Genomic DNA, 57,671 nt, shown 5'->3' on the forward strand with positions numbered 1-57,671 from the left:
TGACAACGCGGCAGCTATTCATCTGGCGGCGTTTTACATTTTGGCGTGGCTTGCCGGATATCTCGCGGTCGTGACGCCGGGCGGGTTGGGGGTGCGCGAGCTCGTATTCGCAGGGCTTGCAAGCGAGTTTCCGCCAGAACTAGTGGCGGCCCTCGCTATATTAGGTCGACTACTACTGATGACCAGTGACGTGATTTTCGGCATCGCTGTTGCACCTATCGGTCGCAAGCCGGGCTCGAAGAAAGAGCTGGAATAGGGGGAGCTCGCTTCAAGCTTAAACTTCGGACTCCACTCAAGCTGCCCTTGCATTGGAAGGCGCGACAGGAGTTGAAAAATCGGCTGCAACGACCCTTTTAAGTCAGGTCGCCTCCTCCAGGTCCAGAAGTCGGCGATAGATCTTGGCGTAGCGCGCAGCGCAATCATCCCAGCTACCCACTTCGTCGCGTGCCCATGCCTTCGCGCACCGCCCCATCGCGTCATTGGTTTCAGGCTGCTCAAGGGCTTTGATGGCTTCCTCGAAGCCGCTCGATGAGCCGCAGATCCAGCCTGTCTTTCCATGCTGAAGAAAACTGGTATGCGCGGGGATGTCCGACGCAACGATTGGCAGGCCGGCGGCCATCGCTTCAAGCATGACCTGAGGACGGCCTTCTGAATGTCGGCTCAGTGAAACCAAGCCGGTCGCTGATGGAAACCATCGCTCTTGAAGCTCTCTTGGTCCGACTGGTCCGTGAAAACGTATCCACGCTGGCAGATCGATCTGTTCTTGCATGGGACCGAACAGGTGCAACTCGCGACGCCCGTCTGCGAACAACGGTGCAGCCCAGTCCAACAATGGCCCCAATTTGGCATCGGTTAGCCGCAAGACTGCTAGCCACTTGCTCGGCTTGGTGGGCGCGTGGGACAACGCGAACCAAGCAGGGTGAATTCCGAACGGTACAAACTGGACTTTGGCTACGCCGTGGAATGCCGCGGCCAACGGCTCGGCCATCCAGTCGGCGTTCGGGCAAACCACAACCCGGCGTCCGTGAAATCTGTTCCGTAGGGCCGCGCTTAGCAGGGAGGACTGGAGTAGTGCCAGATCGCTTCCCAATGCTGTAACCAGCAACGGTCGAGTATCCCTCGGCACGGCCAGAGCGCACTGAAGCCAGTTGATGTGAAGCAGGTCGCAATCAAGGTTCCTGCGGTATGCGAACCAGAGTCGTGACAGTAGCGATACTGCATCCCTCTTGCCCATTATTCCGTCATTGCGCAGTACATGGGCGATGCCCCCGCGGCCCATGAGTTGACGTAACCAAGCCCGGTCGCCCGGAGTGAGCGCAAACGCTACAGCTGGATCCACATCTCCCGGAGGCGCCCACAGTCTCATGGACAGGTCGGCGCGGCGACCCAGAGCATCGGCCATGTAGCGGATGAAAAGTCCTCGCCAATCCTCGAGGTTCTCGGGAAAGGAGGTCGCCACCATAAGAACGCGTGTCGGAGCAGTCATTTGCACCATATTTTCGAATGAATAATTCCGTTGTCTTTCAGTGACGATCGGCATGTTATTTTCCGAAAGGCATTATTCACCTCAAGACGAATGCAGAAAGAATTCGAATAATCGAGCAAAGAAGCCGACAGGGCCTCGAAGCGAGAAATTTACGCCGCAGCGCTAACTCCATTTAAAAAATAAGCACAAACAAAATAAATAGGATTATCACTGATCGATGATCTCGACATTTACGCCACGGGCTCTCGCGTGCTCAATGACCAAGGTCGCCTCGTAGTCGAACCCCCTCTCCAAGAGGAGTGAGATAAATAGCGAAATTATCTCTGGTTCATGTTGAGCGCGGTCCACCGCCTCTGCGAGTAGTCTATGCGCCAATTGAGAATCAGCTGTAAATTGTAGGGCGTGCTGAGCAAAAGCATAATACTGCGCGGCTGGCATGTTCAGTCGTTCGGCAAGTATTGCGTATGCTTCTGAAAATCGATCATCATCGAACTCCAAGCCTCCATTTCTATAGGAGAGAAGTCCAGTGATCGTGGTAAAGTCCTGAGGGCCGATTGTTTGGGTTTCAAGCTTGCTTATCAAGCTATCCCACCACGCGGCGTCAGCCTCCCTGCCTGACGTGGCCGCCATAAGAATCAGTCCCTGCTCCGGTACTATTGAAGCGTTTGGCAGCGCGGCACCCCGCTCGAATTCAGTAATCGCCATCGAGTAGAATGGAGAGTCGGGGTTGTTGTCGGAAAAATGCATGTACTGCTCGCCCAGATCGGCGCTTGCTCGGGACGAGTTGGGATTGTTTGCAACGAGTTCCATGGCGAGATGAAGTTGGTCGCCCCAGGTAGCTGATCTGATTGTGGTTATCGATAGGACTCCAAATGCCAACGCTCCGAGGGCGACGTAGCGCATTGAGGCCTCGGGATCGAACGGCAATCGCCTTACCAGTTCGCCAGCTACGATAAGAACGCCCAAGATGGAGAAATAGTTGCGGTGTTCGAAAACCAGCTCTAACGGCAGCGGGGCGCTCGTGATTACGTGGGATGCGAAGAACCAGAAGACGCCAAGCGAAGCAAGTGGCAGTGTGGACCGAACCAGAAATGCGGCGGTCAGTAGTGAAACCAGAAAGGCAAGGCCTGCGAGCGTAATAGCTGGTTCCAATATCCCTCTGGACGCTTGGAAGGTGTCGTAGTAGAAGATCAGGTTGTGAGGCTGAGGGAACAGCGTCCAGCCGATGTACATGGGGAGGACGCGCGCCTGTGTGAGCACGCGTTCCCACGCGCCAAAATCCCGTATCGCGAATACTTCAGGCTGCGCGTAGTGGGGAATAGCGATCGTCGCGGCAGCTAAAAATGCTAGAACGGCTAGGCCGATGTAGCCGATCCTCCATGCACGTTGCCACGTGGGGGAGGCTGCCCTGAAGCGCAAAAGGGTTAGTTCCAAAGCAAGCGTGTACAAGGGGAACTGGATAGCCGATTCCTTGCAAAGCATCGCAAGCAGGAGCAGGCCACACGAGGCCAGCAACCATGGCCAGCTTCGCCCCCCCACTAGCTGCCGGGCGCGCCCTTCAAGATATGCGAGCAAGCCTGCAAGCATAAAGGTGACGGCTAGTATTTCCATACGCTGAACTACGTATAGAACCGTCGAAACTTGGAGGGGATGAGCCGCCCACAGAAGAGCCAGAAACCAGGCGGCAACGAAATACGATTCTTTCGATCTGCCTGCCCCGGCAGATTGGAAGAGTCGAAGCACAAGCGCCAACACGAGCAGCGTGTTGCAGAGATGGATGAGCAGGTTGGTCAGCTTGAACCCCCATGGGTCCATGCCCCACACGAGGTGGTCGATGGCGAAGCTGACAGTTGGAATTGGCCTCGAAAGAGCGCCGCCGTAGGCCTTGGTTGCCTCAAGCAACCCGTCCAAAGTGAGCTCTTCTATCTGGATCCGCTGCTCGCTGACTATGTTTGGGTAGTCATCGAACAGGAAGTAGCCGCTTAGTCCCGGCCAGAACACTGCAGCGACAAGAAGCATCAGGGCGATAACGGACAGAGGCCGTCGCCATGCCGGGTTCTTCATTGGTATTCCAGATCAGGGGTGGTACCCCGTCAAATGTCGCACATCCGTTCCATTTGGCGCCAGTCGTTAGAGACAGTTGCCAGGCTTGTGCTTGTCTTGGGGTACCGTGCTTGTGCACGTCCACCTCGGCACCGCAGACGCATCCCGGGTCAGGGAAAGTGCGAAGCCGTCGATTGCCGGGTTTCCCCGAAGGGTGCAAGTGATGTTGCCGGTACTGCCACCGACCACAGAGATGCTGGTGCAGCGGGACGAGCTCGTGTTGAGTCCCACGTCCTCAGGCGCAGTGATGGATGTCCCTCGGCCGAGCTGAACAAGCTCTTCGAAAGCCGTCATGCCACTGCGAATGTCCATCAGTCCTACCGAGGACTGTGATCGCGCGACGTAATCTTGATAAGACGGGATAGCGATTGCGGCAAGAATGGCAATCACAGCTACCACGATCATCAGCTCTATAAGGGTGAAACCTCGCTCCGCTTGCATGCTCTGCACTCCTTTCGCGTTACTTATTCAGTCGGTTAAGGCGGAGGTAGGGGAGTGTGCGGGGGAGGGGCGTCCAATGCAGGGAGGGGCCCGAAAGCCCCTCCCTGGGTGAAGCAACTGGCGCTAGCGCCAGCCAGCCGCGACCGGCTTAGTTGCAGCCCGACGGCAGGTACTTCGCGTCCAAGCCCGGCACGGTGCAGTTGTACGCGCCCGCAGTGGTGCGGGTCAGCGTAACGACCTTTGTGTCAACTTGCGGATTACCACGCAGGGCGCAAGTGATCGTGCCGGTCTCGTCGATGTTGCCAGCAATCGTCAAGCAGCGCGTCGTGGAGGCACGGAGACCCAGGGCCGACAGTGCGGCGGCACCAGTAACACCGGTCGAGCCACGGTTGATCTTCTCTTCGAACGCGGTCACGCCGCCACGGATGTCCGACAGACCGGCAGTGACCTGCGAGCGGGCGACGTAGTCCTGGTAGGCCGGCAGCGCAATCGCGGCCAGGATGGCGATGATCGCCACGACGATCATCAGTTCGATCAGGGTGAAACCTTTCTGCATCTTCTTCATAACGTAATCCCCTAGGTGGATTCATCTAATTGGTTGCCACGTGCATCACCGCCTGGCCCGGCATCCGTGAGGACAGGGGCGGTGATACGGCGTGCTCCCCGGTTGTGCACGATCCGTGCCAGCTTTCTGATCCCTGCTGCGGGACCGGTCGTGCCCGAATGTTTATACGGCATGCGTCACGGATTTGGGACGCGCGGCTATAAGTGACGTGCTGCGTCACTTATTGAAATGTGACGGCAGTCGCACTTGTGTGCTCGGCGGAGGGCGCGGATGTCCCCGTCGCGAGGCATTCCGGGACGGGTACACTTGGCGACGACATCCATGGGGGATCCGATGAAAGTCAGGGCTGCCGGTGCCGAATGGGCGCTGTTGGGGTTGTTCGTTCTTTCGGGCTTCGCGGGGCTGATCTACCAGTCGGTTTGGTCCCACTACCTCGGCCTGACGCTGGGTCACGCCGCGTACGCCCAGACCTTGGTTCTGGCGATTTTCATGGGCGGGATGGCGGGCGGTGCGTGGGTCGCCAGTCGATACCTCGGCCGATGGGAACACCTGATACTCGCGTACGCCATCGTGGAGGCCGTCATAGGTCTGTGTGGCTTGCTGTTCCACCCGGCATTCATGTCTTACACGGCGATGTCCCAGGATCTGGTGCTACCGTCCCTCGCAGATCCGACTGCTGTTCGGGCTTACCAGTGGCTGAGTGCCGCGGTCCTGATCCTGCCCCAATGCGTATTGCTCGGCGCCACCTTTCCCTTGCTCAGTGCCGGCTTCCTAAGGATTGCGCCTGCCGATGATGGACGAGTTTTGGGCGGGCTGTACTTCACGAACAGTATTGGAGCCGCATTCGGAGCCCTCGCGGCCACGTTCCTGCTGCTGCCGTGGATCGGGATGCCGGGCTCGATTACCTTCGCGGGGGGCATCAATCTTGTAGTTGCAGTGGGTGCATGGTGGGTTTGGCGGGAACTGAGGGGCGCCCCCATTCGCGCGGTGCCTTGTGTGCCGGACGGCGGGGCACGTGCAGGGGATACCCATCGCCCCGCAGCCGTCGGACCCTCCGTGGCAGTGGTCCTTCTCTGGGCCACGTTTCTTTCCGGAGCGTTCTCGTTCGTATACGAGATCGGGTGGATCCGCCTTCTCAACCAAGCCCTCGGTACGACGGTGCATTCGTTCGAGCTGATGCTTGCCGCATTCATTTCCGGCTTGGCATTCGGTGGTCTCTGGGTGCGCTCGCGTAGTAGCAGGATTACCGATGCGATCCGCTACGCCGGCTACGCCCAGGTCTGGATGGGCTTGGCGGCTTTGGCGTCCGTTGTTTTCCTCACCCAGAGCTTTTCGTGGGTGGGCTGGCTCGTCGATGCCCTTCCGCCAACCGATGAGGGCTACGCTCTTTTCACGGTCGGGAGCGCCATCATCGCGTTGTTGATCATGTTCCCGGCGGCCTTTTTTGCAGGGATGACCCTGCCACTCTTCACGATGGCGCTTCTGCGTCGGGGCGAGGGAGAAAGGAGCATCGGGCGCGTGTACGCCGCCAACACGCTGGGGGCGATCGTTGGCGTCATGGCTGTGGTCCACTTGCTTATCCCGCTAATGGGCGTACGGATGGCGGTCACGATGGCCGCGTTGGGAGACGCCCTGTTGGGCCTCTACCTGCTGCGATTCGTTGCCACGCCAGTGGTGGGCCGACGTTGGGGCGCTGTGGTTGCGTGCACCGCGGCCATGCTTGTTGTGAGCCTGGTTCTCGGCCAGCCCGATCCACTTCGCCAGGCATCCGGTGTGTTCCGCACGGGCGTGGCCTCATTGTCCAATGTCAACGAGGTCTCTTTTCTCGAGGATGGAAAAACGGCAACCATTGCCGTGTACCAGAGGATGGATGGTCGGTACGGATTCATCTCCACCAACGGAAAGCCTGACGCGTCGCTCGCTATGAGCGAGCAGGACCCGCCGACCGACGACGAGATCACCATGTTGATGGCCGCTGCGCTCCCGCTGGGCCTGCACGCTTCTCCCCGGGATGTTGCTGTCATCGGGTGGGGCTCGGGACTGACGACGCACACAATGCTCGGGAGTCCGGTGCCGGAGCGGGTGGTCTCCATCGAGATCGAGCGCGTCATGATCGAAGGTGCTGCCGGATTCGGGGATCGAGTGCGACGTGCCTACGAGGATCCGCGCTCCGTGATCCGGATCGACGACGCGCGAACGCAATTCGCGACCATGGGCGAGGGCTTCGACATCATCATCTCGGAACCTTCAAACCCGTGGGTGAGCGGTGTGGCCAGCCTGTTCACATCCGAGTTCTACGGCCTCATCAGGACGCAACTGCGAGAGGGCGGGCTGTTCGTCCAGTGGCTGCAGGCGTACGAGATCGACCAGGCCCTTCTGATGCGGATGGTCAACTCGCTCGTGCAGGAGTTTCCACATGTGGATGTCTATCTGACCAATAGCGCGGATTTCCTCTTCGTCGCTGGCAACGCACCTCTCGCTGACTTCGATGCCACGCGAGTGGGAGATGGTGAGCTGCAAGCTGAACTCTCGCGGGTTGGCTTGGATGGCCAGGCGGACTACGCGGTGCGTCGAATTGGAGGCAGGTCCATGCTCCAGGCGGTGGGACGGCTGTATGGAAACCAGCTGCACTCGGACTTCCATCCCGTCGTGGCGCTCAACGCTCCACGATCACGGTTCAAGGGTGAGAGCGCACTTGTCTTCATGGACCTGGTGCTGGGTGGATTCCCTGTCCTCGAGTTCACCGAAGGAGGGGCGAGGCCCGACGCAAGGTTGGTTTCGGACGCTGCTGCAAGCCTGCTCGCCGGTGACGCGAGGCTGGCCGTGGAGTATAGGGCCGCGCTGCTGGGAGTCTCTCGGGAAGTCGCATCCGGTGCGTTTGAGCAAACCGAGCTTGTGCGTGAGTTGGTCCAGCTTGGCGACTCGCCAATGGAGCAAGGCCATACCGTTCGGTGGACCGAGCTGGTCAGCACTTTTGCCGAGCGGGTGATTGGCAACTTCCCACCGGATGCGCTGCATGGAGTCTTCATGATCCGGACTGGATCGCAGCAGAGAGTCAGCCTCCTGTGGTGCAAGCTGTCCTGTCGGTCTACCAGCAGCTGGCCCGGCGCGAGACTTCCGGGTTGCTTGCCTCGGCCCAAGGTGTCCTAAGGGATTACCGCGACGACATTTCAGATCTCACGGCCGAGCACATGCTCATGGCTGCGCAAATCGGTGCGATCGCCTTGAACCAACCCGAGACGGTTTTCGAACTCAACCAGTCGTTGGGTCCAATCGCTCCCGTATCGTCGCGCTACGGATTCGCCAGGGCCTACCTGCTTTCGTGGGCAGACGGCATGGGAGGCCCGCAGGCTGACTAGTCGATCCCGAGCTTTTTGAGCTTGTAGCGCAGCGCGCGGAACGTGATTCCGAGCTGGGCGGCGGCCTTGGTCTTGTTGTAGCGACATTCCAGCAGCGCCTTCTCGATCGCCTCGCGCTCGAGCTGCTCGATGTACTCGGGCAAGCCTTCATTGCCATTGCCATTGACCATCGCGCTGCCGTTGCCATTCCCGTTGCCGTTGGACAACGCAGGCATCGCCGGCATCATGCCGGTCACGCGCGGGCTGTAGGGCTGGGCGCCGGGGGTGTGTTCACCCTGCGGCAGGTGCAGGTCGGACGGGGTGATCCTGCCGTCCTCACATAGCGCCATTGCGCGCTCCAGCGTGTTCTCCAGTTCGCGCACGTTGCCGGGGAAGCTGTAGTTGTTCAGTGCGTCGATCGCCTCGGTGCTCAGCTTGGCCGGCGACTCGTCGCCCATCTCCTCGGCCAGCCGCGCCAGGATCGCTTCGGACAGCTTGGGGATGTCCTCGCGGCGGTCGCGCAGCGGCGGCACCGGCAGTTCGATCACGTTGATGCGGTAATACAGGTCGTGGCGGAAGGTGTTGTTGGCCACCAGTTCGGCCAGGTTCTTGTGCGTGGCCGACAGGATGCGCACGTCGATCGGCAGTTCGGCCTGCCCGCCCACCGGGCGCACGCGCTTTTCCTGGATCACGCGCAGCAGCTTCACCTGCATGTGCAGCGGCAGCTCGGCCACTTCATCCAGGAACAGCGTGCCGCCACTGGCAGCCTGGAACAGACCTTCCTTGTCGGTGTGCGCGCCGGTGAAGGCGCCCTTCTTGTGGCCGAAGAACTCGCTTTCCATCAGCTCGGTCGGGATCGCGCCGCAGTTGATCGGCACGAACGGGCCGGCTGCACGCGGACCCTGTTCGTGGATCAGTCGGGCGACGAGCTCCTTGCCGGTGCCGGATTCACCGCTGATGTAGACCGGGGCCTGGCTACGCGCCAGCTTGCCGATCTTGCCGCGCAGCTCGGCCATCGCCGGGCAGTCGCCGATCAGCTTGGCGCTGGCGGTGCCGTTGCTGCGGCGCTCCTCGTTGAGCTTGAGCGCATGCTCCACCAGCCGCCGCAGCACGCTGAGGTCGACCGGCTTGGAGACGAAGTCGAAGGCACCGAACTTCAATGCGTCCACCGCGGCCTCGACGTTGCCGTAGGCGGTGATCATCGCGACGGGTGTTTCGGGGTGGTGGCTGCTGAGGTGCTTGATCAGGTCCATGCCGCTGCCGTCGGGCAGGCGCATGTCGGTCAGGCAAAGGTCGTACTTGTTGCTGGGCCTCGCCAGCAGGTTCTTCGCGCTGGCCACGTCGGGGGCGGTGTCAACCCGGATGCCCATGCGACCCAGTGTCAATACCAGCAGTTCGCGGATGTCGCGTTCGTCGTCGACGATCAGGGCATTGCGGGCAGGGACCATGGCGCGCGACGGCTTTCGGAGGCGAGTGACGACACAGTAGCTCAACAGCCCGGCACAAATGCAGTACAAGTGTCACGGTTTTGTACTAGTCGACGTCGATTATCCCTGCGCTTTCGCAAATTGGATGCGGAAATGGCTGCCGCCGCCGGCCACCGTCTCGTAGCCCAGCGTGGCCTGGTTGGCCTCGCATAGCTGGTGGGCGATGTACAGGCCCAGGCCGGTGCCGTGCTCGGAGGTCGTGTAGAAGGGTTCGAAGATGTTCTCCACCACCTTGGGGGGAATGCCGGGGCCGCGGTCGATGACGCTGAGGCTCGGCGTCTGGCCGGGCTTGGCCGGGTTCGCCACGACGCTGATCCGGGCGGGCTCGCCAGGCAGCCGTCCGTAGGTGATGGCGTTGGACACGAGGATGGTGACGATCTGGTGCAGCTGCTGGTTGTCGACCAGCACGCGGACCGGGCTGGTCTCGGCCCGGGCGTTGAGTTCCACGGCTTCCAGGGGTTGGCTCGCCTTGTACTCGTCGACGAAGCGCTTCACCCACAGCGCCAGTTCCACCGGTTCGGGCTGGGCGCGCTCGCGCCGGGCCATGCCGAGGATGTTCTGCACGATGCCGTTCATGCGCGTGCACTGGGTGTTGATGATCTCAACCAGCCTACGGTCCGCCTCGGGCAGCACTTCGCACTCCTCCAGCAACTGCGCGGAGTAGCTGATGGCGGCCAGCGGGTTGCGGATCTCGTGCGCGATCGAGGCCGACAGCCGGCCCAGCGTGTTCAGCGTGAGCTGCTCGGCCTTGCGCGAAAACAGGGTGGTGTCCTCGAGGAAGATCAGGACCAGCTGCTCGTCGCTGCCCAGCAGGGTGAAGCGGGGAATCACTTCGGCGACGTCTTCGGCCAGCGCCACCGGCTTGGTGTCGGGCGGGCGGCCGTTGCGCCAGCCCCAAAGGCGCCGTGACAGCTCGGGGGCCACGGTGCCCAGGCGGCGCTCGTCCGCGGGGGGGTTGCCCAGCAGGTGCCAGGCGGACTCGTTGAACATGCGCACGCGGTTGTCGTCGTCCACCACCAGCAGGCCGGTGCGCATGCGGCGGATGATCAGTTCGTTGACCTGGGCCAGGTTGGCCAGGTCGATGTCGCGCTGCTCCACCAGCTGCTGGCTGGCGCGCATCTGCTGGCCGAGCTGGTGGGTGAACAGGGCGATGCCGAGGTAGCTGATGGCGAACATGACCGGCTCGGCCAGGCTGCGCCCCTGCTCCAGCATGGCCGCGTTGCCGCCGGCCAGGAAGAACTGCAGCAGCAGCGCGCCACCGGCGAGCGCCGCGACCAGTAGCGCACTGGGCAACGACATCAGGATGGCGGCCGCGCCGATGTTGATGACCAGCAGCAGGGCGATGCCGCTTTCCAGTCCCGCCATCGTGTGGATGGCGATCGCCGCGGCGGCGATGTCGATGATGACGCCGGTGCCGGCCTGTATCGACAGGCTGCGCTCGGGGTCGCTGCGGATGGCCAGCAGCAACACCGCCGCCACCAGATAGAGGACGGCTGCCGTCTGGGCGATGAAGGGCTGTTCGAGCACGACGAAGAACTCGCCGAACGGGCTGAACGCCAGGAACGCCAGCAGGCCGGCCTCCAGCAGCCGGTAGAGCGAGAAGAAGTACAGCTCGCGCCGCAGCGCGTCGTGGCCGGTGGCCCGGCTGTTTCCACTCCACCAATCGACAAACCCCACGCCGTGCTCCCCCGCGGCCGGCGCGCAGGTGGCGCCGTCGGGGAAGTATAGGCCGTGCCCGGGCGGCGCACGGGCCGGGCGGGCGCTGGCGCTGCGGGGTCTTTTGCCTTTGGCTGGTCCATCGGCGAAAATAGGGGGCTTGCCCGGGCCGTTGCAGCGCCCGGGACATCTTCGGCGCTGTCGCGCCGGTCCCCTCCCGCTCCAGCTGTCGATGGGTGTTGAATGAACTTTCATGAGTATCAGGCCAAGGAACTGTTCGCCGAGTACGGCATCCCCGTACCCGCCGGGCGCGTAGCGCGCACCACCGAGGAGGCCGTCGACGCGGCCAAGGCCCTGGGCGGCAACTTCTGGGTGGTCAAGGCGCAGATCCACGCCGGTGGCCGCGGCAAGGCCGGCGGCGTGAAGCTGTGCAAGACCCTCGACGCGGTCAAGGAAGCGGCCAACGGCATGCTGGGCACGAAGATGTCCACCTACCAGACCGCCGGCGTGGAACTGCCGGTCGACCTGGTGCTGGTCACCGAGGCCGGCGAGATCGACAAGGAGCTCTACCTGTCGGTGCTGGTCGACCGTTCCACCAAGGCCATCACCTTCATCGGTTCGGCCGAGGGCGGCGTCGAGATCGAGGAGGTCGCGAAGACCAACCCCGATGCGATCCACAGCCTCAACGTGAACTTCATCGAGGGCCTGCAGCCCTACCAGTGCCGCCAGATGGGCTTCGCGATGGGCCTGACCGCCAAGCAGGTCGGCCAGCTGACCAAGCTGATGACGGGCCTGTTCAAGCTGTTCAATGAAAAGGACCTGGCGCTGGTCGAGCTCAACCCGCTGGCCATCCTCAAGGACGGCAACCTGGCCGCACTCGACGGCAAGGTCGACTCCGACGACAACGCGGCGTTCCGCCAGCCGAAGCTGGTGGCGATGCGCGACATCCGCCAGGAGGACGAGACCGAGGTGGCCGCCAGCCAGCACGACCTCAACTACGTGACGATGGACGGCACGATCGGCTGCATGGTCAACGGTGCGGGCCTGGCGATGGCGACGATGGACGTGATCCAGCTCGAGGGCGGTTCGCCGGCGAACTTCCTCGACGTCGGCGGCGGCGCCACCAAGGAGCGCGTCACCGAGGCGTTCAAGCTGATCCTGTCCTCGGACAAGGTCAAGGCGATCTTCGTCAACATCTTCGGCGGCATCGTGCGCTGCGACATGATCGCCGAGGGCATCATCGCCGCGGTCAAGGAAGTCGACGTCAAGGTGCCGGTGATCGTGCGCCTGGAAGGCACGAACGTGGAGAAGGGCAAGGAGTTGCTGAAGAGCTCCGGCCTGGCCATCCAGGCGCCGACGACATCAACGATGGCGCGAAGAAGGCCGTTGCGGCCGCCGCGGCCGCCTGACCCCACGAATCTTAGGAATACCCCATGAGCGTTTTGGTTGACAAGAATACGAAGGTCATCGTGCAGGGCTTCACCGGCACGCAGGGCACCTTCCACGCCGAGCAGATGCTGGAGTACGGCACCAAGGTGGTCGGTGGCGTGACGCCGGGCAAGGGCGGCCAGACCCACATCGGCCTGCCGGTGTTCAACACCGTCATCGATGCGGTGGAAGAGACCGGCGCCGACGCGTCGGTGATCTACGTGCCGCCGCCGTTCGCGGCCGATGCGATCCTGGAGGCGGCCGACGCCGGCATCCGGGTCATCGTGTGCATCACCGAGGGCATCCCGGTGCTGGACATGCTGCGGGTGAAGAACGCGCTGGACCAGTACGACGACGTCACGCTGATCGGTCCGAACTGCCCCGGCATCATCACCCCGGGCGAGTGCAAGATCGGCATCATGCCCGGCCACATCCACAAGCCGGGCCGCGTGGGCATCGTCTCGCGCTCGGGCACGCTGACCTATGAAGCCGTGAAGCAGACCACCGACGCCGGCCTCGGCCAGTCGACCTGCATCGGCATCGGTGGCGACCCGATCCAGGGCATGAACTTCATCGACGCGCTGGTCCTGTTCCAGAACGATCCGCAGACCGAGGGCATCATCCTGGTCGGCGAGATCGGCGGCACCGCCGAGGAAGAGGCCGCGGAGTTCATCGCCGAGTACGTCACCAAGCCGGTGGTCGGCTTCATCGCCGGTGCGTCGGCCCCTCCGGGCAAGCGCATGGGCCATGCCGGTGCGATCGCGTCGGGCGGGCAGGGCACCGCCGAGGGCAAGTTCGCCGCGCTCAAGAAGGCCGGTGTGACCACGGTGAAGTCCCCGGGCGACCTGGGCCGTGTGCTGGCGGAGAAGATGAAGGGCTGAGCTCCTCGTCCCGCCGGAACGTGAAAAGGCCGCCCCAGGGCGGCCTTTTCGTTGGAGCGACAGAGCACCACAATTCATGGTCGGGGGGAGTGGGCCGAGGCCCGCCCCATGGCTGTGAGACGCGCTACGGGCCATCTTCCGGCGGGCGAACCCGCCGGCCCCCAAGCCCGCTGCGCACCATGGGGCGGGCCTGGACCCACCCGAATCGGGCCTGAATGTTAACTTCCGGTGAGTTCCGAAACCGGGATCTGCGTCACGGCAATCGCGTTCACAGCCAGGCCCGGGCTGGGCCGTGCGGGTGGATCGAAGCCGGCCGCTTGCACGGCGATGCACAGCGCGGGCGCGGTTTGCGGCGGTGCATGACGCATAATTGGCGCCATGAGCCGACCCCTGCGCATCGCCCTGGCCCAGTTCGACTTCCCGATCGGGGCCGTGGCCGAAAACGTCGAACGCATCCGCGCCTTCATTGCCGAGGCCCGCGACACCCACCACGCCGACCTGGTGCTGTTCCCGGAACTGGCCATCAGTGGCTACCCGCCCGAGGACCTGCTGCTCAAGCCCAGCTTCCTGGCGGCCTGCGAGGCTGGGATGGCCGCACTGGCCGACGCCACCCGCGGCATCGTGGCGGTGGTCGGGCATCCGCAATCCGCCGGCTCGGTGGTGTACAACGCGGCCAGCGTGTTGCGCGAGGGCTGCATCGAGCACACCTACCGCAAGCGCGAATTGCCCAATTACGCGGTGTTCGACGAGCGCCGCTACTTCGCCCGCGGTGGCGCCCACCCCTGCGTGGTCGAGCTGGCCGGCGTGAACGTGGGCGTGCTGGTGTGCGAGGACCTGTGGCACGACACGCCGATCCGCCAGTGCGCCGAGGGCGGCGCCGAAGTGGTGGCGGTGATCAATGCCTCGCCGTTCGAGCGCGACAAGGCGGTCGATCGCGACGCCCTGCTCGCCCAGCGCTCCGGTGACCATGGGGTCGGCATCGCCTACCTCAACGTGGTCGGGGGACAGGACGAGCTGGTGTTCGATGGCAGCTCCTGCCTGGTGGACGGCGACGGCACCGTGCACAACGCCGCGCGCGCGTTCGAGGAGCACTGGCTGGTGGCGGAGTTCGATCCGGTCGACCGCAGCTTCACGCCCCTGCGCTGGCCGGAGGAGGCCGACGAGAGCCGCGAGTCGCTGGCCTACCGCGCCGCGGTGCGCGGCACCCGCGACTACGCTGCCAAGAATGGCTTCAAGAAGGTTCTGCTGGGGCTTTCCGGCGGCATCGACTCCTCGCTGGTGCTGGCCATGGCGGTGGACGCCGTGGGCGCGGACAACGTGCTGGCCGTGCGCCTGCCCTCGCGCTACACCGCCGACATGAGCAACGACCTGGCTGCCGAGCAGGCGGCTGCGCTGGGCGTGCGGCTGGAGACGATAGCGATCGAGGCGCCGTTCACCGGCTTCCTCGAGGCGCTTGGGCCGGTGTTCGAAGGCCATGCGCCCGACGTGACCGAGGAGAACCTGCAGTCACGCTGTCGCGGGGCGCTGCTGATGGCCTTGAGCAACAAGTTCGGCCACCTGCTGCTGACCACCGGCAACAAGAGCGAGTACGCGGTGGGTTACGCAACGATCTACGGCGACATGTGCGGCGGCTACGCGCCGATCAAGGACCTGTACAAGACCGAGGTGTACGCGCTGTCGCACTGGCGCAACGCGCAACAGCCCACGGGCGCGGCGCCGGCGATCCCGGCGGGCGTGATCGAGCGTGCCCCCTCGGCGGAGCTGCGCGAGAACCAGACCGACCAGGATTCGCTGCCGCCCTACGAGGTGCTCGACGACCTGCTGCGCATCTGGATCGACGAGGACGGCTCGCGCGAGGACCTGCTGGCCGCCGGCCACAGCCCCGGGGACATTGCCCGGGTGACCTGGCTGGTGAAGACCAACGAGTGGAAGCGGCGCCAGGCCGCGCCGGGACCGAAGCTGTCGCGACGCGCGTTCGGACGCGAGCGACGCTATCCGATCACCAGCGGCTGGAAATAGCTTCCCCGGGCCTGGTGCAGGTGCCGGGCAATGAAAAAGCGCCCGGGTGGGCGGCTTTTTCGTGGCGTTGGCCGGGGCTCAGCGGCCGCCGGCGAACGGGTTCAGGCGGTTCAGCCCGCCCCGGCGCTGCGGCCAGTCGCCGCTCAGCCAGGGATGGTTGGGTTCATTGGCCTGCAGGACGCGACGCGAGTCGCTGGCCAGGTCGTCCTGGCCCAGGCGCGCGTAGGCGGCGCCCATCAGGGCCACGGCGTCGTACTGGAACTCGCTCTGCGGGTAGGTTTCGAGCACGAACTGGCCGCGGTTCGCGGCGGCCAGGTAGGCGCCCTTGTGGTAGTTGAACAGACCCACGTTGATCTCGTGCTGGGCCATCTGGTTGCGCAGGTAGACCATGCGCTGCCGCGCGTCGGCGGCGTAGATGCTGTCGGGGTAGCGGCGGATGAGCTCGGCGAAGTCGTTGAAGCTCTGGCGCACCGAGCTCTGGTCGCGCTGGGTCATGTCCAGGCGCGCGATCCGCTCGGTGAACGCGTTGTCGCGGCTGAAGTTGATCAACCCCTTGAGGTAGTACATGTAGGCGATGTGCTCGTGCGTCGGGTAGGTACGCAGGAAGCGGTTCACCGTGGAGGTGGCTTCGGGGTACTTGCCGGCGCGGTACTGGGTGTAGGCCAGCTCGATCTGCGCGTGCTCGGCGTAGGCGCCGGACGGGAAGCGGGCCACCAGGCGGGTGTAGTAGCGCTCGGCGCGGCCGAGGTTGCCGCCGACCAGGGCGCTCTTGGCCTCGGTGTACATTTCTTCCACCGGCAGCGTCTCGGTGGGCTCGGAGCGCTGGAAGAAGCGCCCGCAGCCGGTGATCGCGAGGACGAGGGTGATCAGGACGAGGAGGCGCAACAGGCCGGAAAATCGGGTCATCGTGGGCTCGATACCTATAGGGGGCGCATGGCGACGCCAAGACCGGGATAATAGCGCATGGTCCGAGACGGGCTCCAACCGAGGTAAAACCCCGCATGAATGCCGATCCGCGCGACGAAGACGATACCGAACTGCTCGAGGCGGAGGTACCCATGCATGCGGCTGGGCGGCGTTTCGACCAGGTGTTGGCCGAGATGTTCCCCGATTTCTCCCGTTCCAGGCTGGCGGAGTGGATCAAGTCCGGCGACGCGTTGCTGGACGGCAAGCAGGTCAGGCCGCGCGAGGCGGTGCGCGGCGGCGAACCGGTGGCGGTGCTGGTGAAGATGGAGACCGAGACCCGCGCCGAGCCCGAGGACATTCCGCTGCACGTGCTGCACGAGGACGAGGAGGTGCTGGTCATCAACAAGCCGGCCGGCCTGGTGGTGCATCCCGGCGCGGGCAACCCGCGCGGCACGCTGGTGAACGCGCTGCTGCACCGCGACGCGAAGCTGGCCGAGCTGCCGCGCGCCGGCATCGTGCACCGGCTCGACAAGGACACCTCCGGCGTCATGGTGGTGGCGCGCACGCTGCGCGCCCACACCAACCTGGTGGAGCAGCTGTCCGGCCGCGAAGTGCACCGCCAGTACGTGGCGGTCGTGGCCGGTCCGATGATCGCCGGCTCGACGGTCGACGCGCCGATCGGGCGGCACCCGACCGACCGCGTGCGCATGGCGGTGGTGGCCAACGGCCGCCCGGCCATCACCCACTACCGGGTGCGCGAGAAGTTCCGCGCCCACACGGTGGTGGAATGCCGGCTGGAAACCGGGCGCACGCACCAGATCCGCGTGCACATGGCGCACGTGCGCCATCCGATCATCGGCGACCCGATGTATGCGCGCCTGACCCAGCCGCGCGGCGCCACCGAAGCGCTGTCGGAGGGTCTGCGCGCATTCAAGCGCCAGGCCCTGCACGCCGAGAAGCTGGCCTTCGCGCACCCGGCGACCGGGGAGACCCTGACCACGGAGGCCGGGCTGCCGGCCGACATGCAGCACCTGCTGGCATTGCTGCGCGAGGACACCGAGGCGTTCAACGCCCGCGGGGGCCGCTGAGTGCCCTGGCCCGAGCCCCAGGGCCCGAGTGCCGGCATGGCTTCGGTGCTGGAGGCGCAGCGCGAGGCGGCCACGGCGATCCGCAACAGCGTGCTGCTGGCCGACTGGCCGGCCCCGGCGGGCGTGGTCGGCCTGACCACGCTGCGCGGCCCCTGGGGGCGACTCGCGGCCGCCGTTCGACCGCTTCAACCTCGGGCAGCCGCGTGACGACCAGGGCGACGACCCGGCCACGGTGGCGGCCAACCGCCGCGCGCTGGAGCGCGGCCTGGACCTGCCCGGCCCGCCGCGGTGGCTGCGGCAGGTGCACGGCACCCGGGTCGTCGTCGAGCCCGGGCTGGACACTCCGGAGGCCGACGCCGCCGTGACCGCGGTGCCCGGGCGGGTGTTGGCAGTGCTCACGGCGGACTGCCTGCCGGTGCTGCTGTGCGCCGAGGACGCCGGCGAGGTGGCGGCCGCCCATGCCGGCTGGCGTGGGCTGGCCGGCGGCGTGCTGGAGGCCACGGTGGGCGCGATGCGCACGCCGCCCGGGCGCCTGCGCGCGTGGGTGGGGCCGGCGGCAGGGCCTGGCGCCTACGAGGTGGGGGAAGAGGTGTACACGGCGTTCGTCGACGGCCACGCCGCCGACGTGGCCGCGTTCGTGCCCACCCGCCCGGGCCATTGGCGCGTCGACCTGTACGCGCTGGCGCGCAGGCGGTTGCGGGCGGCCGGACTGTCGGCCCACGCCGTGTCCGGGGGCAGCCTGTGCACGATCTCGGATCCGCGCAACTTCTACTCCCACCGCCGCGAGGGACGCACCGGCCGCATGGCCAGCCTGGTGTGGATCGACCCCTGACCCGGCAAGGGCCCCACCAGGGGCCAGAGGCAGCTTGAACCCCGGGCGGCCGCCCGCATCTTGTCCTCTATACGGCGCCGTGTTGGCGCCCGCTCCCTGGAGACCTTCCGATGCGGATGGACAAATTGACCTCGCGCTTCCAGCAGGCCCTGAGCGACGCCCAGTCGCTGGCGGTTGGCCGCGACCACAACATGATCGAGCCGGTGCACCTGCTGGTCGCCCTGGTGGACCAGCAGGGCGGGTCGACCCGGCCGCTGCTGTCGCAGGCGGGCGTGAACGTGCCGCTGCTGCGCGAGCGCCTGGGCGAGGTGCTGGAGAAGCTGCCCAAGGTGAGCGGGCAGGAAGGCAACCTCAATGTCGGCAACGAACTGGCGCGCCTGCTGAACCTGACCGACAAGCTGGCCCAGCAGCGCGGCGACAGCTACATCGCCAGCGAACTGTTCGTGCTGGCCGGCCTGGAGGACAAGGGCGAGGTGGGCCGCGCGCTCAAGGCCGCCGGCGCCGACAAGGCGCGGCTGGAGGCGGCCATCGAGAAGATGCGCGGCGGCGAGAAGGTGGCCTCGGAGAACGCCGAGGACAGCCGCCAGGCGCTGGAGAAGTACACGATCGACCTGACCGCGCGGGCGGAGTCCGGAAAGCTCGACCCGGTGATCGGCCGCGACGAGGAGATCCGCCGCACCATCCAGGTGCTGCAGCGGCGCACCAAGAACAACCCGGTGCTCATCGGCGAGCCGGGCGTGGGCAAGACCGCGATCGTCGAGGGCCTGGCCCAGCGCATCGTCAACGGCGAAGTGCCCGAGAGCCTGCGCAACAAGCGCGTGCTGAGCCTGGACATGGGCTCGCTCATCGCCGGCGCGAAGTTCCGCGGCGAGTTCGAGGAGCGCCTCAAGGGCGTGCTCAACGACCTGGCCAAGCAGGAGGGGCAGGTCATCCTGTTCATCGACGAACTGCACACCGTGGTCGGTGCCGGCAAGGCGGAAGGCTCGATGGACGCCGGCAACATGCTCAAGCCCGCGCTGGCCCGCGGCGAGCTGCACTGCGTCGGCGCGACGACGCTGGACGAGTACCGCAAGTACGTCGAGAAGGACGCCGCGCTGGAGCGGCGCTTCCAGAAGGTGCAGGTCGACGAGCCCTCGGTGGAGGACACGATCGCGATCCTGCGCGGCCTGAAGGAAAAGTACGCGGTGCACCACGGCGTGGAGATCACCGACCCGGCCATCGTCGCCGCGGCCACGCTGAGCCACCGCTACATCGCCGACCGCCAGCTGCCCGACAAGGCGATCGACCTGATGGACGAGGCGGCCAGTCGAATCCGCATGGAGATCGACTCCAAGCCCGAGGAGATGGACCGCAAGGAACGCCGGCTGATCCAGCTCAAGATCCAGCGCGAGGCGCTGAAGAAGGAGAAGGACGCGGAGTCGAAGCAGCGCCTGGCCGACCTGCAGGCGGAGATCGACACGCTGGAACGCGAGTACAACGACCTCGAGGAGATCTGGAAGGCGGAGAAGGCGACGTTGACCGGCGCCACCAAGGTCAAGGAACAGCTGGAACAGGCGAAGCTGGACCTGGAGGCGGCCCAGCGCAAGCAGGACTTCACCCGCATGAGCGAGATCCAGTACGGCACGATCCCGGCGCTGGAGAAGCAGCTGGCCGCGGCACAGGAGGTCGAGACGCAGGGCTTCCAGTTGCTGCAGGACAAGGTGACCGCCGAGGAGATCGCCCAGGTGGTGGCGCGCTGGACCGGCATCCCGGTCAGCAAGATGCTGGAGGGCGAGCGCGAGAAGCTGCTGGCGATGGAGGACGCGCTGCGCGGTCGCGTGGTGGGCCAGGCCGAGGCGGTGGGCGCGGTGTCGGACGCGATCCGGCGTTCGCGCGCGGGCCTCTCCGACCCCAACCGGCCCAACGGCAGCTTCCTGTTCCTGGGCCCGACCGGCGTCGGCAAGACCGAGCTGTGCAAGGCGCTGGCGGAGTTCCTGTTCGACACCGACGAGGCGATGGTGCGCATCGACATGTCGGAGTTCATGGAGAAGCACTCCGTGGCGCGGCTCATCGGTGCGCCCCCGGGCTATGTCGGCTACGAGGAGGGTGGCTACCTGACCGAGGCGGTGCGCCGCCGGCCCTATTCGGTGCTGCTGCTCGACGAGGTCGAGAAGGCGCACCCGGACGTGTTCAACGTGCTGCTGCAGGTGCTCGACGACGGCCGCCTGACCGACGGCCAGGGCCGCACGGTGGATTTCCGCAACACGGTCATCGTGCTGACCTCCAACCTGGGTTCGAACCTCATCCAGGAGATGTCGACCGACGATTCCGAGGAGAGCTACACCAAGATCAAGGCCGCGGTGATGGGCGTGGTGCAGGCGCAGTTCCGGCCGGAGTTCATCAACCGCCTGGACGAGATCGTGGTGTTCCACCCGCTGGGCAAGGCGCAGATCCGCGAGATCGCGCGCATCCAGACCGGCTACCTGATCAAGCGCCTGGCCGAGCGCCAGATCCGTTTCGAGATCGACGACTCCGCGCTGCAGCTGCTGGGCAACGTCGGCTTCGACCCGGTGTACGGTGCGCGGCCGCTGAAGCGTGCGATCCAGCACCAGCTGGAGAACCCGCTGGCGCAGAAGATCCTGTCGGGTGACTTCGGTACCGGTGACACGGTGCGCGTCCATGCCGCGGACGGGGGGCTGGTGTTCGACAAGGAATGACGGGACAAGGCACCCCCGTTCCCACTGGGAGGTAGCTGGGGCGCCGGGTCGTGGTGGCGGCGCCCACCAACCAAAGTCACAGGGCCCTCGTGGCCCCTTGTGGGATGATCGGACGCCCGGGCTGCGCAATGGCCCGTCCGGTTCCGATCCACGATCACGAGGTGTGACGATGCTCCGATCCTTTCTGGCCACGGCACTGCTGGCGACCGGCCTCTCGTTGTCCGCGGCCCATCCGGCGCTGGCGCAGGGCCAGCCCCTGACAGCCGAAACCATGTGGGAGCTCAAGCGCCTCTCCAACCCGGCGGTGTCGCCGGACGGGCGCCATACGCTGGTGCAGGTCTCGACCAGCGACAAGGACAAGGACCGCTCGCGCAATCGGATCTGGCTTTTCGACAACAGCGACAACAGCTCGCGGCCGTTGACGGCCGAAGACTCCGACAGCTCGCAGGCGGTATGGGCCCCGGACAGCCGCTCGATCGCCTTCGTTTCGCGCCGCGGCGAGGACGAGGCCGCGCAGGTCTACGTGATCAGCCTGGACGGCGGCGAGGCCCGTCGCGTGACCTCGGTGCCCACCGGTGCATCGGCGCCGAAGTGGTTCCCCGACAGCCGTCACGTGGCTTTCCTCAGCCGGGTCTGGGCGGACCTGGACGACTGGGAGGCGCAGGGCAAGCGGCAGAAGGAACGCAGCGACGCCAAGACCTCGGCGAAGACCTGGGACTCCGCGCCCGTGAGGCACTGGGATCGCTGGCTGGATGACCGCGAGACACACCTCTACCGGGTGTCGGTGGACGGCGGCGAGCCCGAGGCCATCACGCTGCCGCGTGGATTGGCATTGCCCGCCCAGGATGCCGGCGCCGGTCACTACGACATCGCGCCGGACGGTCGCGAAGTCGCGCTGGTCATCAATACCGACGAGTCCGGCGTTGCGCCGAATCCCGACATTTACGTGCTGCCGCTGGACGGCGGGGAGCCACGCAACATAACCCCCGACAACCCGGCCCCTGACACCGGCCCGCGCTACAGCCCGGATGGCCGCTACCTGGCCTATTCGCAGCAGCAGATCGTCGGCTTCTACGCCGACCGCGCGCGGTTGATGGTCAAGGACCGCCGTGCCGGATCCCGCCGCGTGGTCGCCGACGAGTTCGACCGATCCATCGGCGATCCGCTATGGAGCGCGGACAGCCGCAGCATCACCGCCGCCATCAATGATGCCGGTACGGTGCGCCTGTACCGGTTCGACCTTGGCAGCGGCCGCGAGTCCGCGATCACCGGCGACACCAGTTTCGGATCGCCGTCGATGTCGCGAGATGGCCGCGTGCTCGTGGCGCTCAACGAAAGTTTCGTACTCCCGCCGACGCTGGTGCGGGTGGACCCGCGCAACGGCCGCGCCACGCCGATGTCGACCTTCAACGACGAACTGCTGGCCACGATCGATTTCGGCACCTACGAGAGCGTGACCTACACCGGCGCCAACGGGGCGCAGATCCAGATGTGGGTGAGCTACCCGTCGGGCTTCGACCGCTCGCGCGAGTACCCGCTGTACCTGCTGCTGCACGGCGGGCCGCACAACGGCATTACCGACGGCTTCCACTGGCGGTGGAACGCGCAGGTGTTCAACACCTGGGGCTACGTGACGGCCTGGCACAACTTCCACGGCTCCTCGGGCTTCGGCCAGGAGTTCACCGATGCCATCACCAACGACTGGGCGACGCTGCCCTACGAGGATACGATCCGGGCCGCGGAGTGGTTCGCCGCCCAGCCGTGGATCGACAGCGAACGCATGGCGGCCGGCGGCGGCAGTTACGGTGGCTACCTGGCCTCGCTGCTGCTGGGCCGAGAGCATCCGTTCCAGACGCTGGTGGCCCATGCGGCGGTGTACAACCACTACTCGCAGATGGCCGCGGACTTCGGCGCCACGCTGCGCCGCTTCGGCGAGTTCTGGGCCGACGGCGAGCGCTTCTTCCGCGACACCTCGCCACACTACGGCGCGGCCAACTTCGACACGCCCACGCTGGTGATCCACGGCGAACTGGACTACCGCGTGCCGGTCAACCACGGCGTGGAGCTTTTCAACACGCTGCAAAACCGTGGCGTGCGCAGCCGCTTCGTCTACTACCCCGACGAGAACCACTGGATCCTCAAGCACAACAACTCGCTGCACTGGTATCGCGAGAAGCAGGCATGGCTGGCGGAGTTCATCGGCGGCCAGGCGCCGGAGGACCCGTTGCCCGCGTCAGCGAATCCGGTCGAGTGAATTGATGAGGGTGATCGGCGCCAGGCCCCAGCGCGTCCGGCAGTCGGATGGCACCTCATTGAACTTCATGGACAGGGCCGTGGGCTTGACGCGCATTCCGTATTCGACATCGGGCAAGGACGAGACCAGCATCGCATCGGACACGCTGCCGTCGGTTCTGATGCGAATCAGGAAGAGAGCCCGACCTGAGCTGGAGAGCCGCGTTCCGGACCGGAAGGTGAGACCTCCCGGGGATCGTCTGGGTTCGTGGACCCTGGTGTCGACCGAGAGCCTCTCCGCAACATTGCACTCCGGGCGTTCCATGTCGGACCAGACCTTGGCCCATCCCGTCCCGCGATGGTCGGGGCCTTCGGCAGCCTCGCGCAGCCGATCGCCATGCGTTTGCACGAAGCCGGCGACATACTCTTCCAGTGCCTCTTTGTCGATTCTCGATCCGCCCGGAGAACGTTCGATCCGGGCGAGCAGCGAAGGTATGTAGCCCGTGGCACCCTCCCCCTCTTCGGGCTCTTGGCGCAGCTGGATGTAGGACTGCGCCCAAATGGCCGCTTCGAGCGGCCTGCGCTTGGCGAGTTCCAGCTCGGCTAGCCACAGCATCGATTCAAGGTCGCCGGACGTCAGGGCGATCTGCAGATAGTGCTCCGCGCGTTCCAGATCCCGGGCGGCGGGATTGGCGGGGTGGCTGTCGCCCATGAAGTACAGGCGGCCCAGCAGCATGGCCGCGGTCCGGCCACCCTCGTCGGCCTCGCGGATCACGAGTACCAGTTCCGACTCACGCTGCTCGGCGGAATGAGAGGGATTGATGACGTCGTGGAAGAACCACGGGAGTCGTTCTTCCTCTGTCCCAGTGCCGGGGATGGCGTTCCCGCCGTGGGCGACGGGCGTGATGGCCAGGCCGCAGGCAAGGGCCGCGATCAGGACCCGGTTCAATCCTCTTCCATGCGCTGACATGCCCTTGGCGTTCCTCTCGGCGGCTGGTGCTTGGAGCCATCTTGTCAATGGCGAATACGCCGCCAAGCCTACCCGTGCAGTCCCGTCGCTGCCATTCCCTGCGGGTCGCGTCCGGCGATGGTGCTTCAGTCGACCAGGAAATACTCCACCGTCGACACCACCCGCACCACCTTGACCTGCGGCGAGCCCTGGTCGCGCTCGCTGATCGTGATGACGCCCTGGTTGGCGCTGCGGATGCCACCGACGTTGGCACCCGAATCACTGGCGAACTGCTCGGCCGCGGCGCGGGCGTTCGCGGTGGCGTCGGCGATGAGCGCCGGCTTGATGTCGTTGAGGCGGGTGAACTCGAACTGCGGGAAGCCGCCCTCGGACAGCAGCACGCCGGCACTGACCAGTTCGCCGGTGTTGCGCACCGCCTCGATGGCTTCGGACACGCGGTTGCTGCGCAGCGTGACGGTGGTCTGGTAGCGGAAGCGCTCGCGCGGCTGTTGCTCGCCCCAGGCGTAGGCCGCGCGGTCCTCCAGGCGTGGCGCGGAGACCACGATCTCGGACTCGGCGAAGCCGGCATCGAGGAAGAAGCGGCGAATCGCATCGGTGTTGGCGTCGAGCTGCGCCTGCATCTCGCCCAGGTCGTTGCCGCCCACGGCGTGCCCCAGCGGCCACACCACCAGGTCGGCGGCCACCTCCTGCTCGGCCAGGCCCTTGACCACGACGTAGCGGTCGTCGGTGCGGAACTTGGTCAGGCCCTGGCCGGCGAACCAGCCGCCCAGCGCCAGGCCGATCGCGACGAGGAGGGCGGAGAGCAGGGGAAGGCCGGTGTAGGTGGATCGCGACATGGGAGGGTCTCCTGGAATTCGCGAAAGCATACGCCGCGGCCCAGGCAAAAAAGAGGCGGGCCACTGGGGCCCGCCTCGATCGTTCAGCCGGTGTTCGCCGTCGCGCGACGGCGCGGCTCAGTAGCGGTAGTGGTCCGGCTTGTACGGGCCTTCCACCGGCACGCCGATGTAGTCGGCCTGCTCCTGGGTCAGCGTGGTCAGCTTCACGCCGATCTGCTCCAGGTGCAGTCGCGCGACCTCCTCGTCGAGCTTCTTGGGCAGGCGGTAGACGGTCTTCTCGTACTCGTCCTTGTGCTGCCACAGGTCGATCTGCGCCAGGGTCTGGTTGGAGAACGAGTTCGACATGACGAAGGCCGGGTGGCCATGCGCACAACCCAGGTTCACCAGGCGACCCTCGGCCAGCAGGTAGATGCTGTTGCCCTTGGGGAAGGTGTAGCGGTCGACCTGCGGCTTGATGTTCTCGTGCTTGATCGACTTGTCGGCCTGCAGCCGCTCGACCTGGATCTCGTTGTCGAAGTGGCCGATGTTGCACACCAGCGCGTTGTTCTTCATGCCCTGCATGTGCTCGAGCGTGATGATGTCGCGGTTGCCGGTGGTGGTGACGAAGATGTCGGCCTCGCCCAGCACGTCCTCGATGCGCTTGACTTCGAAGCCCTCCATCGCCGCCTGCAGGGCGTTGATCGGGTCGATCTCGGTGACGATCACGCGGGCGCCCAGGCCACGCAGCGAGTGCGAGGAGCCCTTGCCGACGTCGCCGTAGCCGCAGACCACGGCCACCTTGCCGGCGATCATCAGGTCGGTGGCGCGCTTGATCGCATCGGCCAGCGACTCGCGGCAGCCGTAGAGGTTGTCGAACTTCGACTTGGTCACCGAGTCGTTGACGTTGATGGCGGGCACCAGCAGCTTGCCGGCCTCCATCATCTGGTACAGGCGGTGCACGCCGGTGGTGGTCTCCTCGGAGACACCACGCCAGTCGCGCGCGACCGTGGCCCAGAAGCCGGGACGCTCCTCGCGGGTGCGCTTGAGCAGGTTCTTGATGACCTGCTCCTCGTGGTTGGCGCCCTTGGAGTCGACCCAGGTGTCGCCGTTCTCCATGTCCAGGCCCTTGTGGATCAGCAGCGTGGCGTCGCCACCGTCGTCCACGATCAGCTCCGGGCCCAGCAGCTCGCCGTTGGCGCCGCGATGGGTCAGCATGTTGAGCGTGGCGTCCCAGTACTCCTCCAGCGTCTCGCCCTTCCAGGCGAACACCGGCACGCCGGACTTCGCGATCGCGGCGGCGCAGTCGTCCTGGGTCGAGAAGATGTTGCAGCTGGCCCAGCGCACGCTGGCGCCCAGCGCGGTCAGCGTCTCGATGAGGACCGCGGTTTCCTTGGTCATGTGCAGCGAGCCGGACAGGCGCACGTCCTTGAGCGGCTGCAGCGGCGCGTACTTGGCGCGGATCTGCATCAGGCCGGGCATTTCCTCCTCGGCCATGCGGATGCGGCGGCGGCCGAGGTCGCCAGGCCGATGTCGGCCACCTGGTAATCGTTCTTGGGGATGTCGCGAGCGACGGCATTCATGGCGTTTCTCCGTGTGAATTCGGGGAAGGGCGCCGTTGTTGCGTGTTGCCCGCATCGAGCCTGGCCTGCCTTGCGCAGGTCGCAGCGCCCCTCGGTGCGGTGGACTCGAAATTATATCGCCACCGTGTCGGCTGGCGATGAACGCTGCCGACCGGTGGAACGGGCACGGCCGCATCACGCGGCCGGTGCCGGGTACTGCATCGGCCTACTTGAGCTTGGCGTCCGCGCGCAGCGCCTCGGCGCGGTCGGTCTTCTCCCAGCTGAACTTGGTGAAGGCCTCGCCGTTGGGCAGCTTCACGTCCACCGGCTTGCGGCCGAAATGGCCGTAGGCGGCGGTGTCCCGGTACATCGGGTGCACCAGGTCGAGCATCTGCAGGATGCCGAACGGACGCAGGTCGAAGTGCTTGCGGATCAGCTTCTCGATCTTGTCGTCGGCGATCTTGCCGGTGCCGAAGGTGGTGACCGAGATCGAGGTCGGCTGGGCGACGCCGATGGCGTAGCTCACCTGCACCTCGCAGCGGTCGGCCAGGCCGGCGGCAACGACGTTCTTGGCGACATAGCGCGCGGCGTAGGCGGCCGAGCGGTCGACCTTGGACGGGTCCTTGCCCGAGAACGCGCCACCGCCGTGGCGGGCCCAGCCGCCGTAGGTGTCGACGATGATCTTGCGGCCGGTGAGGCCGCAGTCGCCCACCGGGCCACCGATCTCGAACTTGCCGGTCGGGTTGATGTGGAACTTGGTGCCCTTGTGCAGCCACTTCTCCGGCAGCACCGGCCCGCAGATGTGCTCGCGCACGGCCTCGATGAGGTCCTTCTGCTTCACGCCCGGGGCGTGCTGGGTCGACAGCACCACCGCGTCGATCGCCACGGCCTTGCCGTCCTCGTAGCGCAGGGTCACCTGGCTCTTCGCGTCCGGCCGCAGCCAGGGCAGCGGGGAGTTCTTCTTGTTGCGGATCTTCGCCTGCTGCTCGACCAGGCGGTGCGAGTAGTGGATTGCGGCCGGCATGAAGGTCGGGGTCTCGTTGGTGGCGTAGCCGAACATCAGGCCCTGGTCGCCGGCGCCCTGCTCCTCGGGCTTCTTGCGGTCCACGCCCTGGGCGATGTGGGTGGACTGCTTGCCGATGAGGTTGAGCACGCCACAGGTCTCGCCGTCGAAGCCGACGTCGGAGCTGTTGTAGCCGATGTCGAGGATCACGCGGCGCGTGATCGCCTCCAGGTCGACCCAGGCCGACGTGGTGATCTCGCCGGCGATGATCGCCACGCCGGTCTTGACCATCGTTTCGCAGGCCACGCGTGCGCGCTTGTCTTCGGCCAGGATCGCGTCGAGCACGGCATCGGAGATCTGGTCGGCGATCTTGTCCGGATGGCCTTCGGAGACCGACTCGGAGGTGAAGAGGTAGCTGCTCATCGCGGGCATGTATCCTTTGATTCGGATGAAAGGATGTTGCTGGGTCGGGCATGATAAACGACCGCGGCCGAGTATGCATCTGCCGGGGTTAAGCAGGTGTTGCCGGGGATTCATCCGTTTGCGGCTCACCTCGCGCCGACGCCCGGATGGGATAGCATGCGCGCCCATGGATTCCCTGACCCAGATCGTGCTCGGCGCTTCGGTGGCCGCATTGGCGGTGCCCGGGCCGCATCGCCGCAAGGCGGTCGCCGTGGGTGCCGCGCTGGGCACCTTTCCCGACCTCGACGTCATCCCGCTGGCGATGATGGATGTCGACCCGGTGCGCTACATGGTGTGGCATCGGGGCATCACCCACTCCTTCCTCTTCCTCGCCGTGTTCGGCGCCGGGCTGTGGTGGCTGCTGTCACGGGTGTGGACGCCGGTGCGCGAGGATCCGCGCGCCTGGCTGTGGGCGATCCAGCTGGCGCTCCTGACCCACCCGCTGCTCGACGCACTCACCGTCTATGGCACCCAGCTGTGGTGGCCGCTGCCGCTGTCCCCGACGATGTGGTCGAGCGTGTTCATCATCGATCCGCTCTACACCCTTCCCCTGCTGGTGGGCGTCATCGCGACGCTGGCCGGCGGCGCGAGGGCCTGGGTGCGCTCGTTCCTGCTGGCCGGGGTGGTGTTGAGTAGCGCCTATCTCGGCTGGAGCCTGGCGGCCAAGGCCCTGGTCGAGCGCGCGGTGTCCCGGACGCTTGTCGACACGCCGCTGCACGATGCGCCGCGCTTCAGCGTGCCGATGCCGTTCAACACGTTGCTGTGGCGGGTCGTCGTGATGACGCCGGAGGGCTACCTGGAAGGGCAGTACTCGGTGGTTGCCGACCGTGGCCGGGTGCGGTTCGACGCGCACCCCAGCGACGTCGGGGCGCTTCACGAGGTGGGCGGGTTCGAGGCGGTGCAGCGACTGCACTGGTTCAACCGCGGCTTCATGCGTGCACGCGAACACGACGACCGGCTGGTGCTGTCCGATCTGCGCATGGGGCTGGAGCCGCACTACACCTTCAATTTCGCCGTGGCCGAGCGCGTCGATGGCGCGTGGGTGGAGATCGAGCCGGAGCAGATCCGCTGGCGCCGCGAGGATGTCGGTGGGCAGCTGGCGGCGATGTGGCGACGCATCTGGAGCGCGGAGCCGGCGGAACCGTCCCCGGGGCCGGGTTCGTCGGTTGGCGGGCCAGCGCAGTAGGCCCCGGCTTGCCGGCCTGCGGTCGTCAGGCAGCGATGTCGAGTTCGCCTGCCACCAGTGCGTCGAAATAGTCGCGGGTCAGCGCCAGCTGGGCATCCGCCGTTTCGGCGCGATTGACGACGGCGCGGAAGGCGGCGTTTTCCGGGCGGTCCTTCGCGTACCAGCCGAGGTGCTTGCGGGCGATGCGGACGCCGGCCTGCTCGCCGTAGAACGCGTGCAGCGCCTGCAGGTGTTCCAGCAGGATCCGGCCGACCTCCTCCAGCGACGGTGGGTCGAGGTATTCGCCGGTGGCCAGGTGGTGGGCGATCTCGCCCAGGATCCACGGCCGGCCCTGGGCGGCACGGCCCACCATGACGGCATCGCAACCGGTGTGCTCGAGCACCGCACGCGCCTTGTCCGGCGAATCGATGTCGCCGTTGGCGATGACCGGGATGTCGAGCGCCGCCTTGATCGCGGCGATCGTGTCGTATTCCGCCTCGCCCTTGTAGAGCTGGTCGCGGGTGCGGCCGTGCACGGCCAACGCGACGATGCCGCTGTCCTGGGCGATGCGGGCGATGGACGGCGCGTTGCGGTGGGCGCTGTCCCATCCGGTGCGGATCTTCAGCGTCACCGGCACGTCGACCGCGGCCACCACGGCCGACACGATGCGGCCCACCAGGGCCTCGTCGCGCATGAGCGCCGAACCGGCCCAGGCGTTGCACACCTTCTTCGCCGGGCAGCCCATGTTGATGTCGATGATCTGCGCGCCGTGGTCGACGTTGAAGCGCGCCGCCTCGGCCATCGCCACCGGGTCGGTGCCGGCGATCTGCACGCTTATGGGGTCGGGCTCGCCGACGTGGTCCATGCGCGAGAGCGACTTGCGCGTGTGCCACAGGCACGGGTTGGCGCTGGTCATCTCCGACACCGCCAGGCCCGCGCCCAGCCGCTTGCACAGCAACCGGAACGGCTTGTCGGTGACCCCGGCCATCGGGGCCAGGATCACGCGGGGCTGGATCTGGAACTCGCCGATGCGCATCCGGCGATTATACCGGTGGGTCGCCGGCCTCAGCCGAAGCGGCGGGCAAGGTCGGCGGCCGTGGGCATGGCCAGGGCCGCGCCGCGCCGCTCGGTCGACAGGCCGGCGTAGCGGCCGGCGAACACGATGGCATCGTCCAGGGGGGCGCCCTCTGACAGCCGGGCGCACAGGGCACCGTTGAACGCATCGCCCGCGCCGGTCGAGTCGATGCAGTCCACCGCTTCGGCGGCGAACCGCGTGACCTGGCCGGAATCGACCAGCACGCAGCCGCCGGCGCCCAGCGTCACCAGCACGCGGGGGCAGGGCAGGACCGCGCAGGCGAGGGCCAGCGCTTCATCGTCCAGTCCCGCCACGGCCTCGGGCGCCACCTCCAGGCCATCGAAGCGGTGCATCAACGCACTGAACTCGCTTTCGTTGGGCGTGATCAGTTCGCAGGCCTGCAGCATCGCCGCGTCGACCTGAGCGTCGACGGGTGCGGGATTGAGTACGGTGAACAGGCCGCGTTCCCGGCCATGTTCCAGTGCGTGCCGGATTGCGCCCGCCGGCGACTCCAGCTGTGCCAGCAGCACCCGCGCGCCCGCGTGGCCGCCGATGGCGTCGGTGATGAAGGCGGGCGTCAGGTGCAGGTTCGCACCCAGGGCCACGACAATCAGGTTGCGGCCGGCTGCATCGACCAGCACCGCGGCGGTGCCCGAGGGCTGCGCCGGCACGGATTCGATTTCCAGCACGAGTTGGTTCTCCGCGGCCAGCGCGCGCGCAATGCCGGCGGCGGCGTCCTCGCCCAGCGCGCCGACGAAGCAGGTGGCCGCGCGGCGCGCACCGCCGCGATGGCCTGGTTGAAGCCCTTGCCGCCGGGCCCGCTGGCGTAGTGGCCGCTGCGGGTGGCGCCGGGTTCGGGCAGGCGTGCCGTGGTCCAGACGTGGTCGAGGTTGAACGAGCCGACGACGAGGACCCGGGCGGTCATTCGCAGGGCCTCAGAAGCTGCCGAGGACGCCGGCGATCGTCGCCGTCATCAGCGTGGCCAGGCTGCCGCCCAGCACCGCCTTGAGGCCGAAGCGCGCCAGGTCGGACCGGCGCTCCGGTGCCAGGCCGCCGATACCACCGATCTGGATCGCGATCGAGGAGATGTTGGCGAAGCCGCACAGCGCGTAGGTGGCGATCAGCCGGCCCTTGTCGGTCAGGCCCTCCTGGATGCCGGCCAGCTGCACGTAGGCGACGAACTCGTTGAGCACCACCTTGGTGCCGATCAGCCCGCCGACGGCGACGATGTCGGGGGTCGGCACGCCGATCAGCCACGCGACCGGGGCGACGATGTAGCCCAGGATCAGCGACAGGCTCAGCGTCTGGCCCATCATCGCGTTGAGCCCGGTGACTTCGCCGACCCAGCCGATCGGGCCATTGACCAGTGCGACCAGCGCGATGAAGGCCAGCAGCATCGCGCCGACGTTGAGCGCCAGCCGCAGGCCCTCGCCGGCACCCGAGGCCGCCGCGTCGATGACATTGGCGGTGGTCTTCTCGACCTCCACCCGGACGTGGCCGCGGGTCAGCGGTTCGCCGGTTTCCGGGCACAGCACCTTGGCGATCACCAGCGTGGCGGGCGCGGCCATGATGCTGGCGGCGATCAGGTGCTGGGCGTAGAAGCGCTGCACCTCCGGGTCGCTGCCGCCCAGCAGCATCACGTAGGCGCCCAGGACGCCGCCGGCGATCGTGGCCATGCCGCCGACCATCAGCGTGAGCAGCTCCGAGCGCGTCATGCCCAGGATGTAGGGCTTCACCACCAGTGGCGCCTCGGTCTGGCCGATGAAGGCGTTCGCGCACACCGACAGCGTTTCCGCACCCGACACGCGCATCACCTTGGTGATCACCCAGGCCATGCCGCGCACGATCACCTGCATGACGCCCAGGTGGTAGAGCACCGCCATGAACGAAGCGAAGAAGATGATGGTCGGCAGCACCTGGAAGGCGAACACGAAGCCGATGTTCTCGACGTTGACCAGTTCGCCGAAGATGAAGCGCGAGCCCTCCTGGGTATAGCCCAGCAGGTTCACGAAGCCGCGCGAGAGGAAGCCGAACACCGTGGCACCCCACGGCGTGAGCAGGACGAACACCGCGAAGACCAGCTGCAGGCCCAGGCCGGTGGCCACCAGCCGCCAGTCGACCGCGCGCCGGTTCTCGGAGAACGCCAGGGCGATGGCCAGCAGCGTGGTGAGGCCGATCAGGCCGAAGAGGATGTCGAGCATGGGGGTACCAGGCGCCTGTTGCGGCCGTATGACGGCGCAGCGTAGTGCAGGGCCGGGGGGGCGGCAACACCGCCGTGCTCAGTCGCGCGCCACGACCCGGTTGCGGCCGTCGGCCTTGGCCCGGTGCAGGCGTTCGTCGGCCCGCTTCATCAGGTTCGACACGTCGGCGGCATCGTGGGGGAAGGCGGCCAGCCCGGCGCTGATCGTCAGCGTCTCGGGGGGCAGGCCGGGTTCGGGCACGAAGGGCCGTTCCTCGACCGCCATGCGCAGGTGCTCCATGTGCTCCCAGGCCGGGCCCATCGGCATCGGCATGAGCACCATGAACTCTTCGCCACCGATGCGGATGATGACCGAGTGCTGGTCGAGCGTGCGCCGCAGCACGTCGGTGACATGGCGCAGGGCGCGGTCGCCGGTGCGGTGCCCGTGGTCCTCGTTGATGCGCTTGAAGCGATCCAGGTCGACCAGGCCCATGGTCAGCGTCATCCCGTCGCGGCGGGCGTTCTCGATCAGTTCCGGCACGCGCAGCTTGAGGTGGCTGCGGTTGGGCAGGCCGGTCAGGCCATCGGTGCCGGAGAGTTCGACCAGGCGCTGGATCCGGAACACCACCACCAGGGTCAGCACCGTGGTGATGCCGATGATGATCAGGCGCTGCACCTGGGTCCCCGTGCTGACGATGCCGTACTCCGGGGAGACCAGTTGCTCGGGCGCATGCGTGGTGAAGACCAGCAGGGCCATGCCCGCATACTGCAGCATGGCCAGCGAGCCGATCAGCAGCGTGGCCCGGCCATCGTTCTTCATCGCGGTGATCATGATCGCCAGCAGGTAGCAGGCGAAGACGACCTGGCTGTTGAGGGCGGCCGCGACATCGATCCGCATCAGCAGGAACAGCACCAGGGTGACGAGGCTGATGTCGACCGCGCCGGTGAGGAAGGGCAGCCACTGGAAGCGGCGGCGCTGGCCCGCCATCCACAGCCAGACCAGGGAGAACGCCAGCGCGATGCTGGCCCCGAAGAAGCCTGCGAGCGACTCCTCCAGGCTGCCGTCGCCCAGGTAGTTCGCGACCGGCAGCAGCATCAGGATCAGGACCAGCACGATGCGCAGGCCGGCGATGACGCGCTCACCCCCGGCGCCGACGTCGAGCATGATCTCGTCGGGACGCTGGGACAGCGAACGTGCCACGTCGTGAAGTGTCTCGCCGAGACTGCTCAATCGTTCCTCGCTCCTGCCGGACTTGCCCAGCATAGCGCTGCAGCTGGCCGCGATCCTATCCCGGCAGGCCCTGCCAGGCGATCCATGCGGCGATGAGGGCGAAGAACGCGGCCGCGGCCCAGCGCACATGGTGCAGCGGGATGCGTGGCCCGGCGTGCTGGCCCAGCAGCACCACCGGCGCATTGGCCAGCAGCATGCCGAAGGTGGATCCGGCCACGACCTGCCACAGCGGGTCGTAGGTGGCGGCCAGCACGACGGTGGCCACTTGGGTCTTGTCCCCCATCTCCACCAGGAAGAAGGCCAGCGTGGTGGCGATGAAGGCGCTCCGGGCACTGAGCGGCGGGGCATGCTCGTCGAGCTTGTCCGGCACCAGGGTCCACAGGGCCACCGCCAGGAAGCTGGCGGCCAGCAGCCAGCGCAGCACGCCGGCGCTGATCCAGTCCGCCACCCATGCGCCGACCCATCCGGCCAGGGCGTGGTTGAGCAGCGTGGCCACGAAGATGCCGGCGATGACCGCCCAGGGGCGGCGGAAGCGGGCGGCCAGCACCAGTGCCAGCAACTGCGTCTTGTCGCCGATCTCGGCGATCGCGACGGCCAGGGTCGAAATGATCAGGGTATTCAACGTGCGCTCCATGGCCGGGCAAGACATGCGAAGACCCGCCTGCACGCCCGGCCGGGGGTGCACGCAGGTCTCCGGTCTTGCCCGGGGGATCGCGTCGATCCACCCCACGCGCCATGGCTGCTGCCAAGTGTGTTGACGCGTGGACCCCGCGCAGGGCGGGTGGGCTACTCCCCGAAGACAGGGAAAGCAGGGCCGAGTCTATCCGGAGGCAGGTGGCAAGGCGAGGGGCACCGACTGGTTGACACTCAAATGCGAATGGACCAAGTAGTCCCGGCCGTGGCGCGGCTTCAGCTGCGACTTGCGTGCCGGCGATCCGGGCGCAGCTGCAGCAGCCGGCCGATGGAATCCGCGGCCGGCGCGGTCAGGGTGACGTCGCGCGCCTCGCCGTCGCGCTGGATGCGCAGCGGGATCGACGTGCCGGAAGGGTGGCGCGACAGCTCGCGCATCGCTTCCGCCGGCGAGCCCACTTCGGTGCCGTCGATGCTGAGGATCACATCGCCGGCTTCGAGCCCTTGCAGGCGCGAATCACTGGAAACGACCAGCACGCCGCGGTCCACGCCGAAGTAGCGGCCGAGGCCGGCTTCCACCGTGGCCAGGTTCAACGCGCGCCAGCGCAGGGCCTCCCTGAGCCGCGGTGCGCGGCATTCGCCATCCACGTCCTCCCCGCAGCCGGCGAAGGGCAGGATCGGACCGATGTGCAGGTCGAGATCGGGTGGCACCAGGCCCAGGTCGCGCAGGTTGCCCAGCGACTGCAGGCGCTCGCGCACGTGGGTGTCGATGACGGCGTCCAAGCCGCCTGCCCACAGCGAGGACGGCATCGTGCGCGCCTGCAGGCCAAGCTGGAGCACCTCGCCATCGCGACGCACGAGCAGGGTGACGCTCTGTCCGTCCTCGAGGCCCGAAAGGTGCTCGCGGGCCTGGCGTACCCGCCCGGCGGCGTCGGCGTCGGAAAGCAGGTGGCCGTCGATGGATTCGATCACGTCGCCCGACCGCAGGCCGGCTTCGGCGGCCGGACCTTCGGGTGTGACTCCCCGCACCGCCACGCCACCTGCGGGCCCGCCGCCGAGCACCACGCCCAGTCGCGGTCGATCGCCGCCAACCAGTTGCATGTGTTCGATCGAGATGCGCTGTGCATCTTGTCCGAGTCGCTGGCTGAGCTGGGCCAGCCGACGCGCGGCGTCGGCCAGGTCGCGGCGGGCTTCGGCCAGCTCCGACGCGGTGGCGGAGTCGTCCGGGTCCTGGACAGCGGCGGGGGCCGCGGGACTGAAGGCCATGACTGCGCTCGCCAGGGCGGCGTAAAGGATGGTCCTGATGTGGTTCATGTCGCGTCTCCAGGAGGGAACAATGGGTCAATCAAGGGCGAGCACGAGACCGCCGGAACCGGTGGCCGCGAGCGTCTCGTTCTGCCGAAGCCCGGCCAGTTCGGCGAGCAGCTCCACCCGTGCGTGCCACAGCGTCGCGACATCCTCGGGGCGCGCATCGGCGAGCGCGGCGTCGATGGCACCGATGTCCGCGGCAATCCACTCCGCGGCCAGCACGGCGCTGCCACTGCGCAAGGCCGGAGGCTGGGCGGCGAGGCTCGACTCCAGGGCCTGCGAGCGTTGCACCAGGGCCTCGACATCCGGCGCGGCCGCCGGCTCCGTGGTCACCGCGTCCATCGGGGCCAAGCCCGCGGGCGTGGTCGCGGGCTCGTGCAGCCGCGGCATCCAGATCGCCACCAGCACGGCACTGGCCGCCACCGCCAGCCACAGGCCGGTGCGACGACGGCGTCGCGGCCGCCGCTTCAGTTGCGCGGCCACCTGCGGCCACACCGGGCGCGGCGGCAGTTCGGGCGGTAGCGCGGCGAATGCGTCGCGCGCCGGCACGCGCTGCGGTGGCGGGGGTGGAAGCGTGGTGTCAGGCATGGTGGACCTCCGTGCGGGTGACGCCCAGCAGCTCGCGCAGCTGGCTCAGTCCCCGCGAAACGCGTGATTTGGAGAAGCTGGCACCCTTGCCCATCAGTCGACCGATCTCCTCGTGGGTGTAACCCTCGCCGTGGTGCAACCACAGCACGGTGCGGGTGGTGTCGGGCAGGGCGTGGAGTGCCCGGCGCAGCAGGGCCGCGTCGGTGGCGGCGGCAGGCAGCCAGTCGGCATCGCGCTGGTCGTCGGGCTCGGGTTCGGGAGGGTCATCGCTGAACTGCAGCCGCTCGGCGCGGCGCAGGCGCATCAGCGCGGTATTGACCGCGATCTGTCGCAGCCAGCCCCAGAACGGCGCACTGCCCCGGAATCCGGCAATGCCCTCGAACACCTTCAGCATCGTGTCGTGCAGCACTTCGCTCGCCTCGTCGGGATGGGCGGTCATGCGCAGGGCCAGCGTGTAGACCGGACGCTCGAAGTGCCGGTAGATCTCCGACCATGCCGCCTCGTCGCCGCGCCGGGCGGCGGCGATCAGGGTGTCGGGCAGGTCGATGGCGAAGGGGCTGCGCATGTCCACGTCCCATAGGATGCGCCGGACGCGGAAAGCGTCGCAGGTTTCCTGGGCCGGCGTACCGGTCCGCAAGAGCCGGGGAGCCGGAGGGCCATGTCTGCCCGAAAGATCGTAATAGGAATTATTCGCAATAGCGTATGATGGGGCGTACGGCGCACGGCGTCCTCCTGGCCCTTGGGGCAGGTGGGTTTGCGTGACGCTTGCGAATGATTATCATTTGTCCATTGCCCTAGGAGCCGTCGATGTCCCAGCATTCCCGCACGTTTCTGGCCGCCGTCCTGCCCGGCGCGCTCGTGGCCCTCCTGGCGGGCTGCGGCCCCTCCGGCGAGGCCCCTTCGACGACTGGCGGGGTGGACGACGCCCCATCGGAGCTGGTCGTGTACTCCGAGCGCCGCGAGCCGTTGATCCAGCCGGTCTTCGACCGCTACACCGAAGAGACCGGGATCCGCGTGCGCTACCTGACCGACACCACGCCGGTGCTGATCGAGCGCCTGGTGGCGGAAGGCGCGAACACCCGCGCCGACATCCTGATGGCGGTCGACGCCGGCAACCTGTGGCAGGCCGCAGAGCGTGGCGTGCTGGCACCCTTGGCATCGCCCGAGCTCGAGTCCGCGATCCCGGCGAACTACCGCGACCCGGAGGGGCGGTGGTTCGGCCTGTCGCTGCGCGCCCGCACGATCGTGCATTCCACGCAGCGCGTGCAGCCCGGCGAGCTGTCGACCTACGAGGACCTGGCCGACCCGAAGTGGCGCGGCCGGCTGTGCCTGCGCTCCTCGCGCAAGGTCTACAACCAGTCCCTGACCGCCACGCTGATCGAGCGCCTGGGCGCCGAGCAGGCCGAGCAGGTGCTTGCCGGCTGGGTCGCCAACCTGGCCACGGATCCGTTTCCCGACGACACCATGCTGATCAATGCGGTCGCGGCGGGGCAGTGCGACGTGGGCATCGTCAACACCTACTACTTCGGCCGCGTGCAGCGCGACAACCCGGATGTCCCGGTGGCGATCTTCTGGCCGAACCAGGGCGGCAGCGGCGCCAATGGCAGCGGCGTGCACGTGAACGTGTCCGGTGCCGGCATCACCGCGAACGCCCCGCACCCGGAAGCGGCGCGCGAATTCCTGGAGTGGCTGGCTTCCGAAGGGGTGCAAAAGCAGTTCGCCGAGGTGAACTTCGAGTTTCCCGCGCGCCGCGGCGTGGATGTCGACCCGCTGGTGGCGGCCTGGGGCGAGTTCGAGGCCGACCCGATCGACGTGGTGGTCGCGGGCCGCAGGCAGTCCGAAGCGGTGCAGATGATGGACCGCGTGCGTTGGCGTTGAGGCCACGCCGGTGACGGCAGCGCGGCAGCCGCAGTGGCCGCGGCTGGCGGCGGCGCTGCTGGCGCTGCCGCTGCTGCTGCCGCTGGCCTTCCTGGCCACCGGCTTCGGTGATGGCCGGCCGGACCTGTGGGCGCACGTTTCCCAGCACCTCCTGCCGAGGGCCACGGGCAACACGCTGGTGCTGGCGCTGCTGGTCGGTGTGTTCACGCTGATCCCGGGCATCGGCTTCGCGTGGGCCGGTGCCCGCTTCGAGTACCCGGGGCGTCGCGTTCTGGACTGGGCGCTGGTGCTGCCGCTGGCGATTCCCGGCTACGTGGTCGCCTTCGTCTACGTGGGCGTGTTCGACTACAGCAGCCTGCTGCAGACCAGCTGGCGGCAACTCGCCCCGGGCCTGCCGGCCCTGCCGACCCCGCGTGGCCTGGTGGGCGCGGCGCTGCTGTTGTCGCTGGTGCTCTATCCCTATGTGTACCTGCTCTCGCGCGCCGCCTTCCTCAGGCAGGGGTCGGCGGCCCTGGACGCTGCCCGCAGCCTTGGCCGGGGGCCGGTCGAGGGCTTCTTTCGCGTCGTGCTGCCGATGACCCGCCCGGCCTGGGTGGCGGGCGTGACGCTGGCGGTGCTGGAGACGCTTGCCGACTTTGGCGCCGTGAGCATCCTCGGCGTCGAGACGCTGACCACGACGATCTACCGGGTCTGGTTCGACCTGCAGTCCTTGCCCAATGCCGCGCAGCTGGCCTGTGGCCTGCTGGGCCTGGTCGCGCTGGCGCTGCTGGTGGAACGGTTGGCGCGGGGCAAGGCGCAGTACGCCGAACGCGCCATCAAGCCGCTGCCGCGGCGCGCGCTGCGGGGCTGGCATGGCTGGTTGGTCACGGTGCTGGCCGGGGTCACCGTGACGATGGGGTTCGTGGTGCCGATGCTGCGATTGGGCACATGGGCCTGGAGTGCGCGCGACGAGCTGCCCCGGGTGTCTGAGGCGGCATGGAACACCGTGGCGCTCGGCGGCATGGCCACGGCCCTGGTCCTGTTGCTGGCGTTGGTGCTGGTGATGATCGCGCGGCGCATGCCCGGGGATCGCGCGGTGTTCGCCGCCAGCTTCGTCGGCAACCTCGGCTATGCGGTGCCGGGCACGGTTCTGGCCGTTGGCGTGATGTTGATGCTGGTGTGGATGGAGGGTGGCCTGGCCCAGCTGGGTCTGGGGCGCGTGGCCTTGTCCTCCAGCCTGGTGGCCGTGCTGCTGGCCTTGTCGGCGCGCTTCCTGCGCGTGGGCCACGGGGCGGTGGAAACCGCGTTCTCCGCGCTGCGCCCGTCGGTCATCGAGACCGCGCGCACGCTGGCGGTGCCGGCTTGGATGCGTTTCACCCGCATCACGCTGCCGCTGTTGCGACCGGGCCTGGTGGCGGGCGCGCTGCTGGTGCTGGTGGAGGTGATGAAGGAACTGCCCGCCACGCTGATGCTGCGCCCCTTCGGCTGGGACACGCTGGCGGTGCGCGTGTATGCCTACACCAGCGAGGGACTGTGGGCGCAGGCAGCGTGGCCGGCGTTGCTGCTCTCCGCCGTCGGCCTGCTGCCGGTGTGGTGGCTGATGCGGCAGCAGCGCTGAGGTCGAGGCCGCGGGCGTGACGGGTCCCGCCGGCCGGCTGGCGCGGTCTATGGAGCCTGCCGCCAACCTGCGATAATGGCGGTTTCCCGCTTCCAGCAAAGGCCGCCCCATGTCGCAAGCCACGGTCCTCAACGCCTCCCACCGCGCCCTCGGCGCGAAGATGGTCGATTTCGGCGGCTGGGACATGCCGATCAGCTATGGCTCGCAGATCGAGGAGCACCACGCCGTGCGTCGCGACGCCGGCATGTTCGATGTGTCGCACATGACCGTGGTCGACCTGCGTGGCGAACGCACGCGCGAGTTCCTGCGCCAGCTCGTCGCCAACAACATCGACAAGCTCAAGAAGCCGGGCAAGGCGCTCTACACCTGCATGCTCAACGAGCGCGGGGGCGTCATCGACGACCTGATCGTGTACTTCATGGAAGAGTCCTGGTTCCGCATGGTGGTCAACGCCTCCACGCGCGAGAAGGACCTGGCCTGGATCACCCGGCATGCGGCGGCGTTCGGCGTCGAGGTGCGCGAGCGCGGGGACCTCGGGATCATCGCGGTGCAGGGGCCGGCGGCGCGCGCGACCTTCATCGCCCTGCTCGACGGCGCGCCGCGGGCGTGGTCGGGGCGCTGGGCCGCTTCGCCGCCGCCCAGGTGGCCGGGCCGGACGGCGGCGAGCTGTTCGTCGCCCGGACCGGCTACACCGGCGAGGACGGCTTCGAGGTGGTGCTCGAACACGGGCACGTGCCGGCGTTGTGGGAGCGCCTGCTGGCCGCCGGCGTGAAGCCCGCCGGCCTCGGCGCACGCGACACGCTCCGCCTGGAGGCGGGCATGAACCTCTACGGGCAGGACATGGACGAGACCGTGTCGCCGCTGGAGGCCGGCCTGGCCTGGACGGTGAGCTTCGACGAGGGCCGCGACTTCATCGGCCGCGCGGCGCTGGAGGCGCTCAAGTCGGCCGGGGTGGGCCGCCGGATGATCGGCATCGTCATGGACGAGAAGGGCGTGCTGCGTCACGGCCAGCGCGTGCTGTGCGCGGCGGGCGAGGGCGAGATCCTCTCGGGCACGTTCTCGCCGACCCTGGGCCGCGCCATCGCCTTCGCGCGGGTGCCCGCCGGCGAGCTGGGGGAGGTGCGGGTGGACATCCGCGGCCGCGAGGTGCCGGTGCGCGTGGTGAAGCTGCCGTTCGTGCGCGAAGGCCAGGCGCAGGACGGCGTGCTGGCCTGAACCCGCCGTTGCATGGGCAACACCTGCCTTGGCCGGGCACCTCCGGTACAATCCGCGCCTTGGCCTTGACCGATTCCAACAGGAGCATTCCATGAGCGAGATCCCCGGCGACCTGAAGTTCCTCAAGACCCACGAGTGGGCCGCATCGAGGACGACGGCACCGTCACCGTCGGCATCTCCGACCACGCGCAGGGCCTGCTGGGCGACCTGGTGTTCGTGGAACTGCCCGGCGTCGGCGACACGCTTGAAGCCGGAGCCGGCGCGGCCGTGGTCGAGTCGGTCAAGGCCGCGTCCGACGTCTACGCCCCGGTGGCCGGCCAGATCGTCGCGATCAACGACGCACTGACCGACAAGCCCGAGACGATCAACGAGGACGCCTACGGCGAGGGCTGGATCTTCCGCATCAAGGCCGACGACGTCGGCGAGCTGGAGTCGCTGCTCTCGCCCGACGACTACGCCGAGCTGCTCGACAACGAAGGCTGATCACCGTCTTCACCCCGCCCGGTCCATGATCGGGCGTCCCCAGGCGCGCCCGCGCCTGCCGCACACCGGGCCGGCCCCACCGGCCCCCGGATCGCCACGAGTCCCGCCATGCCGTTCATTCCCCATAGTGATGCCGACGTCCGCACCATGCTCGAGGCCATTGGCGTCGACAGCATCGAGGACCTGTTCGACGAGATTCCCGCCGAGCTCAAGATCGAAGGGCTGGCCGGCGTGCCCGACGGCCTCAACGAGATGGCGATCAATCGGCTGATGGCCGAGCGCGCGCGCCTGGACGAGGCCCACCTGAACTTCGCCGGCGCCGGTGCCTACGAGCACCACATCCCGGCGGCGGTCTGGCAGATCGTCTCGCGTGGCGAGTACTACTCCGCCTACACGCCGTACCAGGCCGAGGCCAGCCAGGGCAACCTGCAGCTGATCTACGAATACCAGACGATGATGACCCGCCTGACGGGCATGGACGTCTCCAACGCCTCGATGTACGACGGTGCCACGGCGCTGGCCGAGGCGATCCTGATGGCCGAGCGGACCCAGCGGCGCAACGCCAAGCGCGCGTGCTGATGCCGGTGTCGGTGCACCCCGCCTACCGCAAGACGGTCCGTTCGATCCTGGAGCTCCAGGGCATCGCGATCGAGGAGATCGATTGCCCGGACGGCCGCCTGGACGTTGCCGCGCTCGAGAAGCTGGACGGCGAGTTCACCAGCCTGGTCGTGCCGCAGCCGAACTTCTTCGGCGTGCTCGAGGACGTCGACGCGCTGACCGATTTCGCCCACGCACGCGGCGCCCTGGTCATCGCGGTGGTCAACCCGATGAGCCTGGCGGTGCTCAAGGCGCCCGGGCAGTGGGGCAGCGAGGTCGAGGGCCTGCGCGGCGCCGATATCGTCTGTGGAGAAGGCCAGCCGATGGGTGTGCCGCTGTCTTCCGGCGGCCCCTACTTCGGCCTGCTCGCCTGCCGCCAGGCGTTGGTGCGCGACCTGCCCGGTCGCATCGTCGGCCGCACCACCGACCTGGACGGCAAGCCCGGTTTCGCGCTGACGCTGCAGGCGCGCGAGCAGCACATCCGCCGCGCCAAGGCCACGTCGAACATCTGCACCAACCAGGGTCTCCTGGTCACGGCGGCGACGATCTACATGGCGCTGATCGGGCCGGAGGGCCTCACGCGCGTGGCCGCCCAGTCCATGGCGAACACCCGCAAGCTGCGGGCACGGCTGGAACGCATCAGTGGCGTGCGGGCACTGTTCCCGGAGCAGGTCCATTTCCACGAGGTGGCGTTGCAGCTGCCGCGCCCGGCAAGCGAAATCATCGAGCGTCTTGCCGCCCAGCGCATCGTCGCCGGCGTGGCGATCGGCGAGGAGTATCCCGGCCTCGGTGACGCGCTCCTGGTGTGTGCCACCGAGACCAAGACCGACGACGACATCGAGCAGTTCGCGCAGGCACTGGCCGCCGCGCTGGACTGAGCTTGCTGCGACGAATGTGTTCCGGGCCCGCGTCGGCAACGACGCGGCCGCGCGTTTTAGGATCCAAGGTTCGCGCAATAACGATGTTGCATCGCGTAAAAAACGCGACCGGGTCGGCGCGTCGACTTGCGTTCCATGCAACGCGACGGACGCAAGAACCGATGCGTCGTTGGTCGATGTTTTCGCGGCTTGCAACTGTGCGAAGAATTTCGCGCACTTGCTGCGAGGCTTGCCATTGCTTGCTTTCCGGGCAACTGAGCGATGGCCGCGTCGGTGTTGCCTGGCGAGGTGCGCTGCGCACCCGCGTCGAGTCGACTGCGATGCCTTGCCTGAAAGCCGCATGGGCCGGTGCTCTGCGCGCGTGCGATGTGTTGACACGTGGTTTGCACGTGATTAGCTTTCGCCCAGCAGTCTCGGTTAGCGCGCAAAGGTGAATTTGGAAAACTCAGTGTCAGGGGCAACGGCCAAACGGTCGCCCGAAAATTCCTACACCATCGACCTGGAGAAAATCGCTCCGGGAAAGCCCGAGTCTCCCCCGCTTCCGTACCCCCATCGCAACGCCCGCGTCGAAATCGACGGGGGCGTTTTTCGTTTCCAGCGGCGCGTTCCACGGCGTCGTTCCGATCCACTGGCGCGACGTATTCACGCCAGGCGGCTCACCGGCGGTCGTACACCCCCGGTGGTTTGACCCAGGCCTGGGAAAGGCAAAGTCAATTGACGAGGAGTTGGACGAACCATGGCTACGAAGAAAGCAACCAAAAAGGCGGCTGCCAAGAAACCGGCAGCCAAGAAGGCAACCGCGAAGAAGGCTACGGCAAAGAAGGCCACTGCCCGTAAGGCAGCGCCGAAGAAGGCCGCCAAGAAGTCGGTGAAGAAGGCTGCACCGAAGAAGGCCGCCAAGAAGTCGACGAAGAAGGCCGCTCCGAAGAAGGCTGCCAAGAAGTCGACGAAGAAGGCTGCGCCGAAGAAGGCCGCCAAGAAGTCGGCACCCAAGAAGGCTGCTGCCAAGGTCAAGAAGGCGGTCAAGAAGGCGGTCAAGAAGTTGACGCCCAAGAAGACCGCCAAGAAGTCGACCCGCAAGCCGGCCGCGAAGAAGGCGGCACCGAAGACGGCAGCGCCCAGGAAGGCAGCGAAGAAGCCCGCCCGCAAGAAGGCGGCACCCGCTGCACCGGTCATGCCGGCACCGCCGGTCGCGCCGTCGCTGTAAGCGTCACCCCGATCGGCCTTCGATCAGCCCTCCCTGCCTTTGGCGGGGAGGGCTTTTTGTTTCTGTGACCGGCATCGTCCGTGCGGGTCGATTCGCGCGTGACGCGGTGAGGGGCCGGGACTACGATAGGTGCATGAACGACAACGTCACCCCGCTGGTGTCCCCGGCAGCCCGCGCCGGCCACGACGACGCGATTTTCCGTGAACTGGCCGAGCAGTCGGCGGACATCCTCGCCCTCGGCGAGTCGGCGGGTCGCATCCGCTACGTGAGCCCCGCCGCGCGGCGCGTGCTGGGCCGGCGCCCCGAGACGCTGGTGGGTCGTCGACTGGCGAAGTGGTTGCATCGCGCCGACCTGCAGAAGCTGCAGGCGTCGCAGGACCGTGCGCGTGGAACCGGCCCGCGCGAGGCGGTGCTGGAGGTGCGCGTGCGCCACGCCGACCAGCGCTGGCTGTGGCTCGAGGCCCGGATACGCTGGTTGCCCCTCGGTGTTGGCGGGCAGTGGCAATGGGTGGCCAGCCTGCGCGACATCACCGAGCGCCGACGCTTCGAGCAGCACCTGGCCGCCGAGAAGGACCGCGCCCAGGCGACCTTGCGGGCGATCGCCGATGGCGTGATCAGCGTGGGGGCGGATGCCCTGGTCGAGTACCTGAACCCTGCGGCGGAACGCATCACCGGCTGGGCCGGGCCCGACGCGGTGGGTCGACCGGTGTGGGAGGTGTTCCGGCCCACGGCGCAACGACCGCCGCCGGCCGAAGCCGGCATCGCCGCGCTGGCGGCATGGATGCATGCGATCAGCGAGGGACCGGCGACCTTGGCCCGCCGCGACGGCAGCGAGTGCGTCGCGCAACTCTCGGTGGCGACCATCGCCGACAGCGAGGGGCTGCCGCGCGGCCTGGTGCTGACCTTCCGGGACACCTCGCAGACGGCGGCCCTGGTGAGGGAGTTGGCTTACCGCGCCAGCCACGATTCGCTGACCGGACTGCGCAACCGCGAGGAATTCGAACGCCAGCTCAAGCGCCTGGTGGCCGATGCCAATACCGGTGGCGGGCCGCATGCGGTGTGCTACATCGACCTGGACCAGTTCAAGCTGGTCAATGACACTTGCGGCCATGCCGCCGGCGACGCGCTGCTCAAGGACGTCGCCAACACGTTGCAGTCCCTGTTGTCCGGCGAGGCGATGCTGGCGCGCCTGGGCGGCGACGAGTTCGGCGTGCTGTTGCCGCATTGCGTGGTCAGCGAGGCGGCCCGCCAGGCACAGGGCATGGTCGATGCGCTGGCGCACCTGCGCTTCGAGTGGTCCGACCGGCAATTCACGATCGGTGGCTCGATCGGCGTCGCCACGCTCAGCACCAAGGACATTTCGCAGGAACAGGTGCTGATGGCGGCCGACGCGGCCTGCTACGTGGCCAAGGAGCGGGGACGCAACCGGGTCCACGTCTTCGAGCCCTCCGATGTCGACGTGGTCCGGCGCCAGGGCGAGATGCGCTGGATCCCGCGACTGCAGACCGCGCTGGAGGTGGGCGACTTCCACCTGCTGGGCCTGGATATCGTGCCCACGTCCACCGGGGTGCCCACCGGGCGCCACATCGAGGTGTTGATTTCCTTGCCCGACGCCAGCGGCCGGCTGGTGCCGCCGGGTGAGTTCCTCCCGGCTGCCCAGCACTACGGCCTGATGGGACGCATCGACCGCTGGGTCATCGGGCAGGTCTGCGAGTGGTTGCAGTGGCGCGACCACACCGGCCGGGCGCTGCCGGAACTGGTGGCGATCAACCTGTCGGGTTCGTCGCTGAGCGACCCGGAGTTCCGCGACTACGCCGAGGAGTGCGTTCGCGGGCTGCCACCCGAGGCCTCGCTGTGCTTCGAACTGACCGAAAGCGAGGCGATCGCCAACCTCGGCGAGGCCGGCGAGTTCATCCGCCGCATGCGCGAGTTCGGCTGCACGTTCGCACTCGACGACTTCGGTGCAGGCCTGAACTCGTTCGCCTACCTCAAGCGGCTTCCTGTCGACTACATCAAGATCGACGGCCAGTTCGTCCGCGATGCCGACGACGACGGCGTGAGCCTGGCGATGGTCGAGTCGATCCACCGCATCGGCAAGGTGCTGGGCGTGCGCACGATCGCGGAGTTCGTTGAGAGCGAGGCGGTCTACCGCCGGGTCAAGGAGATCGGCGTTGACTACTGCCAGGGGTACTTCTTCGGCCAGCCGCGGCCGCTGTTGAGCCTGGACTGAGTCCGGCCGCCCCGTGCGGCCACCAGGGCCGGGTCAGCGGCGAGGCGGTCCAGCTGCACCCAGTCGTGGCGCGGCAGGCCCAGCGCCCGGTCGATGACCGTCGGCAGCAGGCCCGAAGGCGCCGGGCTTTCACTGTTCCACACGATCGCCACGCCGATGCCGCGATCGGGCAGGAAGCCCATCGCCGCGCGCGAACCCTGTACGGCGCCACCATGGAACACCAGCGTCTCGCCGGCGTAGTCGTAGATGCGCCAGCCGGCGGCGTAGTGCGCGTCGCGCAGCCGGTCGCGGCGCCAGGTGGTTGAGCGCAGCTGGTCGGGCGTGCGCACCACCGGGGCATGCACCGACTCCAGCACCTCGGTACTCAGCACCTCGGGGCGTCGGCCCATGTTCGCGATCAGCCACTGCGCCATGTCGCGGGCGCTGGCATTCACGCCGGCCGACGGTGGCAGGCGGTAATAGGTTTCCTGGGCGCGCACCGGCACCCAGCCGCGGGCACCGCGGACATGCGGCCGTGCCCAGCTGGGCGTGGACTCCAGTGCATCGCGGCCGTAGGTGGCCGAATACATGCCCAGCGGATGGAACAGGCGCTTCTCCACCTCGCGGTGGAAGAAATCGCCGGTGGCCGCGAACACGACGTCGCCGATCAGGCTGAAGGCGACGTTCTGGTAGGCATAGCAGGCGCCCGGCAGGCAGGTGGCCGGCGCTTCGCCCAGGCGCGCGGCCAGCACCGGGTAGGGCTGGTCGGCCTGGATGTCGCGGTCGAACGCGCGCGTGGCCACGCCCACCTGGTGGCTGAGGATGTCGCGGATCGTCAGCAGCTCCGCACCCTGTTCGTTGGGCAAGCGCAGTGCCGGCATGAAACCGGAGACCCGGCTTTCCCAGCTGAAGATGCCATCGCGCACCAGCACGCCGGTCAGCACGCCGGCGAAGGTCTTGGACAGCGACGCGATCCGGTAGGCGGTGTCCGGGGTGGCCTTCTCGCCGGTCGTGGCGTCGACCACGCCGATGCCCCGTGCGACCAGCACGCGGTCGTCCTGGACGATCGTGATCATCAGGCCGGGGATGCCGGTGCGCTCGACGATCTGCTCGGCGAGGCGCTCGATCTCGCGGGCTTCGGCGGTGAAGTCGCGCTGGCCCTGGGCGGGGCGCTGCTCGGTGACGGTGGCTTCGAGGGGCGCCGGGAAGGCGAAGGCCAGCGCGGCGATGGCGCCGGCGAGGAACAGCGTGGCTTTCGTCTGTCGCATGGGCTGCGTATGCTCTGGCTTCCGCCCAGTGTAGCGCGAGATTCCGCGCCGGGCATGAACACGTCAAGGGGAATGCCGTGGCCACCGTACTTGTCATCCTGGCGATCATCGTCGTGCTGGGCTTCTTCATCGTCGGCATCTACAACGGCCTGATCACCGCCCGCAACGCCTACAAGAACGCGTTCGCGCAGATCGACGTGCAACTGACCCGGCGCCACGATCTGATCCCGAACCTGGTCGAGGTGGCCCGGGGCTACATGTCGCACGAGCGCGAGACGCTCGAGGCGGTCATGCCGCGCGCAGCGGGGCGGTCAACGCGCAGAAGTCGCCGCGGCCGACCCGGGCAACCCGGAGGCGATGAAGCAGCTGGCCGGTGCCGAGAACATGCTGACCCAGACCCTGGGCCGGCTGTTCGCGCTGTCGGAGGCCTACCCGGACCTCAAGGCCAACCAGAACATGATGCAGCTCTCCGAGGAGCTCACCTCGACCGAGAACCGCGTCGCGTTCGCCCGCCAGGCCTTCAACGACCAGGTCATGGCCTACAACAACAAGCGCGAGGTGTTCCCCTCGAACATCGTCGCCGGCATGTTCAGTTTCCAGCACGCCGCATTGCTCGAGATCGAGGACCCGGCCAAGCGCGAGGTCCCGAAGGTGTCCTTCGGGTCCTGAGGCGGGCACCGGCTTGAATTTCTTCGAACGCCAGGAGGCGGCGCGCAAGCTGTCGCGTCGCCTGGTCGCCCTGTTCGTCATGGCGGTGCTCGGCATCGTCCTGGCGGTGAACGTGGCGCTGGGTTTCGCCTTCGGTGGCTTCGCGCCCGGGCCGATGCTGCTGGCGTCCCTGGTCACGGTCGGCGTCATCGGCGTGGCCTCGCTGTTCCGGGTCAGCGGCCTTCGCAACGGCGGCGGCGCGGTGGCCCGCGAGCTGGGCGGCACGCTGGTGGCCGAGGACACGACCGACCCGCACTACCGGCGCCTGCGCAACGTGGTGGAGGAGATCGCGATCGCGTCCTCGGTGCCGGTGCCGGAGATCTACGTGCTGGAGAAGGAAGGCGGCATCAATGCCTTCGCGGCCGGCTGGTCGACCTCGGATGCCGCCGTCGCGGTGACCCGCGGTGCGCTGGAGAAGCTCAACCGCGACGAACTGCAGGGCGTGGTGGCGCACGAGTTCAGCCACATCCTCAACGGCGACATGCGCCTCAACATCCGCCTGATGGGCGGGCTGTTCGGCATCCTGGTGCTGGCGCTGATCGGCCGGCAGGTCATGTACGGCGCCCGCTTCACCCCGCGCTCGCGCAACAACAATGCCGGCGCGATCATGGTGGTGGCCCTGGTGGTCATGCTGATCGGCTACATCGGCCTGTTCTTCGGTCGCCTGATCAAGGCCGGCGTGAGCCGGCAGCGCGAGTACCTCGCCGACGCCTCGGCCGTGCAGTTCACCCGGCAGACGCGCGGCATCGCCGGTGCGCTCAAGAAGATCGGCGGCATCCCCGAGGGTTCGAAGCTGCAGCAGGCCGAGGGCGAGGAAGTCAGCCACATGCTGTTCGGCGACGGCGTCGGTTTCTCGTCGATGTTCGCGACCCACCCCCCGCTGCTGCAGCGCATCCAGGCCCTGGAACCCGCCTTCCGGGCCGACGAGTTCAAGGAGCTTTCCAAGCGCTGGGCGACCTCCCCACCATCCGGGCTGCAGGAGGACGTGGCGCTGGGGCTGGTCGGTGGCGGGGCGACGATGCCGTCGGCCACCGGGCAGTCCGACGTCGTCCCGACCGGCGTGGTGGCCCACGTGGCGTCACCCGACGCGCCGGACTACGTGCTGGCCGGCGCAATGCTCGAGGCGATCCCGGATGCGTTCCGCCAGGCCGCCCGGCACGCGGAGGAGGCCACGGCGCTGGTCTGGGGACTGTTGTTCTCCCGCGATGGCGAAGTGCGCGAGCGGCAGCATTTCGAACTCGCCGCGCGCCATGGGAAGGATGCTGCCGACCGGGCCCTGCACTGGGCCGACCGGCTCGTTGAACTGCACCCGATGTCGCGCCTGCCGCTGGCCGAGCTGGCATTTCCGGTCCTGCGCCGGCGCCCCCGCGCGGAGCTGCAGGCATTCTCCGATGCGGTGCACGCCCTGGTGCATGCCGATGGCCGCATCAGTGCCTTCGAGTACTGCCTGGGGCAATTGCTGGAAACCCAGGTGCACGAGGCCCTGGACCCGGCAAGGCACTGGCGCGCCGGGCGCCGCAAGCTGTCGCAAAGCCGCGACGCGCTGGCCACGGTGCTGGCCTTGCTGGCGCACCTGGGCCACGACGACGAGGCGGGCGCCAAGCGTGCCTTCCACGCCGGGTTGAGCCGCAGCCTGCCCAACCAGCACATCGACTACGCGCCGCCGCCCGAGGGCATCACCGCGCTGGACGAGGTGTGGCCGGTACTCGACGAGTTGGAGCCGACGTCCAAGGCCTTGCTGGTGGAGGGCATGGTCGAGGCGGTCAGCCACGATGGCCGCGTCGGCGTGGCCCAGGCGGAACTGTTGCGGACCGTGTGCGCGGTGCTGCATTGCCCGGTACCGCCGCTGGTCCACGCCTGATCAGGCCGGCCGGGGTTTCGCGCCCGGCGGGAATCAATCGGTCGCCAGCACCAGGTCGCTCGCCCGTTCGGCGATCATGATCGTCGGGGCGTTGGTGTTGCCGCCGATCAGCTTCGGCATCACCGAGGCATCGACCACCCGGAGGTTCTCCACGCCCCGCACCCGCAGCTGCGGGTCGACCACCGCCTGCTCGTCGTCGCCCATGCGGCAGGTGCCGATCGGGTGGTAGATCGTTTCCGCCTTGCGGCGGATGTAGGCGACGAGTTCCTCGTCGGAGGTCACTGCGGCCCCCGGCAGCAGCTCCTCGCCGCGGAAGGGGGCGAACGCCGGCTGCGCCAGGATGCGGCGCGACAGCTTCAGGCCTTCCAGCAGCACCGCCAGGTCCTCCTGGCCCGGGTCGGACAGGTAGCCCGCTTCCAGCACCGCCTTGGCCTTCGGGTCGGCCGAGGCCAGCCGCAGGCGGCCTCGGCTGCGCGGGCGAAGGCCACACACGTGGACGGTGTAACCGCTGCCGGCGAGACGGTTGCGGCCGTGGTCGTCGAGCTGGGCGGGAACGAAATGGAACTGCAGGTCGGGGCGGTCGTCCGGCGCCAGTGGCGAACGGGCGAAGCCCCCGGCCTCGGCGATGTTGCTGGTACCCGGCCCCTGGCGTTGCAGGTAGTAGCGCGCGGCCACCCAGGGGTCGAACAGCGTGTCGTAGGTGATGCGCTGGGTAGCGCGCTGCAGCGTGCACACGTCGAGGTGGTCCTGCAGGTTCGCACCGACGCCGGGCAGGTCAAGGTGGATGCCGATGCCGTGGGCCGACAGTTCCTCGGCCGGACCGATGCCCGAGAGCATCAGCAACTGGGGCGAGTTGATCGCGCCGGCGCTGAGCAGCACCTCGCGGCGCGCGCGCGCCTGGATCGAGCGGCCGCGGTGGGTGTAGGCGACGCCGGTGGCCCGTGAGCCTTCCATGGTGACCTTCCCGGCCAGCGCCCCGGTGGCCACGTGCAGGTTGCCGCTTGCGCACCGGGGCCAGGTAGGCGGCGGCGGAGGAACAGCGCGCACCGTTGCGCTGGGTCACCTGGTACCAGCCGAAGCCGGCCTGTTCGGGGCCGTTGAAGTCGGGGTTGCCGGGCAGCCCGGCCTGGCCCGCCGCCGCGATGAACGCGGCCGAGAGCGGGTTGGTGTAGCGCAGGTCGTCCACGCCCAGGGGGCCGTCGGCGCCGTGCCAGGGGCCGGCCCCGCGCGTGTTGGCCTCCGAGCGCAGGAAGTAGGGCAGCACGCTTGCCCAGTCCCAGCCCTCGGCGCCGAGCTCGGCCCACTCGTCGTAGTCGCGCGCATTCCCGCGGATGTAGCACATCGCATTGATCGAGCTGGAGCCGCCCAGCACCTTGCCGCGCGGCCACCACAGGCTGCGGCCGTCCAGTTGCGGTTCGGCCGCGGTCTGGTAGTCCCAGTTCACGCCCTTCTTGCCGACCAGCTTGGCGATGCCCGCGGGCATGTGCAGGAACGGATGCCAGTCGCTCGGGCCGGCCTCGAGCAGCAGCACGGAGGTGCGCGGGTCGGCGGACAGGCGATTGGCCAGGACGCAGCCGGCGGAGCGCGCCGACGATGATGTAGTCGTACTCGGGCTGGTGCGTGGACGTCATCCTCCGAGGCTAGGCGGGCTGGATAGAGCAAATGCTCTGTGCCGGGGCATGTGGCGGGCACCGGCGGCCAGCCGCCCGCGGGCTGGCGCCGCCGGCCAAGGCATCGGATCATTGGGCCGTGGGCGCCCTCGATCGACTGCAACGCTTCCAACGCGAGCTCGGCGCCACCCCGGCGCTGTGGTGGGCGTTCGTGTACTTCTTCTGCCTGCTCAGCGGGTACTACGTGCTGCGGCCGGTGCGCGACGCGATGGCCGCCTCGCCCGACGCCGATGCGGTGTTCCCGTCGTGGTTGATCGAGGCCGCCTCCGGCGCAGGCGTGGTGCTTGGCGACTACACGCTGCAGGTGCTCTTCAGCGCCACCTTCGTCGCGATGCTGCTGATGCAGCCGGTGTATGGCGCACTGGTGAGCCGTTTTCCCCGGCGCATCTTCCTGCCGGCGGTCTACCTGTTCTTCATCGCCTGCCTGCTGGGTTTCTACCTCGTCTTCCACGCCGCCATGCCGGGTCGCGGTGCGTTGTTCTTCGTGTGGCTGGCAGTGTTCAACCTGTTCGCCGTGTCGGTGTTCTGGAGCTTCATGGCCGACGTGTTCTCCAACGTCGAGGCCAAGCGGGTGTATGGCTACATCGGGGCCGGTGGAACCATCGGTGCGCTGCTCGGGCCGGCGCTGACCCGGACGCTGGTGCAGACGGTGGGCGTGGCGAACCTGATGCTGGTCTCGGCGTTGCTGCTGGGCCTGTGCCTGGTGTGCATCCTGAAGTTGCGCTCGCACGCGCTGCGCCGCGAGCGCGAGCAGGGCGTGGTGTCTGCCGGGCAGCCGATTGGCGGCTCGGTGCTGGCGGGGTTCGGCCTGGTCTGGCGCGACCCCCTGCTGCGCGCGCTGTCGCTGCTGATGTTCTTCGGCGTCGGCGTGGGCACGCTGCTCTACAGCGAACAGGTGGCCATCGCGCGTGCGGCGTTCGCCGACCCGGCCGAGCGTGCCGCCTACTTCTCCACCATCGACCTGGCCATCAACGTGCTGACCATCCTGGTGCAGGTGTTCCTGACCGGGCGGCTGATGACCCGCTTCGGCATCGCGCCGCTGCTGCTGTTGCCCGGGCTGGCGATCATGCTCGGCTTCTCACTGCTGGCGGCCTCGCCCTTGCCGGTGTTGGTGGCGCTGGTGCAGATCGTCACCCGGGCCAGCGAATTCTCGCTGGCCAAGCCAGCCCGCGAGACGATCTATACGCGGGTCGACCGCGAGTCGCGATACAAGGCGAAGGCCTTCATCGACACCGTGGTCTACCGTGCGGGCGACCTGAGCTTCGTGTGGCTGCACAAGCCGCTGGCGGCGCTGGGGTCCACGGCCGTGTTCGGTGTCGGCGTTTTCGTGGCCGCTGGATTCTTCCTGAGCGCCTGGCGGGTGGTCAGGGCGCAGCAGGCCTTGCCCGAACAGCCCACGCCCGCCGCCCGGGCCGCGTCCGCCGCATGAAAAACCCCGGCCTTGTGGCCGGGGGTTCGCGGGGTGTCGCCGTGGAATGGCCGCGCCTGCCGCGTGGGTCAGGCGGCCTTCGTGATGCGGCTGCAGTCGGCCATGGCCGCCGACTGCAACTGGGCGTGGTCGAAATCATCCACACTGATCGCATCGAGCGTCATCTCGCGCAGGTCCACCAGGGCGGCCTTTTCCTCCGCGCTCAGTACGCCCTTGGCCACGGCGTCGTCGAGCTGGGCGTCGTGGTCCATGCCCGAGACCTCGCCTGCCTTGAGCGCCTTGAGGAACTTGCGCTCGATCGGTTCGGCGTGGATGACCCGGGGCAGGTAGCTGTTGATGCGCCCGGCAGGGTTGTTCGCGCAGGGCGTCAGGAACACGCCTTCGGCCAGCTTGTCGCGGGCATCCGACGGTGACATCAGCATCGCGGCGGCGCGGTGGCCCAGGCGGTCCGACGGCGCCTGCGCGCGGCGGCCCCAGGGGAACACCAGCATCCACAGCACCCAGCCGACCGGACGGATCGGGAAGTTGCGCAACGCACCCGACAGCGCCAGCTCGATCTTGTGCACGCCATCGAGCGTGGCCCAGGCCAGCAGCGGACGTTCGCCGACCGGACGGCCGTCATCCTCGTAGCGCTTGAGCATCGCCGAGATGATGTAGAGGTGGCTGAGCACGTCGCCCAGGCGCCCGGACAGCTTCTCCTTGAACTTCAGCTTGCCGCCCAGCAACAGCATGGAGGTGTCGGCGACCAGGGCCAGGTTGGCCGAGTAGCGGTTGAGCTTGCGGTAGTAGCGGCGCGTGTAGGCGTCGCCCGGCGCCCGGCCGAAGCGCGCCCCGGTCAGGCCGAACCACAGGCTGCGGAACGCGTTGGAGATCGCGAAGCCGATGTGCCCGAACAGGTTGCGGTCGAACTCGTGCAGGCGCACCTGCGGATCCGGATGCTGGGCGGCCTCCATCTCCTTGAGCACCCACGGGTGGCAGCGGATCGCACCCTGGCCGAAGATCATCAGTGAGCGGGTCATGATGTTCGCGCCCTCGACCGTGATCGAGATCGGCGCGGCCTGCCAGCTGCGGCCGAGGTAGTTGCGCGGCCCGAGGATCACGCCCTTGCCGCCGTGCACGTCCATCGCATCGCTGGCCACCTGGCGGCCCATCTCGGTGGCGTGGTACTTCGCGATCGCCGAAGGCACGGCCGGCTTCTCGCCACGGTCGACCGCGGCGGCCGTGGCCTGGGACAGCGCGCTGACCGAGTAGGCATTGCCGGCGATGCGCGCCAGCGCTTCCTCGACGCCCTCGAAGCGACCGATCGACAAACCGAACTGCTTGCGGATGCGCGAGTAGGCGCCGGTGACCACCGCGCCGGCCTTGCTGCCGCCCGAGGCGGTGGAGGGCAGGGTGATCGCGCGGCCGACGGAAAGGCACTCGACCAGCATGCGCCAGCCCTCGCCGATGTAGTCCTCGCCGCCGATGAGCTGCGACAGCGGCAGGAACACCTCTTCACCGCGCACCGGGCCGTTGTGGAACATGCAGTTGAGCGGCACGTGGCGGCGGCCGATGTCCAGCCCCGGGGTGTCGCGCGGGACCAGCGCCAGCGTGATGCCGCGGTCGGCCTCGCCACCGAGCAGGCCCTCGGGGTCGTGCAGGCGGAAGGCCAGTCCGATCACCGTGGCCACCGGGGCCAGGGTGATGTAGCGCTTGTCGAAGGTCAGCTTCACGCCGACCACCTCGGCACCGTTCCACTTGCCGGTGGTGACGATGCCGTAGTCGGGAAGCGAGGTCGCGTCGGAGCCGGCAAACGGGCCGGTGAGCGCGAAGCAGGGGATCTCGCGGCCATCGGCCAGGCGCGGCAGGTAATGTTCCTTCTGCTCGGCGGTGCCGTAATGCAGCAGCAGCTCGGCGGGGCCCAGGGAGTTGGGTACGCCGACCGTGGAGCTCAGCGTGGCGGAAATCGAGGCCAGCTTCTGGATGACCTTGTGGTGCGCCAGCGCGGAGAAGCCCAGGCCACCGAAGTCCTTCGGGATGATCATGCCGAAGAACTTCTTCTCCTTCAGGTACTGCCACACCTCCGGCGGGAGGTCGGCGTGGTCGTGCGTGATCTCCCAGTCGTTGATCATCCGGCACAGCTCCTCGCACTCGTTGTCGAGGAAGGCCTGCTCCTCGGCGCTGAGCATCGGCCTGGGCTGGGCCAGCAGGTCCTCCCACTTGGGCATGCCGGAGAACAGCTCGCCCTCGAAGCCGACCGTGCCGGCCTCCAGGGCCGTCTTTTCGGTGTCGGAGAGCTTGGGCAGCATGCGCAGGTAGATCTTCAGCAGCGGCGCGGTGATCTGCTGGCGGCGGAAGTCGCCGATCATCAGCGGCACCGCGACCAGGGCCAGCAGCACGCCGGCGATGATCGTGGCCACCAGGCTGGCGCCCAGCAGGGCGACCAGCACCAGCGCGCCGGCGGAGGCGATCGCCCAGGTGGAAAGGCGGGTGCGGTGGTAGGCGCAGGCACCGCCGACCAGCAGCAGGGTGAGGAAGGGGATCAGGACGCTCATCGTGACTCTCCGGGTGTGGTGCCGGTCGGGAGGAGGTTGCCGGGGGCGGACAGGAAATCCAGCACCTCGGCGGTAAAGGCATCGTTGTCGTCGCCTGCCACCATGTGGGTGGCGTCGGGCAGGCGCGTGTGGCGGGCGTGTGGCACCAGGGCCAGGAACTCGCGCACGGTGTCGTCGGAAACCAGGTCGCTGCGGCCTCCCGAAAGTAGCAGGACCGGCACCGCGACCTTCGATGCCGCTTCCATCATACGGTGCTGGTGCTGGTGGCTGTCGCGCGCGAACTCGGTGAGCAGTCGCGGGTCCCAGTGCCAGCGCCAGCGGCCATCTTCGCCCTCGCGCAGCAGCGCGCGCAGCTGGCCGGGGCCCTTGCGTTCGCGGCGGTGCGGCAGGTAGCGGGCAATCTCGGCACCGGCATGTTCGAGCGAGTCGAAGCCGTCCGGGTGGGCACCCATGAAATCCAGGATCCGGTTGACCCCCGCCGGTTCCCAGCGCGGCGTGATGTCGACCAGCACCAGCGCGCTGTAGCGCGGCTGCCGGGCCTGTGCCAGCAGGCCAAGCAGCCCGCCCATCGAGGCGCCCACCAGTACCGGCGCCTCGCGGCAGTGCGTCGACACGGCCTCGAGGTCGTCGACGAACTGTTCCCCGGCATAACGGACATGCGCCGGGTTGCGCTCGCTCTCGCCATGACCACGCGCGTCGAAGGCCAGTGTCGGGTGCCCGGCACGGGCCAGCGCCGAGGCGCTTCGGGCCCAGGCCTGCCGGGTCTGGCCGAAGCCATGGGCCATGACCACCGGGGTGCGCGGCATGGCCGCATCCGGTGCATGCCATTGCGCGGCCAGCGCCAGGCCATCGGCCGTGACGATGCGCTGCGGACGGCAGGGCACCGGGGGCGGGGTTGGGACTCTGGTTGTGTCGGCAATTACCATACGCAAAAGTATGGTAATTGAGTGGAGGGCTGTCAATACCCTTCAGTATGGTGCATTCATTCGGCAGGGCATTGATCGGCTGGATTTTTTCCAGTGCGCCACCGGACATTCATGCTTGCGCCGGGTTTCACGCCGGTTACACTTGCTCGAATGTCCAGCCAGAACCGCAAGCTCGACCGCCCGAACCGGCTCAGCGCCGAGGACTGGGCGCAGGCCGCCCTCGACGTGGTCGCCGAATCCGGCGTGGCTGCGGTCGCCGTCGAGCCCCTGGCGCGTCGGCTGGGCGTGACCAAGGGCAGCTTCTACTGGCATTTCCCCTCGCGCGATGCATTGCTGCACTCGGCCCTGGAGCGCTGGGAGGTGCTGGAGCAGGAAACGGTCTTCGGCCAGCTCGAGGCCATTTCCGATCCGCGCGAGCGGCTGCGCTCCCTGTTCCGGCTGGTGGCGCACGAGGTGCGGCCGCACATTATCTATAGCGAGTTGCTCAAGGCGCTCGACCACCCGGTGGTCAAGCCGGTCATGGAGCGGGTCTCGCAGCGGCGAATGGACTACCTGACCGCTTCCTACCGCCAGGCCGGCATGCCGCGGCTGGAGGCCCAGCAGCGCGCACGCCTGACCTACGCCGCCTACGTCGGTTTCCTGCAATTGTCCCTGCAACTGCAGCAGCCCCGCCTGCAGCACGACGAATTCGAGTCCTACGTCGATCATGTGATGTCGACGTTGATCCCCGGCTGATGTGCGCATCGCCGGTCCCGGGTCGCAGCGTCCTGCGCGGCCACGCCATCCCGTTTCCATCTAGACACGGCCCCCGGCCGAGGAGTCCCTGAAGCATGTCGAGTTCGCTTGCCGCCCTCAATGACTGGGTTGCCGACGTGGCCCGCCTGACCCAGCCCGAGTCCATCCACTGGTGCGACGGTTCCGACGAGGAGTACCAGGCGCTGGTGCGCAGGATGCTCGACAACGGCGACCTGATCGAGCTCAACCAGGAGACGCACCCGGGCTGCTACCTGCACCGCTCCGATCCGGGCGACGTGGCCCGCGTGGAGCACCTGACCTTCGTGTGCACGC

The 57,671-nt window shown here is 67.7% G+C and carries 41 protein-coding genes, 6 pseudogenes and 2 riboswitches (2 of these 49 only partly in view); of the genes and pseudogenes, 23 read left to right on the forward strand and 24 right to left on the reverse strand.

Annotated features, from left to right (window positions below; genetic code table 11):
- Positions 1 to 256, forward strand: partial view of a hypothetical protein gene (locus tag FU658_RS04330; protein ID WP_147890949.1) — the 3' portion only. It extends 647 nt beyond the left edge of the window; the window shows 256 of its 903 coding nt (coding positions 648-903); the start codon falls outside the window, past its left edge; the stop codon is at positions 254 to 256.
- Between the two features lie 102 nt (positions 257 to 358).
- Here the strand turns inward: FU658_RS04330 and FU658_RS04335 are convergent, their stop codons facing one another.
- The 4 genes from FU658_RS04335 to FU658_RS04350 all read right to left on the reverse strand — a co-directional run bounded on the left by FU658_RS04335 (position 359) and on the right by FU658_RS04350 (position 4,595).
- Positions 359 to 1,540 carry a glycosyltransferase family 4 protein gene (locus FU658_RS04335; RefSeq protein ID WP_255505405.1) on the reverse strand — a complete coding sequence of 394 codons (1,182 nt, stop codon included), beginning with the start codon at positions 1,538 to 1,540 and terminating at the stop codon, positions 359 to 361.
- Positions 1,541 to 1,693: 153 nt separating this feature from the next.
- Positions 1,694 to 3,550, reverse strand: coding sequence for a hypothetical protein (locus tag FU658_RS04340; protein ID WP_147890950.1), 1,857 nt, complete (start codon positions 3,548 to 3,550; stop codon positions 1,694 to 1,696).
- Between the two features lie 66 nt (positions 3,551 to 3,616).
- A complete protein-coding gene (locus FU658_RS04345) occupies positions 3,617 to 4,030 on the reverse strand; it encodes a pilin (protein ID WP_147890951.1) in 414 nt (137 codons plus the stop codon).
- Between the two features lie 148 nt (positions 4,031 to 4,178).
- A complete protein-coding gene (locus FU658_RS04350; RefSeq protein ID WP_147890952.1) occupies positions 4,179 to 4,595 on the reverse strand; it encodes a pilin in 417 nt (138 codons plus the stop codon).
- Between the two features lie 306 nt (positions 4,596 to 4,901).
- Between FU658_RS04350 and FU658_RS04355 the strand changes: the two genes are divergently transcribed.
- Positions 4,902 to 7,745 carry a spermine/spermidine synthase domain-containing protein gene (locus FU658_RS04355; RefSeq protein ID WP_187265909.1) on the forward strand — a complete coding sequence of 948 codons (2,844 nt, stop codon included), beginning with the start codon at positions 4,902 to 4,904 and terminating at the stop codon, positions 7,743 to 7,745.
- 205 nt (positions 7,746 to 7,950) lie between these two features.
- On the opposite strand, the gene FU658_RS04360 is transcribed toward FU658_RS04355, so the two are convergent.
- Positions 7,951 to 9,381, reverse strand: coding sequence for a sigma-54-dependent transcriptional regulator (locus FU658_RS04360; protein ID WP_147890954.1), 1,431 nt, complete (start codon positions 9,379 to 9,381; stop codon positions 7,951 to 7,953).
- Positions 9,382 to 9,480: 99 nt separating this feature from the next.
- Positions 9,481 to 11,097 carry a sensor histidine kinase gene (locus FU658_RS04365; protein WP_255505406.1) on the reverse strand — a complete coding sequence of 539 codons (1,617 nt, stop codon included), beginning with the start codon at positions 11,095 to 11,097 and terminating at the stop codon, positions 9,481 to 9,483.
- Between the two features lie 222 nt (positions 11,098 to 11,319).
- Between FU658_RS04365 and sucC the strand changes: the two are divergent.
- The 3 genes and pseudogenes from sucC to FU658_RS04380 all read left to right on the forward strand — a co-directional run bounded on the left by sucC (position 11,320) and on the right by FU658_RS04380 (position 15,404).
- Positions 11,320 to 12,485, forward strand: a pseudogene (sucC, locus tag FU658_RS04370) (ADP-forming succinate--CoA ligase subunit beta).
- Between the two features lie 24 nt (positions 12,486 to 12,509).
- Positions 12,510 to 13,385 (forward strand): succinate--CoA ligase subunit alpha, encoded by an 876-nt coding sequence (sucD, locus tag FU658_RS04375; protein WP_147890956.1) that lies wholly within the window; start codon positions 12,510 to 12,512, stop codon positions 13,383 to 13,385.
- Positions 13,386 to 13,763: 378 nt separating this feature from the next.
- On the forward strand, positions 13,764 to 15,404 hold the full coding sequence (locus FU658_RS04380) for an NAD+ synthase (protein ID WP_147890957.1): 1,641 nt from the start codon (positions 13,764 to 13,766) through the stop codon (positions 15,402 to 15,404).
- Between the two features lie 78 nt (positions 15,405 to 15,482).
- On the opposite strand, the gene FU658_RS04385 is transcribed toward FU658_RS04380, so the two are convergent.
- Positions 15,483 to 16,310, reverse strand: a complete 828-nt coding sequence (locus FU658_RS04385) for an outer membrane protein assembly factor BamD (RefSeq protein WP_147890958.1) — start codon at positions 16,308 to 16,310, stop codon at positions 15,483 to 15,485.
- 95 nt (positions 16,311 to 16,405) lie between these two features.
- Between FU658_RS04385 and rluD the strand changes: the two genes are divergently transcribed.
- The 4 genes and pseudogenes from rluD (at position 16,406) to FU658_RS04405 (ending at position 23,180) form a co-directional block, all read left to right on the forward strand.
- Entirely contained in the window at positions 16,406 to 17,398 is a 993-nt protein-coding gene (rluD, locus tag FU658_RS04390; protein WP_147890959.1) for a 23S rRNA pseudouridine(1911/1915/1917) synthase RluD, read from the forward strand.
- Between the two features lie 36 nt (positions 17,399 to 17,434).
- A pseudogene (pgeF, locus tag FU658_RS04395) lies at positions 17,435 to 18,230 on the forward strand (peptidoglycan editing factor PgeF).
- A gap of 110 nt (positions 18,231 to 18,340) precedes the next feature.
- Complete coding sequence (gene clpB / locus FU658_RS04400) at positions 18,341 to 20,926, forward strand: ATP-dependent chaperone ClpB (protein ID WP_147890960.1); 2,586 nt, start codon at positions 18,341 to 18,343, stop codon at positions 20,924 to 20,926.
- Positions 20,927 to 21,095: 169 nt separating this feature from the next.
- Positions 21,096 to 23,180 carry a prolyl oligopeptidase family serine peptidase gene (locus FU658_RS04405; protein ID WP_187265910.1) on the forward strand — a complete coding sequence of 695 codons (2,085 nt, stop codon included), beginning with the start codon at positions 21,096 to 21,098 and terminating at the stop codon, positions 23,178 to 23,180.
- On the opposite strand, the gene FU658_RS04410 is transcribed toward FU658_RS04405, so the two are convergent.
- From FU658_RS04410 to metK, 4 genes and pseudogenes are all read right to left on the reverse strand, one after another.
- Positions 23,160 to 24,107, reverse strand: a complete 948-nt coding sequence (locus FU658_RS04410; RefSeq protein ID WP_147890962.1) for an SEL1-like repeat protein — start codon at positions 24,105 to 24,107, stop codon at positions 23,160 to 23,162. The genes FU658_RS04405 and FU658_RS04410 overlap by 21 nt on opposite strands.
- A gap of 146 nt (positions 24,108 to 24,253) precedes the next feature.
- Entirely contained in the window at positions 24,254 to 24,964 is a 711-nt protein-coding gene (locus FU658_RS04415) for an SIMPL domain-containing protein (RefSeq protein WP_187265911.1), read from the reverse strand.
- 117 nt (positions 24,965 to 25,081) lie between these two features.
- A pseudogene (gene ahcY / locus FU658_RS04420) lies at positions 25,082 to 26,523 on the reverse strand (adenosylhomocysteinase).
- Positions 26,524 to 26,543: 20 nt separating this feature from the next.
- Positions 26,544 to 26,622, reverse strand: a riboswitch (S-adenosyl-L-homocysteine riboswitch).
- A 106-nt stretch (positions 26,623 to 26,728) separates the two neighbouring features.
- Complete coding sequence (gene metK / locus FU658_RS04425) at positions 26,729 to 27,928, reverse strand: methionine adenosyltransferase (protein ID WP_147890964.1); 1,200 nt, start codon at positions 27,926 to 27,928, stop codon at positions 26,729 to 26,731.
- Between the two features lie 166 nt (positions 27,929 to 28,094).
- Here metK and FU658_RS04430 point away from each other — a divergent pair, with 166 nt between their 5' ends.
- On the forward strand, positions 28,095 to 29,153 hold the full coding sequence (locus tag FU658_RS04430; RefSeq protein WP_147890965.1) for a metal-dependent hydrolase: 1,059 nt from the start codon (positions 28,095 to 28,097) through the stop codon (positions 29,151 to 29,153).
- 25 nt (positions 29,154 to 29,178) lie between these two features.
- Here the strand turns inward: FU658_RS04430 and dusB are convergent, their stop codons facing one another.
- The 9 genes from dusB to FU658_RS04470 form a co-directional block, all read right to left on the reverse strand.
- Positions 29,179 to 30,168, reverse strand: coding sequence for a tRNA dihydrouridine synthase DusB (dusB, locus tag FU658_RS04435; RefSeq protein WP_147890966.1), 990 nt, complete (start codon positions 30,166 to 30,168; stop codon positions 29,179 to 29,181).
- A 29-nt stretch (positions 30,169 to 30,197) separates the two neighbouring features.
- On the reverse strand, positions 30,198 to 30,929 hold the full coding sequence (locus tag FU658_RS04440) for a PfkB family carbohydrate kinase (RefSeq protein WP_321167733.1): 732 nt from the start codon (positions 30,927 to 30,929) through the stop codon (positions 30,198 to 30,200).
- A complete protein-coding gene (locus FU658_RS15070; RefSeq protein WP_255505407.1) occupies positions 30,818 to 31,132 on the reverse strand; it encodes a hypothetical protein in 315 nt (104 codons plus the stop codon). Before FU658_RS15070 ends, FU658_RS04440 begins: the two co-directional genes overlap by 112 nt.
- Positions 31,133 to 31,142: 10 nt before the next feature.
- Complete coding sequence (locus FU658_RS04445; RefSeq protein WP_147890967.1) at positions 31,143 to 32,408, reverse strand: NupC/NupG family nucleoside CNT transporter; 1,266 nt, start codon at positions 32,406 to 32,408, stop codon at positions 31,143 to 31,145.
- Positions 32,409 to 32,486: 78 nt separating this feature from the next.
- Positions 32,487 to 33,617 (reverse strand): GGDEF domain-containing protein, encoded by a 1,131-nt coding sequence (locus FU658_RS04450; protein ID WP_187265912.1) that lies wholly within the window; start codon positions 33,615 to 33,617, stop codon positions 32,487 to 32,489.
- Positions 33,618 to 33,672: 55 nt separating this feature from the next.
- Positions 33,673 to 34,239 (reverse strand): TMEM165/GDT1 family protein, encoded by a 567-nt coding sequence (locus tag FU658_RS04455; protein ID WP_147890969.1) that lies wholly within the window; start codon positions 34,237 to 34,239, stop codon positions 33,673 to 33,675.
- An 83-nt stretch (positions 34,240 to 34,322) separates the two neighbouring features.
- A riboswitch (yybP-ykoY riboswitch) is annotated at positions 34,323 to 34,424 on the reverse strand.
- A 102-nt stretch (positions 34,425 to 34,526) separates the two neighbouring features.
- On the reverse strand, positions 34,527 to 35,561 hold the full coding sequence (locus FU658_RS04460; RefSeq protein WP_147890970.1) for a PDZ domain-containing protein: 1,035 nt from the start codon (positions 35,559 to 35,561) through the stop codon (positions 34,527 to 34,529).
- A gap of 27 nt (positions 35,562 to 35,588) precedes the next feature.
- Positions 35,589 to 36,143 carry a hypothetical protein gene (locus tag FU658_RS04465; protein ID WP_147890971.1) on the reverse strand — a complete coding sequence of 185 codons (555 nt, stop codon included), beginning with the start codon at positions 36,141 to 36,143 and terminating at the stop codon, positions 35,589 to 35,591.
- Positions 36,136 to 36,708 (reverse strand): RNA polymerase sigma factor, encoded by a 573-nt coding sequence (locus tag FU658_RS04470; RefSeq protein ID WP_147890972.1) that lies wholly within the window; start codon positions 36,706 to 36,708, stop codon positions 36,136 to 36,138. The genes FU658_RS04465 and FU658_RS04470 overlap by 8 nt, the downstream gene beginning before the upstream one ends.
- A gap of 242 nt (positions 36,709 to 36,950) precedes the next feature.
- Between FU658_RS04470 and FU658_RS04475 the strand changes: the two genes are divergently transcribed.
- The 8 genes and pseudogenes from FU658_RS04475 to FU658_RS04505 all read left to right on the forward strand — a co-directional run bounded on the left by FU658_RS04475 (position 36,951) and on the right by FU658_RS04505 (position 46,228).
- Positions 36,951 to 38,021 carry an extracellular solute-binding protein gene (locus FU658_RS04475; RefSeq protein WP_147890973.1) on the forward strand — a complete coding sequence of 357 codons (1,071 nt, stop codon included), beginning with the start codon at positions 36,951 to 36,953 and terminating at the stop codon, positions 38,019 to 38,021.
- A gap of 10 nt (positions 38,022 to 38,031) precedes the next feature.
- Positions 38,032 to 39,618 carry an ABC transporter permease gene (locus tag FU658_RS04480; RefSeq protein WP_147890974.1) on the forward strand — a complete coding sequence of 529 codons (1,587 nt, stop codon included), beginning with the start codon at positions 38,032 to 38,034 and terminating at the stop codon, positions 39,616 to 39,618.
- 109 nt (positions 39,619 to 39,727) lie between these two features.
- Positions 39,728 to 40,833, forward strand: a pseudogene (gcvT, locus tag FU658_RS04485) (glycine cleavage system aminomethyltransferase GcvT).
- Between the two features lie 91 nt (positions 40,834 to 40,924).
- Positions 40,925 to 41,316: pseudogene (gcvH, locus tag FU658_RS04490) on the forward strand (glycine cleavage system protein GcvH).
- 108 nt (positions 41,317 to 41,424) lie between these two features.
- Positions 41,425 to 41,895: a PLP-dependent aminotransferase family protein gene (locus FU658_RS15075; RefSeq protein ID WP_255505408.1), complete on the forward strand. Its 471-nt coding sequence runs from the start codon at positions 41,425 to 41,427 to the stop codon at positions 41,893 to 41,895.
- Entirely contained in the window at positions 41,895 to 42,791 is an 897-nt protein-coding gene (locus FU658_RS04495) for a PLP-dependent aminotransferase family protein (RefSeq protein WP_255505409.1), read from the forward strand. Before FU658_RS15075 ends, FU658_RS04495 begins: the two co-directional genes overlap by 1 nt.
- A gap of 736 nt (positions 42,792 to 43,527) precedes the next feature.
- Positions 43,528 to 43,998, forward strand: coding sequence for a histidine biosynthesis protein HisIE (locus FU658_RS04500; RefSeq protein WP_147890975.1), 471 nt, complete (start codon positions 43,528 to 43,530; stop codon positions 43,996 to 43,998).
- A 133-nt stretch (positions 43,999 to 44,131) separates the two neighbouring features.
- Positions 44,132 to 46,228: an EAL domain-containing protein gene (locus tag FU658_RS04505; protein WP_147890976.1), complete on the forward strand. Its 2,097-nt coding sequence runs from the start codon at positions 44,132 to 44,134 to the stop codon at positions 46,226 to 46,228.
- On the opposite strand, the gene FU658_RS04510 is transcribed toward FU658_RS04505, so the two are convergent.
- The gene (locus tag FU658_RS04510) at positions 46,174 to 47,475 is read right to left on the reverse strand and encodes a serine hydrolase domain-containing protein (protein ID WP_147890977.1); all 1,302 of its coding nucleotides are present in this window, start codon (positions 47,473 to 47,475) and stop codon (positions 46,174 to 46,176) included. The two genes, FU658_RS04505 and FU658_RS04510, sit on opposite strands and share 55 nt — an antisense overlap.
- 357 nt (positions 47,476 to 47,832) lie before the next feature.
- On the opposite strand from FU658_RS04510, the gene FU658_RS15080 reads away from it, so the two are divergent.
- Positions 47,833 to 48,144, forward strand: coding sequence for a LemA family protein (locus FU658_RS15080; RefSeq protein ID WP_255505410.1), 312 nt, complete (start codon positions 47,833 to 47,835; stop codon positions 48,142 to 48,144).
- Positions 48,145 to 48,157: 13 nt separating this feature from the next.
- Positions 48,158 to 50,044 carry a M48 family metallopeptidase gene (locus FU658_RS04520; RefSeq protein WP_147890978.1) on the forward strand — a complete coding sequence of 629 codons (1,887 nt, stop codon included), beginning with the start codon at positions 48,158 to 48,160 and terminating at the stop codon, positions 50,042 to 50,044.
- A gap of 33 nt (positions 50,045 to 50,077) precedes the next feature.
- Here the strand turns inward: FU658_RS04520 and FU658_RS04525 are convergent.
- Positions 50,078 to 51,675 (reverse strand): annotated as a pseudogene (locus tag FU658_RS04525) (GMC family oxidoreductase).
- Positions 51,676 to 51,793: 118 nt separating this feature from the next.
- Between FU658_RS04525 and FU658_RS04530 the strand changes: the two are divergent.
- On the forward strand, positions 51,794 to 53,143 hold the full coding sequence (locus FU658_RS04530; RefSeq protein WP_255505411.1) for an NTP/NDP exchange transporter: 1,350 nt from the start codon (positions 51,794 to 51,796) through the stop codon (positions 53,141 to 53,143).
- Between the two features lie 68 nt (positions 53,144 to 53,211).
- Here the strand turns inward: FU658_RS04530 and FU658_RS04535 are convergent, their stop codons facing one another.
- Together FU658_RS04535 and FU658_RS04540 are read right to left on the reverse strand one after the other, a co-directional pair.
- Positions 53,212 to 55,677 carry an acyl-CoA dehydrogenase gene (locus tag FU658_RS04535; RefSeq protein WP_147890980.1) on the reverse strand — a complete coding sequence of 822 codons (2,466 nt, stop codon included), beginning with the start codon at positions 55,675 to 55,677 and terminating at the stop codon, positions 53,212 to 53,214.
- Positions 55,674 to 56,603: an alpha/beta fold hydrolase gene (locus FU658_RS04540; protein WP_425477574.1), complete on the reverse strand. Its 930-nt coding sequence runs from the start codon at positions 56,601 to 56,603 to the stop codon at positions 55,674 to 55,676. The genes FU658_RS04535 and FU658_RS04540 overlap by 4 nt, the downstream gene beginning before the upstream one ends.
- Positions 56,604 to 56,753: 150 nt before the next feature.
- Here FU658_RS04540 and FU658_RS04545 point away from each other — a divergent pair, with 150 nt between their 5' ends.
- Positions 56,754 to 57,338: a TetR/AcrR family transcriptional regulator gene (locus FU658_RS04545; RefSeq protein ID WP_147890981.1), complete on the forward strand. Its 585-nt coding sequence runs from the start codon at positions 56,754 to 56,756 to the stop codon at positions 57,336 to 57,338.
- 95 nt (positions 57,339 to 57,433) lie between these two features.
- Positions 57,434 to 57,671, forward strand: the 5' portion of a protein-coding gene (locus FU658_RS04550; protein WP_147890982.1) for a phosphoenolpyruvate carboxykinase (GTP). Its footprint extends 1,511 nt past the window's final position; 238 of the gene's 1,749 nt are visible here — the first part of the coding sequence; it begins with the start codon at positions 57,434 to 57,436; the stop codon falls past the right edge of the window.

It is taken from the genome of Alkalisalibacterium limincola (assembly GCF_008017755.1).
Lineage (GTDB): Bacteria > Pseudomonadota > Gammaproteobacteria > Xanthomonadales > Xanthomonadaceae > Alkalisalibacterium > Alkalisalibacterium limincola.

Excerpts from the sequence above, each read along its gene's own strand:
- FU658_RS04335 (WP_255505405.1), bottom strand. The coding sequence starts at position 1,540 with ATGCCGATCGTCACTGAAAGACAACGGAATTATTCATTCGAAAATATG.
- FU658_RS04340 (WP_147890950.1), bottom strand. The coding sequence starts at position 3,550 with ATGAAGAACCCGGCATGGCGACGGCCTCTGTCCGTTATCGCCCTGATG.
- FU658_RS04345 (WP_147890951.1), bottom strand. The coding sequence starts at position 4,030 with ATGCAAGCGGAGCGAGGTTTCACCCTTATAGAGCTGATGATCGTGGTA.
- FU658_RS04350 (WP_147890952.1), bottom strand. The coding sequence starts at position 4,595 with ATGAAGAAGATGCAGAAAGGTTTCACCCTGATCGAACTGATGATCGTC.
- FU658_RS04360 (WP_147890954.1), bottom strand. The coding sequence starts at position 9,381 with ATGGTCCCTGCCCGCAATGCCCTGATCGTCGACGACGAACGCGACATC.
- sucD (WP_147890956.1), top strand. The coding sequence starts at position 12,510 with ATGAGCGTTTTGGTTGACAAGAATACGAAGGTCATCGTGCAGGGCTTC.
- FU658_RS04380 (WP_147890957.1), top strand. The coding sequence starts at position 13,764 with ATGAGCCGACCCCTGCGCATCGCCCTGGCCCAGTTCGACTTCCCGATC.
- FU658_RS04385 (WP_147890958.1), bottom strand. The coding sequence starts at position 16,310 with ATGACCCGATTTTCCGGCCTGTTGCGCCTCCTCGTCCTGATCACCCTC.
- rluD (WP_147890959.1), top strand. The coding sequence starts at position 16,406 with ATGAATGCCGATCCGCGCGACGAAGACGATACCGAACTGCTCGAGGCG.
- clpB (WP_147890960.1), top strand. The coding sequence starts at position 18,341 with ATGCGGATGGACAAATTGACCTCGCGCTTCCAGCAGGCCCTGAGCGAC.
- FU658_RS04405 (WP_187265910.1), top strand. The coding sequence starts at position 21,096 with ATGCTCCGATCCTTTCTGGCCACGGCACTGCTGGCGACCGGCCTCTCG.
- FU658_RS04415 (WP_187265911.1), bottom strand. The coding sequence starts at position 24,964 with ATGTCGCGATCCACCTACACCGGCCTTCCCCTGCTCTCCGCCCTCCTC.
- metK (WP_147890964.1), bottom strand. The coding sequence starts at position 27,928 with ATGAGCAGCTACCTCTTCACCTCCGAGTCGGTCTCCGAAGGCCATCCG.
- FU658_RS04430 (WP_147890965.1), top strand. The coding sequence starts at position 28,095 with ATGGATTCCCTGACCCAGATCGTGCTCGGCGCTTCGGTGGCCGCATTG.
- dusB (WP_147890966.1), bottom strand. The coding sequence starts at position 30,168 with ATGCGCATCGGCGAGTTCCAGATCCAGCCCCGCGTGATCCTGGCCCCG.
- FU658_RS15070 (WP_255505407.1), bottom strand. The coding sequence starts at position 31,132 with ATGACCGCCCGGGTCCTCGTCGTCGGCTCGTTCAACCTCGACCACGTC.
- FU658_RS04445 (WP_147890967.1), bottom strand. The coding sequence starts at position 32,408 with ATGCTCGACATCCTCTTCGGCCTGATCGGCCTCACCACGCTGCTGGCC.
- FU658_RS04460 (WP_147890970.1), bottom strand. The coding sequence starts at position 35,561 with ATGAACCACATCAGGACCATCCTTTACGCCGCCCTGGCGAGCGCAGTC.
- FU658_RS04465 (WP_147890971.1), bottom strand. The coding sequence starts at position 36,143 with ATGCCTGACACCACGCTTCCACCCCCGCCACCGCAGCGCGTGCCGGCG.
- FU658_RS04470 (WP_147890972.1), bottom strand. The coding sequence starts at position 36,708 with ATGCGCAGCCCCTTCGCCATCGACCTGCCCGACACCCTGATCGCCGCC.
- FU658_RS04475 (WP_147890973.1), top strand. The coding sequence starts at position 36,951 with ATGTCCCAGCATTCCCGCACGTTTCTGGCCGCCGTCCTGCCCGGCGCG.
- FU658_RS15075 (WP_255505408.1), top strand. The coding sequence starts at position 41,425 with ATGCCGTTCATTCCCCATAGTGATGCCGACGTCCGCACCATGCTCGAG.
- FU658_RS04495 (WP_255505409.1), top strand. The coding sequence starts at position 41,895 with ATGCCGGTGTCGGTGCACCCCGCCTACCGCAAGACGGTCCGTTCGATC.
- FU658_RS04500 (WP_147890975.1), top strand. The coding sequence starts at position 43,528 with ATGGCTACGAAGAAAGCAACCAAAAAGGCGGCTGCCAAGAAACCGGCA.
- FU658_RS04505 (WP_147890976.1), top strand. The coding sequence starts at position 44,132 with ATGAACGACAACGTCACCCCGCTGGTGTCCCCGGCAGCCCGCGCCGGC.
- FU658_RS04510 (WP_147890977.1), bottom strand. The coding sequence starts at position 47,475 with ATGCGACAGACGAAAGCCACGCTGTTCCTCGCCGGCGCCATCGCCGCG.
- FU658_RS15080 (WP_255505410.1), top strand. The coding sequence starts at position 47,833 with ATGAAGCAGCTGGCCGGTGCCGAGAACATGCTGACCCAGACCCTGGGC.
- FU658_RS04535 (WP_147890980.1), bottom strand. The coding sequence starts at position 55,677 with ATGAGCGTCCTGATCCCCTTCCTCACCCTGCTGCTGGTCGGCGGTGCC.
- FU658_RS04540 (WP_425477574.1), bottom strand. The coding sequence starts at position 56,603 with ATGGTAATTGCCGACACAACCAGAGTCCCAACCCCGCCCCCGGTGCCC.
- FU658_RS04545 (WP_147890981.1), top strand. The coding sequence starts at position 56,754 with ATGTCCAGCCAGAACCGCAAGCTCGACCGCCCGAACCGGCTCAGCGCC.